Source organism: Corynebacterium sp. MSK122 (assembly GCF_030229435.2).
Taxonomy (GTDB): domain Bacteria; phylum Actinomycetota; class Actinomycetes; order Mycobacteriales; family Mycobacteriaceae; genus Corynebacterium; species Corynebacterium marquesiae.
In genome coordinates, this window is sequence record NZ_JASPHV020000012.1 from 1 (window position 1) to 57671 (window position 57671).

Sequence of the window (57671 nt, forward strand, 5' to 3'; positions counted from 1 at the left end):
CCCGAACATGTCGCGTGGGTGCAAAATGAGCTCAACGAAACACCCCGACAAATCCTCGGCGGCGCAACCCCACGTGAAATACTTAACGAACTATTCAAGCGTGGCGCATCCACCGCTTGATTCCGCCGGGCGCCCCTAAAGGGGCGCCTTTTTGATTGCTGCATCAGTGGGCTTGTTAATCCATTTCACTTTCTTGTCTAAATGAGCACTATTTAACTCCGCCGCTCGGTAGGCTTAGGTCATGACTACTCAGCCATCCGATGTTGAAATTGCCCAAGCCCACCAATTGCAGCCGATTGCAGAGGTCGCAGCCAAGGCGGGCATTCCTGCCGACGCCGTAATTCCTTTTGGCAATACCAAAGCCAAAGTCGATTTCACCAAGGTGGACTATTCCAAGGAAAACCAGGGCAAGCTGGTGCTTGTCACCGGTGTATCGCCCACACCTGCCGGCGAGGGAAAATCCACCGTGCTCATCGGCCTTACCGACGCCCTTGATCAGTTGGGCAAGAAGGCCATCGTTGCCCTGCGGGAGCCCTCCCAGGGACCAGTGATGGGTATTAAGGGCGGCGCGGCTGGCGGCGGCTATGCACAGATTGTCCCCATGGAAGACATCAATCTTCACTTCACCGGCGATTTTCATGCCATTACCTCTGCAACCAACACCCTGGCCGCCATCATTGATAACCACATCCATCAAGGCAACGCCTTGGGCATCGACCCGCGGCGCGTGACATGGCAGCGGTGCATGGACGTCAATGACCGTGCCCTGCGAAACGTGGTGACCGGTCTAGGCGGGCCAGCTCATGGTGTGCCTGCAGAAACCGGCTTCACCATTACCGCGGCCTCCGAAATCATGGCTATCTTGTGCTTGGCCACGAACCTCGAGGACCTAAAGAAGCGCCTCGGCGATATCACCATCGGCTTCACCTATGATCAGCGCCCTGTTACTGCGCGTGATTTGAATGCGGAAGGTGCGCTCGCGGCGCTCATGCGTGATGCCCTCAACCCCAACCTTGTACAGACCCTTGGCGGCGTGCCGGCCTTGGTGCACGGTGGTCCTTTCGCCAATATCGCGCACGGCTGCAACTCCCTACTGGCAACCCACACCGCACTGCAATTCGGCGATATCGTCTTAAGCGAGGCTGGGTTCGGTTCCGACCTAGGCGGAGAAAAGTTCGTAGACATCAAGGCGCGCTTTGGCGACCTAGATGTTGCTGGCGCCGTGGTCGTTGCCACCATCCGCTCGCAGAAATACAACGGCGGTGTGGCGAAGGATAAACTCACCGAGGAAAACCTGGATGCCCTCAAGGCGGGCATAGTCAACCTAGAGCGACACGTAGAAAACCTGCGCAAGTTCGGGATCAAGCCGGTAGTAGCGCTCAACCTCTTTTGGTCCGATACCGAAGCAGAACGCGAGTTCATGCGGCAGTGGGCCGAAGGCTTCGGAGTGGCCTTGGAGGAAGCCAATGTGTGGTCCGAGGGCGGCGAGGGCGCTACCAAGCTGGCAGAGACCTTGCTGGAGAACCTGCAGGGCGGAGCCAAGCAGCTCTACGATCCGCAGGAGGGAATCGAGGCCTCTATCGAAACCATCGCGCGCGAGATCTATCGCGCAGACCGTGTGGAATACGGGGCAAAGGCGCTCAAGGATCTGAAGTATATACAGGACAATGGCTGGGACAAGCTGCCGGTGGTCATCTCTAAGACGCAGTATTCCTTCAGCGATGATGCCTCTGCTCTGGGGGCGCCGGAAGGCCATACGCTGCATGTGCGCGAATTGCTGCCGCGCACCGGTTCGGGGTTTGTCGTCGTGCTCACGGGCAACGTCATGACGATGCCGGGGCTGCCGAAGAAGCCTGCGGCCAATAATATCGATGTCGATAAGCAGGGCACCATTTCGGGCCTTTTCTAGGCAGGTGGGGCGCTAGTCCTTTGTATCTGCCGCGGAACCCGGCCAGCCCGGGTACTGCGGCGGAGTGCCGCCAAACTCCGGGCAGAGATCCTGGTGGGCGCACCAGCCGCAGAGCTTGGATGGCTTCGGACGGAAGTTCCCGGCGCGCCCGTCGGCCTCAATCTTTGCCCACAGCTCGCCGAGATCGCGCTCGAAGTATTCGAGCTCCTCACGGTTTGGGCTAAGAAACATCGAGTCCAAGACCTTGAGGTACATTAGGCGCAACTGGTGGGGAATGGTGCCTAGAATGCGCCAGTAGACTAGCGCATAAAAGCGCATCTGGAACTGTGCATCGTGGGAATAGCGGGGAAGTGGCTTCTTGCCGGTTTTATAATCCACGACTCGGATCTCGCCGGTTGGGGCGCGGTCCACGCGGTCGATGAAGCCACGGACGGGGACGCCATTGGGAAGGACCGTATTGACGTACATCTCTGTTTCTTGGCAATCAAAACCTTGTGGATTTTCCATCTGGAAATAGCCTTTGAGCAGTTCCCTGGCAGCGACGAAGAAGTCGTAGGTGTCTGCTTCTGGCACGAGCTCTAAAAGTTCCTCGTCTTTGGCGGTCATCTCTGCCCAGGAAGGTTTAATCATCTTTACCGCGGCAGGATAGGTCCGCTCGTCGCGCGGTAGCTTGTGCATCTCTTCCAGCACGGCGTGCACGAGGGTTCCTTTGACCTGCGCGATGGTCTTGGGCTCGGGCAACTTGTCAATGGCGCGGAAGCGATAGAGCAGCGGGCACTGCTTATAGTCGGAGGCGCGCGAGGGCGACAGGGCGAGTGGGCGGGGTGTAGATGAAGTAGCCATGGTGTATCTAGCCTATCGCCGCGCGATTCGTGGCAAGCTAGGAGGTATGAGTTATACCGCAGATTTCCTAGATTTCATTGCTGCTTCTCCTTCTTCGTACCACGCTGCCGATGAGGTATCCCGCCAGTTGTGCGAGGCGGGATTTGAGGTACAGGATGAGGGAACGCAGTGGTCCGCTGCACCTGGCGGCCACGTTATGGTGCGCGGCGGCGCGGTAGCGGCGTGGTACGTGCCAGAGGGCGCGGATAAGAATTCTGCTTTCCGCATCGTGGGGTCGCATACGGACTCGCCAGGCTTGGTTCTTAAACCCACGCCGGACTTTTCCGCGGCCGGCTGGCAACAGGTGGCAGTAGAGATCTATGGCGGGGCGCTACTGCATACCTGGTTTGACCGAGAGCTGACCGTAGCCGGGCAGATCATTAGCAAGGATGGCACGCGGCACCTAGTCAATACTGGCCCAGTGCTGCGCCTGCCGTCGCTTGCCATTCACCTCTACCGCAAGGATGAGTTTAAGCCGGACCGCCAGCACAACATGCAGCCAATTTTGAGCGTCGGTGACCCAGAGGCGTCCATCGTGCAGGTAGTGGGGGAGAAGGTGGGCGTCGCCAAGCAGGATATTGCTTCCTTTAACCTGATTACGGCCGATGCCGCTCGCGGCGAAGTCTTTGGCGCCGGCAAGCAGTTCATTGCGGCTGGCCGCATGGATAACCTGTCGTCTGTATACGCCTCGCTAGCGGCGATGAAGAAGGCCGCCCAAGGCTATCAGGGCAAGGATGTCTTGGTCATGATGGCCTTTGACCACGAGGAAGTGGGCTCCAGCTCGCGCTACGGTGCGGGCGGTCCCATCCTAGCGGATGTACTCACCCGCACAGCGCGGGCGCTGGGTGCCAACGAGGAGGAACGCTTCCAGATGTTTTCCCGCTCGAGCTGTGTCTCGGCCGATGCCGCGCATTCGGTGCACCCGAACTACGTGGGCAAGCACGATCCCACGCACCATCCGATCATCGGCAAGGGTCCAGTGACCAAGATCAATGGCAATCAGCGCTATGCCTCCGATGCCACCACGGTGGCGTTATGGGAAGCAGCATGCGAGAAGGCAGGTGTGCCGGTGCAGCGGTTTGTGGGCAATAATGATGTGCCCTGTGGCTCGACCATTGGTCCCATTACAGCGACGCGTTTGGGCATCGATACCGTCGATGTGGGCGTGCCCATGCTGTCTATGCACTCGGCGCGTGAAATGGTAGGCGAGCGGGACCAAGTATGGCTCGCGCAGGCACTTGAGGCATACTTGGTGGGATAGTAACCGCAACCTCGAGGAGTCTTGAGACATGGCTTATTCCGGCCCCTTTGCCTACGGCGACCGCGTGCAGCTTACCGACGCCAAGCGGCGCCATTACACGGTCATTCTGGAAGAAAGAGGCCAGTTCCACTCCCACAAGGGCATCATTAACCATGATGACATCGTGGGCATGGACGAAGGCTCAGTTATCGAGTCCACCCTTGGCTCCTCCTTCCTCCTTTTCCGCCACCTGATGGTGGACCACGTGCTGTCGATGCCGCGTGGTGCTGCGGTGATCTATCCCAAGGATGCGGCGCAGATTTTGGTAGAGGGCGATATCTTCATGGGCGCGCGCGTGCTCGAGGCCGGCGCCGGTTCGGGTGCATTGTCTATGTCCCTGCTGCGCGCCGTGGGTCCAGAAGGTCATGTGTATTCCTATGAGGTGCGCGATGACCACCTTGAGTATGCGGTCGATAACGTCAAGGAATATTTTGGTGAGCAGCCCGAGTGGTGGTCGCCGCGACTCGGCGATTTAGGAGACGTCACCGCCGAGGACTTGGGTGGGCCGGTAGACCGCGTAATCCTCGATATGCTCGAGCCCTGGGAGCACCTGGAGACCGTGCGCGATCTCCTCATCCCCGGTGGTGTGTTCATGACCTACGTAGCAACGGTGCCGCAGTTGATGAAGGTCATGGAAGGAATCCGCGAGCTCAAGTGCTTTACCGAGCCTAAGGCGTGGGAATCGCTGGTGCGCGAATGGAAGGTCGAAGGCCTGGCTACGCGCCCGGAGCACCGTATGAATGCGCATACCGCCTTCCTTATCTGGACCCGGCGCTTGGCCGATGGCGTCACTCCGCCCCGCCCGCAACGCCGTGCCCGCAAGTAAAGCTGGAAATCGGCTCACCTCAGCACCTAGAATTTAAAGCGCAAGTCCCCTCTTTCGCCGACTGGGTCGCGTTAGAGTAGTGGGCATGGATGAAGCCACGGACTATAAGCGGCAGATCAGCCAGCTTGCTGCCCGCAATCAGAAGTTGGCGGGCTTATTAAAAGAATCGCGTGGGAAGCTGGAACAGCTTTTTGCGGAGCTTAACGCGCTGGCTGAGCCGGCATCGACCTACGGCGTTTTCTTAGGCTATTCGCCTACCCACAGCGAGGTGGGAACCACCGCGGAGGTCTACACCAACGGCCGCGTGATGCAGCTTAAAGTCTCGCCCAATGTGGAACCAGGCAGCCTAGTGGCCGGCCAGCAGGTTCGCTTGGGCGATGGCTTCGTGGTGGTGGAAGGGTGCCCACCCGAGCGCACCGGCGAGCTCGCCACCGTGGTCGAGCGCCTAGGAGATAGACGCCTCATCGTGGCAAATTCCTCTGGCGAGGAAAAAGTAGTGCTGCTATCGCAGACACTGCGCGAGGAAACCCGCGTGGCAGCAGGAGAAATCGTGCTGGTTGATCCCAAAGCTGCCGTCGCGCTGGAAAAGGTGGCAAAGACGGAAGTCTCCCAGCTCTCCCTTGAGGAGGTCCCTGATGTGCGCTACGAGGACATCGGGGGGCTCGATGAGCAGATTTCCCAGATCCGCGATTCCGTAGAACTGCCGTTTATCCATCCGGACCTCTACCACCAATACGAGCTACAGCCGCCTAAGGGTGTCCTCCTCTATGGCCCTCCGGGGTGCGGTAAGACGCTCATTGCCAAGGCCGTGGCCCATTCTTTAGCGCAGCAGTTGGGCAGTGATGGGTCGAGCTACTTCCTCAATATCAAGGGCCCAGAGTTACTCAATAAGTATGTAGGAGAGACGGAACGCCGCATTCGCCTCATCTTCGAGCGCGCTCGTGAATTAGCCCAGCTGAGCTCTGATAAGCCGGTGGTCATCTTTTTTGATGAGATGGAATCAATCTTCCGCACCCGTGGCTCAGGCGTATCTTCGGATATGGAAACCACGGTGGTGCCGCAGCTACTCACAGAACTCGACGGAGTAGAAAGCCTATCCAATGTGATAGTCATCGGCGCGACCAACCGTGAGGAGCTCATCGATCCCGCCATCATGCGTCCCGGCCGGCTGGATATCAAGATCCGGGTCAACCGGCCGAATAAAGAGGGCGCCCGCGAGATATTTGCCCGCCACTTTGCACAATCCGTGCCACACCAGGGCACGCTAGAGGAACTCATCGGCGCCGCGGTGGATGAGCTCTATGCCGATCGCCCCTTTGTGCAGCTGCACTTTTCCAGCGGCGAGCGCGAAATTTTGCACTACCGGGACTTTGTCTCCGGCGCGATGATTGCCAATATCCTCTCCCGCGCCAAAAAGCTGGCTATTAAGGACGAACTGGAACAGCGTGCGGGCAGTGAGAAGGGGATAGGCGGGCGCCGTGGGGGCATCGCCAAGCAGCATCTGCTCCAGGCCATCGCGGCCGAGCGGGCCGAATCCGAGTACGTGCCCACCTCTACCAACCCGGAGGAGTGGACCAAGATCATCTCCCAAGACCATGCTGGAGCCCGCGTAGAACGGGTGGAGCTACTGACTGCAAGGAGGAGCGCATGAGTCGCGTAGTAGGCACCGAGACCGAGTACGGCATTGCCACCCCGGAGCTGCCGGAATATTCGCCCATCATTTCGTCCACGCACGCGGTGGTAGCGTATGCCGCGCTGCACACTGGGGCGCGCTCGCGGTGGGACTTTGCAGAGGAGCACCCGCTGCGCGATTCTCGCGGATTCGATCTCAAGCGCTACCACACCGTGCCCGTGGTGGATCCCAACGCCATCGGTGTGGCCAATGTGGTCACGGCCAATGGCGCGCGCTTCTATGTGGACCACGCCCACCCAGAATATTCCGCGCCGGAATGCACTAATGCTTGGGACGCCACGCTTTACGACGCCGCAGGTGACGCCACGCTCCTGCAAGCCGCCGCGTCCGTAGCGGGGCTGAGCGCGCAAGGAAAGTCCGTCCTTGCTAACCATGACCCGTGCCCTGCCTTGCGCTTCTACAAAAACAACGTGGACGGCAAGGGCGCGTCTTATGGCTCGCACGAGAACTATCAGTACTCCCGTGCCACGGACTTTGACACTATGGCGCAGGCCCTTATCCCGTTTTTCGTGGCCCGCCAGGTAGTCATCGGCGCCGGGCGCATGGGGATCGGCGAGTTTGGCGAGGAGCCGGGATTCCAGATCTCCCAGCGTGCTGACTATATTGAGCAGGAAATTTCGCTGGAGACCACCCTCAATCGCGGTATCATCAATACCCGCGACGAGCCGCATGCGGTGCACGCGGACTATGGGCGCCTCCACGTCATCATCGGAGACGCGAATATGTCGCAGACCTCCACGCTACTCAAACTGGGCATGACCTCGCTGGTGCTCGATGCGATTGAGCACGGTGTGGACTTTAGCGATCTCCGCTTGCAGGATGCCGTGGCGGAGGTCCCCCGCGTCAGCCGCGATCTCTCCCTTCAACATCGCCTCGAGCTTGCCGACGCCCGCCAGCTCACCGCCCTAGAAATCCTCGCCGAATACCGCGCTCGCGTCACCCCACGCACCGACGCAGACCACAAGGTGCTCGCGGTCTGGGACGAGGCAGTCGCGCTTCTTGCGGAAGATCCGATGCAGGCCGCACACCTTTTGGATTGGGTGGCGAAATATCGCTTGATCAAGGGCTACCTCGACCGTGGTATCGATCCGGCAGACCCGAAGCTGCGCCTGATTGACCTGCAATACGCGGAGATTGATCCTGCCAAATCGCTACACCACGCGCTGGTGCGTAAAGGCCAGATGCGGCAGCTCTTTAGCGCTGCAGAAGTTGAAAACGCCGCTACCATTCCGCCAGAGGACACCCGCGCGTATTTCCGCGGCCGAGTGACGCAGAAATTCGGCGAGGACATCATTGCTGCGAGCTGGCAAAGCCTTACGGTGCGGGTTGGCGAGGCAACCGCGGCACCTTGGGCCACGGTTCCGATGGATGAGACCACCGGTCTGACCCGCGCCCAGTGCGAGGAGATCATCGACACCGCACGTACGGTGGAGGATCTCCTCCAGGGACTCACTGACAGCGGGATTCAGCCCGAGTACCGTAACTAATAGTCAGACATCGAGGCAGAAGCGAAGGAAAGGACGTTCATATCATGTCAACCCACCAGTCGCAGGTCACCGGCGGTAACGACGGCGATGACTCCACCGGCGATGAGGAATTTACCTCCACGCAGCTAAGCATTAATACCACCGGTACCGATGAATTGCTCGATGAGATCGATGGCCTGCTAGAAAACAACGCCGAGGAATTCGTGCGATCTTATGTCCAAAAGGGCGGGCAGTAAGGGTGAGTGACCAGCGCCCCGTCTTTGCCCGTCGCATCATGGGCATCGAGACGGAATATGGCTTAACCACCAGCGCGGGCCCAGGAGAACGCGCCTTGAGCCCCGATGAAGTGGCGCGCGTGCTTTTCCGGCCCATCGTCAAGGAGCATTCCTCGTCCAATATCTTTTCTACCAATGCCAGCCGCCTGTACCTCGATGTCGGCTCTCACCCCGAGGTAGCCACCGCCGAGTGTGATAGCTTAAGCCAGCTTCTGGCCTATGAATGCGCCGGCGATGCGATAGTCAACCGGCTGGGCGAAAGAGCGGAGCAAACCTTTGCTGCCGAGGGACACCCGCGCGCGGTGTACCTGTTTAAAAACAATGTGGATTCAGCCGGCAATTCTTTTGGCTGCCACGAAAACTACCTCATCAGCCGCCACATGGTGCTCAAGGATTTGGGGCTGGCGCTCCTTCCGTTCCTTATTACCCGCCAGCTCATCTGCGGTGCCGGCATGATCCAGCCCGCTAAGGGCGATAAGCCTGCCCAATTCCTGCTCTCACAACGCGCAGACCAGGTCTGGGAAGGCGTGTCTTCTGCCACCACCCGCTCGCGTCCCATCATCAATACCCGGGATGAACCGCACGGCGATTCCAAGCGTTTCCGCCGCATGCACGTCATCGTGGGGGACTCCTCCATGGCCGAGCCCACTATGGCGCTAAAAGTTGGCTCCACGCTGCTCATGTTGGAGATGCTGGAGGCTGGATTTGAGTTGCCGGAGTTCGACATCGACAAGCCAATTCACCATATCCGCGCCATCGCACGTGATATGACGGGCTCGACCGAACTGCCGCTCACAGGAGGGGGATCCGTCACCGCACTCGAGGTCCAGCAGCAACTATGCCAGCGCGCGAGCCAGTGGTTGGACAAGCGGGAAGACGCCGGCACTCCCACGGCAGAAATGCGGCGCGTGGTGGATCTTTGGCAGCGCATGCTGCACGCCATTGAGACTCAAGACTTCTCCGGCGTGGATCGAGAAATCGACTGGGTCATTAAATTGGGACTGCTCGAGCGCTACCGCGCACGGCTGGGCGGTCACTGGGGCCACCCCAAGCTCGCCCAGATTGATATGACCTATCACGATATCCGTCCGAGCCGCGGGCTCTACCATGTCTTGCTGCGCAAGGGACTTATTGACCGGTGGATTTCGGACGCCGACATCGAACTTGCCATCGACACAGCACCACCGACCACCCGCGCCGCGCTGCGTGGGCAGTTCCTTGCCGCTGCCCGTAGCCTTGGGGCCAACGTCACCGTTGACTGGACGCGCCTTAAGGTCAACCGCCCAGAGCCGCGCACCGAGGAGCTACTTAACCCCTTCGTGGCCGACGATGATCGGGTCGAGGCGTTGCTAGACTATATGCGTCTACACCACAGCTAGAAGCACACGAGCCGCACCAGGGAGACAACACACCACGTGGCAGCACACAACCCCGCGCCGAAACGGCATGATGAAGCGGTAGAAAGACTCACCAACCTCTCTTTCGCGCTACAGGGCGCCGCCAATTCCGGCGGCAGCCCGGATCGCACCGCCGCCTGGATTCGCAGTCATGTGGCAGGATACGGCGATAAGTCAGACGAAGCCTTCGCCAAATCGCTGGCACGAGATATCGCAACCCTCCAGCGCGCCGGGGTGCCCATTGTTCATTCCGGTAGCGAAGACGGGGCGCGCTATCGCCTCGACGCGAGTAGCTACCAGCTGCCGCCGGTAGAATTTTCCCCTGAGGAGGCCATGGTTTTAGGCATTGCAGGGGGAGTGGGTACCACCGGAGGCCTGAGCGATTTCTCCTTGTCCGGTTGGACCAAAATTGCCGCCAGCGGCGCATCGCGCAACCTCGCAGGCGCACCGGTATATACGGCGGTCAATGACATCACGCGACTTGCCCCGGAAATCATTACCTCGGTTCTCGCTGCGGTGCGCAATCAGGTACGCATCACGTTTTCCTACCGTGCCAATCCTGCTACTGAGCCGGTACGCCGTGTAATGGACCCTTGGGGAGTGGTCAACCGGGACAGCCGCATCTACCTCGTAGGATTCGATGTGGACCGCAACGAACCGCGCGTCTTTCGCGGCCTCCGCGTCTCTGACATCAAACGCTCGCACGATCCCGCGGAGCACCCCAATCCAACTGAAGACCTGCAGGTGTTGGTAGAGCGTGCATTGCAACGAGGGGAAAAAGTCGATGCGCGCCTCGTTATCCCTGACGGGCAGGCGCGCGAGCTTTTAGATTCCGGCGAGCAACAAACCGATGGCACGGTGTTGTTGCACAAGGTGGATAAGGATTGGCTCGTGCGGACTGCGGCCGGCTATGCCCCAGAGGTACAGGTGCTCGAACCAGCCGGGATCCGCCAAGAAGTCATCTCCCTTTTGCATAAAGCGTCACAATCGCAGGAGGAAGGCTAGTCATGGCTGACGGATCACTAAAGCTTCAGGCGCTCGTGCGCTCTTTAAACCTGATTCCATACTTCAAAAATCACCCCGACAAGACGCCTATGGAAGCGGCCAAAGACTTAGGCATGGATCCCGGCGAGCTGAAGGAAGCTCTCGATCGCCTCTTTTGCTCCGGCACGGGGCGCAATACCGAAGATCTCATTGATCTCACCTTCAGTTATCGCGATGGGGTAACCATTCACAACGATCAGGGCTTGAGCCAGGCGCTGCGCCTTACCCCGACGGAGGCCGGTGCTTTGCTCCTTACCCTGGAATCTTTGCAGGCGATGCCAGGGCTAATCGACGCCCATGCCGTCGAATCCGCCGCAGCTAAGCTGCGCGGCATCATGGATGAAAAGACAGTCGCCATCTATGAGTCGCTGTCTACTCCAGCCCCTGAAGAGACTGATATCCAGGCGCTTTTGACCCAAGCAATCAATGAGAGAAAGCGGGTACGCCTGCGTTACTGGAGCGCTTCCTCAAATGCTGAATCCGAGAGGGTGGTGGATCCAGCCCGCATCTTCATCGTTGATTCCGAGCCCTACTTGGCCGCTTGGGAGGAAGCAAAGCAAGCGCATCGCACCTTCCGCATCGACCGCATTAGAAACGCTCGCCTCACGGAGGAGAAGGCTCAGCCACACCTGAAGGAACTCGACTTTGATGCCTCTTCACCCTTTAATTTGGGAGATGGGGACACCGTGCAACTAGCAATTAACCAAGAATTCACGTGGCTGGCTGAGTATTACGATATGCGCTTGGGTGAAGACTTAGGAAATGGGGAAGTAGCTGCGACGATGCCAATGGGATCAGTGGATTGGCTTATTCGCTTTGCTTTGGGTCAAGCTGATAGGTTGCGGGTAGTGGCTCCTCAATCCGTGGTAAACCTCATTGCGGAGCGAGGAAACACCGCATTGAGCGGCTATACTCTGTAGCCAGTTACTTGCCCGTTTACTGCGCCTGCTCGCTGGCAAATAAGCCGGCGGTGATGCTTCCCGGCATGCTGGTGCACTAGTTGAAAGAGGTTTCTCCATGAGCCTAGGACCTATGGAAATTGGCCTAATCGTTCTTGCCATCGTCTTGCTATTCGGTGCAAAGAAGTTGCCGGAATTGGCACGCTCTATTGGCCGTTCCGCGCGCATCTTCAAGTCTGAGGTCAATGAGATGCATTCCGAGGATGCCCAGCGTTCTCAGTCTCAAGCGCAGCTGAACCAGAAGCAGCAGTCCGATGAGGAATTCTGGAACCGACCAGACATGCAGCCGGGCCAGCAGAACAACACCAATACTCAGCAGTAAACGCCCCTAACCTGTCGTCGCGCGAACACCCCTGCAGCGCGCGGATATGCACCCGCAATCTGTGCAGTAGGGAAGTGTTCGCTTCTTTGCGTTGAAAGAGCCACACTGATGTCGTCACAGTCACAGCCTCTATCTCCCCAGAAGGCAAGCAAGAGCGTGAAGGGTAAGCTGCGTTTTTCGCGCAAGCAGAAGAACCCTACCGGGGAGATGACCTTGGTGGAGCACCTGCAGGAGCTGCGCCGCCGCATCATTATTTCCGTGTTGGCGGTTGTCGTCGGGGCCATCATTGGGTTCATTTGGTACCAACGAGCGCCATTCGGGCTGTCTCCGTTGGGCGAAATTCTACGAGAGCCGTATTGTGCGTTGCCCCCAGATAAGCGCGCCTCCTTCAGTGCGGACGGCGAGTGCCGACTATTGGCCACCAGCCCGTTTGAAATGCTCCTGTTGCGCCTAAAAGTAGGTGCCTTGGCTGGCACTGTATTGTCCTCTCCGGTGTGGCTGTATCAGGTCTGGGCCTTCGTTGTGCCTGGTCTCCATAAGAATGAGCGCCGCTACACGTTGAGTTTTGTCAGCGCCGCAGTCGGCCTATTCGTTGCCGGTGCCGTGCTGGCCTATTTCATCTTGTCCGTGGGCTTGGAATTCCTCATGGGTATCGGCGCCGAGTATCAAACAGCGGCCCTGACCGGTGAGCGCTATTTCTACTTTCTCTTGGCCCTGCTGCTTATCTTTGGCATCAGCTTTGAGATCCCACTGCTTATCGTGTCACTCAATCTCATCGGCGTGCTCGAATATGAGCATGTCAAGGATAAGCGGCGTATCGTCATCGTCATCGTGATGATCTTCGCCGCCTTCGTCACCCCAGGCCAGGATCCTTTCTCGATGGTGGTACTGGCTGGTTCACTGGTCTTGCTCATCGAGATCGCATTCCAGTTCTGCCGCCTCCACGATAAGCGCATGCAGCGTGAACGCCCCGAGTGGATGGATCTCGATGATGAGACTGCTTCGCCGCTTGGCGCTGGACCAGGAGCCATTGGCGGGCCAACCCCTGTCGAGGCGCCGAGCAGAGTCAACCCTTCACCAGGCCCTTCTCAGCCCGTTTCACAGCCAGTACAACAGGCACAGCAGCAGCCGCAGCAGACATGGCGCACCGGTGCCAGTGGGACTTCGTCGACCAGCGGCGGCTTTTTCGACGATGTCCTCTAGGCACGGGTAGCCTGGGGAGTCATGACTGAAACTCATCTGGATTCTTTTACCGCAGCCCTGCCATACCCGTTGGATGAGTTCCAGGTAAAGGGCTGCCAGGCCGTGGAGGACGGTCATGGCGTACTGGTTTGCGCGCCGACCGGCGCCGGCAAAACCATCGTGGGCGAATTTGCTGTCTCTTTGGCGCTGAGCCGGGGAACCAAGTGCTTTTATACGACGCCAATTAAAGCCTTGAGCAACCAGAAGTACCACGACTTGGTGGAAGAGCATGGTGAAGAGGTCGTAGGCCTGCTCACCGGTGACGTATCGATCAACTCTGATGCAGAGATCGTCGTCATGACCACCGAGGTGCTGCGCAATATGATTTACGCAGAATCCGCGGCCCTCGATCGCTTGACCCACGTGGTCATGGATGAGATCCACTTTTTGGCCGATGCTTCCCGCGGTGCTGTGTGGGAAGAGGTCATTCTCAACCTCGCGGATCATGTCTCCATCATTGGCCTATCTGCCACCGTGTCCAATTCGGAAGAATTCGGCGACTGGCTGTCTACCGTGCGCGGCGATACCACCGTCATCGTTTCCGAGCACCGCCCAGTTGCTCTCGACCAGTGGATGATGCTGGGGCGCAAGATTTATCCGCTCTTCGAGCCAGAATCCGGCGGACAGGTCAACGCCGAGCTCGAGCGTAGGATCCAGCGCCTCGAGGCCGGTGATACCGACGATGGTCGCGCGGACTATAAGTCCGGCAAGGGCTTTCGCGCGCGTGCCCGTCACAAGGGTGGCGGACGCAGCGAATTCCACGGTAAGGGAAGGGGGCGCTCCGGCGCCGCTCGGAAGCAGGATCGCTATCGCCCCTTGGGCCGCCCAGAGGTATTGAAGGTATTGCAATCGCAGGACATGCTTCCGGCGATCACCTTCATTTTCTCGCGCGCCGGCTGCGACGGCGCTCTTTATCAGTGCCTGCGCAGCCGCATGGTGCTTACCTCCCAGGAGGAAGCACAGGAAATTAAGGACATCATCGATGCGGGTGTAGAAGGTATCCCTGAAGAAGATCTGCAGGTCCTAGACTTTAAGCGCTGGCGCGAAGCCCTGTCCCGCGGCTTTGCCGCACACCATGCAGGTATGCTGCCCGCCTTCCGGCACATCGTGGAAGACCTATTCGTACGCGGGCTCGTCCGCGCCGTGTTTGCTACTGAAACGCTCGCACTCGGCATCAACATGCCGGCGCGCACCGTGGTGCTGGAAAAGCTCATCAAGTTCAACGGTGAGGCGCACGTCGATCTCACCGCAGGCCAGTACACGCAGCTGACGGGCCGCGCAGGACGCCGTGGCATCGATACGTTGGGCAATGCAGTCGTGCAGTGGGCCCCCGCCATGGATCCGGGTCAAGTAGCTGGCCTTGCTTCTACCCGTACGTATCCACTCATTTCCACTTTTGCACCGGGCTACAATATGGCGATCAATTTGCTAGGAATGCTTGGTTTCGAGGAATCTCTCCGCCTTTTGGAAAAGTCCTTCGCACAGTTCCAAGCTGATGGCTCCGTCGTGGAGGAAACTCGCGAGATTGAGCGCGCCGAGCATCGCGTGCGAGAACTGCGCAACCAGCTCGATGATGCCGTAGCGTCGCTTGCACCACCTGCTAAAGACGGGGAAGATCCCGCCGAGGTTCTCATGGACTATGTCCGCCTGCGCCGCGAGCTCACGGTTGAAGAAAAGCAATCAAAAATCGATAGTGCCAATCAACGAAACCAAGAGGTTATCGCGGTACTGGGGCGTCTGCAGCTGGGCGATGTTATTGCCATGCCCGGCAAGAAGCGTCCTATTCTCGCCGCGGTTGTTACTCCCGCTAACCAAACTGCGGATCCCCGCCCGTGGATTACCACTGAGTCCGGGTGGTCTGGACGTATCGATGCAGCCGGAATCAATAATCCACCGATCCAAGTCGGTAGCATCAAGATCCCCAAGCCGGTGCGCAAGAACCCGCGCCGCAATACCCGATATGTGCAGGATGTCTTGCACCGTGAACACTTCGACCGGCCCAAGCGCATGAAGTCCCAAACCCGCGCCCGGCCAAATAAGCGGGTAGGTCAGTTGCGCGACGCACTGCGTGCTCATCCAGCTCACGATTGGCCGGCTACTGACCGCGAACAGCTGGCGGGCCTGGCACAAAAGCTTGCACGGCGCGAGCGTGATCGGGACAAGCTGCAATCCAAGGTCAATAAAGCAACGGATACATTGGGCCGCACCTTCGAGCGCATTGTGGACCTCCTGGCAGAGATGAATTACGTAGAGTTCACCGGCGTGGGTGCCGCTCGCACACCGGTGATCACGGAGGAAGGTGAACGTCTTGCCAAAATTCACAGCGAATCCGATCTGCTCGTGGCCCAATGCCTCAAGCGCGGAATTTGGGATGAACTCGATCCTGCAGAACTTGCCGGCGTTGCCTCCCTGTGCTGTTTCGAAAACCGCAAGGCCACCAGTGGGCAACCGGAAGCAGCCACCGAGCGCATGGCTGACGCTATGAATGCCACGTGGCGCGTGTACACCGAACTTACCGCTGATGAGCAGCGCCACCGGCTGCCGCCCACACGTGAACCAGAGGCCGGATTCGCATTGGCGGTACACCAATGGGCGGCCGGGGCGCCGTTGGGCTACTGCATGGCCGCGGCAAATGAAGCCGGGGCCGAGCTCACCCCCGGTGATTTTGTCCGTTGGTGCCGGCAAGTTATCGACTTGCTCCAACAAGTGGCTAAGACTGGATATGACGGCGAAATTCAACGCAACGCTCGCCGGGCTATCGACGCAATTCAGCGCGGTGTCGTAGCCATTGGCGCCTAAAATCCGCGGCGCGGACGAGTAGACTCTGGGGCATGACTGATACTCAGACTTTTTCCGCTGATGTCTACGCCCAGCGTCTGCACGCCGCCCAAAAGGCAGCTGCAGACAAGGGCATCGATCTGCTCCTCATTGGCACGGGACCAGACTTTGCCTACCTCACCGGCTCCTGGGTTTCTTCCCACGAACGCTTGACGGTCTTGGTCGTGCCGCAGCGGGGCACTGCATGGATCGCCGCGCCTAATACCGATATCACCGATATCAAGGCTGCTCCAGTAGGTGAGCTGGATGTAGAGTTGCGTGGCTGGAATGACGGCGAGGACCCATACAAGTTGGCTCTGCATGGTGCAGGCGACGGACTAGGCAAGGTAGCGCTGGGCCAGTCGCTGACTGCAGACCACGTGCTGCGTTTCCAAGATCTGCTTCCACGCGCCGGCTATGAACTGGCCACTTATGCATTGGCCGAGCTCTTTACCCGCAAAGACGAGGCTGAGATTGCTGAGCTGCGCAAGGCTGGCCGTGCCATCGACGCAGTCCACGCGCAGGTACCGCAGCTTTTGCAGGCCGGTCGTACTGAGACCGAGGTAGCCCATGAACTCGAAAAGCTCATCTTGCGGGAGCACTCCGTTATCGATTTCGTCATTGTCGGATCGGGCCCGAATGGCGCCAACCCGCACCATAGCTTTTCGGATCGCGTGTTGGCTGAGGGTGAGCCAGTCGTCGTCGATATCGGCGGCACTATGCCTTCCGGCTACCACTCCGATTGCACCCGCACCTACGTAGTGGGCGGGGATATTTCCAAGGCTCCGCAGGATTTTCAGGATGCCTATGCCGTGCTTGCCGACGCCCAAGCCGCCGGCCGAGCTGCAGCCCACCCCGGCAGCACCGCCGCAGACATCGATGCCATCGTCCGCCAGGCGATCTCGGCAGCCGGCTGGGGCGACTACTTTGTCCACCGCACCGGCCATGGCATCGGCCTGTCCACGCACGAGGAGCCCTTCATTATGGAATGCAACGATCTCGCCTTGGAGGAAGGCATGGCATTTTCCATTGAGCCGGGCATCTACTTGGAAGGCAAGTGGGGCATGCGTTTGGAAGACATCGTGGTGCTAACCAACGATGGCTACGAGTCCCTGAACCTAGCTCCGCGTGACGTCCGTTAATGGCTGGCCTACTGATTCTAGGCGGCCGTAGCGATATTGGCGGAGAAATCGCTAGGAGAGTAGCCCCTGGCCAAGATATTGTGCTCGCCGCTCGTGGCACCCACGGTATGGAAGGCGTAGTAGGTCGGCTCCGGGCGGCGGGTGCGCACAGCGTGCATCTGCTTGATTTTGACGCCGCGGATTTTCCGTCCCATGCCGGTGTGGTTGAGCGCGCCATAGAGCTGGCAGGCCCCCTTGAGCTTGCTGTCGTAGCCTTTGGCATCTTGGGCGATCAGCAGCGGGCAGAACGCGATGCTTCCCACGTGGTCGACATCGCCACAATCGATTATGCCGCGCAGATTTCACTGCTTACGCTCGTTTCCCAGCGTATGCACCGCGGCCATATCGTCGCCTTTTCCTCGATAGCAGGCTGGAGGGCCCGCCGGGCAAACTACGTGTACGGATCTTCCAAGGCCGGTCTTGATGCCTTTTGTCAGGGACTGGCGGACAAGCTGCACGGCAGCCAGGTAGGCCTTATCACCGCGCGCCCTGGCTTTGTCATCGGCAGCATGACCGAAGGAATGAAGCCGGCACCACTGTCCGTGCGTCCGGCAGATGTGGCTGAGGCAGTTGTCGGCTGCATTGCCCGAGATGCACGGCGGGGTAAACCGCGTTCGCGCACCATATGGATTCCTCGGGCTCTGCAGGGCCTAGCGTGGGTCATGCGGCTTGTACCGCGCCCACTCTGGCGGCACATGCCGCGCTAAACTCTGCGTTCTTTTACTCTGCGCGTAGTAGGGGAGAGTTGATGTCGAAGATAAAACCGCGTGGGGCGAGTACGCGCAGTACCACTTCGGCGTCACCCTCGGCAATATTGTGAAAGACTAATCCGCCCCACGGGGTGACGGTTATGTCTACCTCTAACTGGCCGATAAGTTGCGCAAACTCGGCAGGGATGGCGCCGCGGTGAACGCCCGCGCCAAGGTCAACTACGCCCGCAGGCAAATGATCATCCAGCCAGCCAATAGGGCCTGGTTCAACCAGGACGGAGGCAGTATGCTCTAGGGATTCGGTGCCTTGGAGCGCCTCCTCATAGTGATGGGCGGCAGCGCGTGGAGTCAGTGGGGCCGAGGGGGCGTCGCCAAGCGGGGAACGCTCAAGGCGCAGGGCACCGTCCCCGTCGATGCTAAAGCTGACTGCAGCCGCGCCGGTCGGTACGTCGTCGTGGGCGATAACGGCCAGTCCGGGACCGCCTTCCGCCGCTCCCAGCTCAGCCGCGATATCCTGGGCCGTTTGCTTGGCCTCCGCCGACAAAGGCGAAGCCAGCACCGGCATCGCCGTGGCGCGCAATCGCAACTCCTGGAGCTGCTGATTGAGTGCCTCCGCATCCTTAATACCGCGCAGCTCGATTGCGGAGAACCGGTCGATGTAGACATACCCATCCGCAACAGCACTGGCGCACTGCGCCAAAGTGACCCAATCCTGGGCGTGGGTGCTGCCGCCGGCGACGTGGATGCGGATGCACGTGCCGTACTGGGGGTCGTCAAAAAGCGCAGGAATAAACATGCGCACTAGTCTAACCTGCCGCGGTTGCACCTTCGCGCATGAGTGTTGCCAGCACTTTATCAGTCTGCCTCGTTAGACTGAGGCCATGCCGTTTATGTATTTTGCTCTCTACATGGTCGCAGAGACCCTGACCTTCTGGGCCGTTTCTAAGTGGATCGGTGTTGGTTGGGCGCTTATCGCCCTCTTTGTCACCATGTTCTTCGGAATGTCCATCGCTGGCATTGAAGTGCGCCGCTTGATGGGAAAGCAGGTCGAACGCACAGGGGACGGTACATACGTCGTTCGCGGCGGCAATGTGGGCAAGACCGCCAGCAATGTGGGCCTTACCTTGGTAGGCGGCATGTTGCTTTCTATGCCGGGCTTCTTGACGACGATCCTCGGAGCCCTCTTTATCTTCTCGCCGACCCGCGCCGTCTTCCGCACGGTGATGGCGGCCTCCTTGTACCGCAAGATCGAAAACATGGGCGTTAAGATCTACGAGGCCACCCCAATGGCGCAGCAGCACGACTCTTATGGCGACTTTGGCTCCTTTGGTCGTGGCCAAGCAACACAAAGTGGGCACCCCAGCACGCAGGATGCTGGCCTGCATGAGGTGTTGGATGAGGAAGAGATCCGCCGCTGGAGCGAGAACCTGGATCCAGATGACTTCGGACCCTCCGGTGGCGAGTCCAAGGGCGGAAAGAGCTAGTGATGCTAACTCTTGCCCGCCTCGTTGTGGCGGGCCTTTCTGGTCTGCTCACGTATGCCGCCATAGAGCCCCGTGGTTGGTGGTGGGCTGCAGTTGTGGGCGTGGGCTTGCTGTACGCGAGCTTGCTGCCGTGGGGAACTAGGCACGTTTCCGCTCGTGTGGGCGCGCTCCTTGCAGTAACACATTCGCTCGTGCTGTATCTGCTGACGCTGCCATGGATCGGCGAATTGGTGGGCAGCGGGCCATACATCGCTTTGGCCGTATGGCTTTCGGTATACGCCATTGTGTTGGGCCTTGGCGGCGCAGCAGTAGCGCGGTGGAAATACGGTTTTATTGCCTTCCCGTTCTTCTACCTCGCGGTGGAGGTGCTGCGTTCTTCGGTACCATTCGGCGGTTTCTCTTGGGTGAAATTGGCTTGGGGTCAAATCGACGGACCGCTAGCCAACCTGGCGCCGTGGGGTGGAACCTCGCTCATTACCGCAGCCACTGTTCTGTGCGGCTGCGGTCTCGCTGCGCTGCTGATTCAACGCGGATGGAAGGCAAAGAGCACCGCACTCCTAGCAGCGATTCTTCCCCTCGCAAGCGCGACGGTGGCAGGCTTTGAAATCAACCGAGACGATTCCACTGTCGGGGAAGCAAAGGTTGCCGCAATCCAAGGAAACGTACCTCGCATGGGCCTAGACTTCGCCGGGCAACGCCAAGCGGTCCTCAACAACCACGTGGCCGAAACAAAGAAGCTGGCCGCCCGCGAAAAAGACATTGACCTAGTCATCTGGCCCGAAAACTCCTCTGATATCAACCCATTCCGTGACGGCAAGGCAGCCTCGGCGATCAGCGGCGCCGTCGATGCGGTAGACGCACCTGTTTTGGTTGGCACCGCTACGCGGGATGAGGTGGGAGCCCGCAACACAATGCAGGTCTTCGCTCCTGGTCATGCGGTGGGAGACCATCACTATAAGAAGTACCTACAACCTTTCGGCGAAACTATGCCCATGCGGGATTTCTTTGCCAAGTTTTCTGACTATGTGGACCTCGCCGGCGATTTTCAGCCCGGCGACGGCCCAGGTGTGGTCTCCATGGCGGGCGTGCCGGTTGGCGTGGCAACGTGCTACGAGGTCTCCTTCGATAGCGCCTTTAGGGAGTCGGTGAAAAATGGCGCAAAACTGCTAACTACTCCCACAAATAACGCCACCTTTGGCTATTCCGATATGACCTACCAGCAATTGGCCATGAGCCGATTGCGTGCCATGGAGACGGATCGAGCCGTGGTGGTGGCGGCGACCTCTGGAGTATCCGCCATTGTTCACCCAGATGGACACGTTAGCCAGTCCACGGAGATTTTCACGCCGGACGCATTGGTAGAGCAGTTGCCCTTGCGTAGCGGAGAGACCTTTTCCGTGAGGTTTGGTTCGCCCCTGCAATGGCTCATGGTTATTATTGGAACAGTCTGCGCACTGGTAGCTTTGCGCACAAACCGCCTGCGACGCACCCCGCGCCGCCCCGGCACAGATACATACGTAGGAGCATAAACACTGTGAGCACGCTTGAATCCTCGACCTTGGTTATCATCCCGACCTATAACGAGATCGAAAATCTGCCTCTTATCACCGGACGCGTCCGCGCGGCAATCCCGGAGGTACATATCCTTATCGTGGACGACAACTCTCCCGATGGAACTGGTGACAAGGCCGATGAGTTCGCAGCGCAAGATGACCACATCCACGTTCTTCACCGCGAGGGCAAAGGCGGCCTACTAGGCGCTTATATCGCCGGCTTTGAATGGGGATTGGAGCGCGACTACCAAGTGCTGTGCGAGATGGATGCAGACGGCTCCCACGCCCCGGAGCAGCTTCACCTGCTGTTAGAAGAGGTGGACAAGGGCGCGGACCTAGTTATCGGCTCCCGCTATATTCCGGGTGGCGAGACCGTCAACTGGCCAGCATCCCGCGAGTACCTGTCCCGCTTGGGCAATATCTACATTTCCGTCGCGCTGGGCGCTGGGCTGTCCGATATGACCGCTGGTTACCGTGCGTTCCGCCGCGAACTTCTCGAGTCTATAGATTTTGATGAACTGTCCAAGGCAGGCTACATCTTCCAGGTTGATCTGGCCTTCCGTGCTGTCAAGGCCGGCTTTGACGTCCGCGAGGTTCCCATTACCTTTACCGAGCGCGAATATGGCGAATCCAAGCTTGATGGTTCCTTCGTGAAGGATTCCTTGCTCGAGGTCACCAAGTGGGGCGTTGCTCATCGCGCTGAGCAGCTGCAGGACTTCAGTGACGCCGTGTCCAAGTTGGTCAGCCGAGAAGTCAAGGACGGTTCCATTCATGACCTAGGCGTTCAAGCTCGTAAGGGCGCCGGCTGGGTGTCTGACTTCGCCAGCGAGATCGGCCATCTGGCAAAGCACCAGATTACGCAACTGAAGAAGTAAGCGCCACCGCAACGCATAAGGCCCGTACCGTCCCTTAGCCAGACTAGGGGGGTACGGGCCTTTTGCTACCGTAGGACTTTAAGAGTTCTTTTGCTGCTGCTCCTGCTGTTCCTTCAGGAGGCGGGCTGCGGAACGGCGGCGGGAGCGCAGGTGGTTAATGCGCTCTTCAAGCAGCTCATCGAGCTCCTCGATGGAGCGGCGCTCACGCAGCATATCCCAGTGGGTGCGTGGCGGCTTAGCGGGCTTAGACTCAACGCCTTCACCTTCTACCAGGTGGCCCAGCTTGCCGTTCTTGCACATCCATTCTTCAGGGATTTCAGCATCATCCGCGAAAGGTACCTCATAAATCTCGCCGTCTTCGGTGCGGTACTTCACCATCTGGCGCGGTGCGAGGTCGTGGTCGCGGTCGGTTTCGTAGCTGACTGCGCCCATACGGCTGCCACGGAGTACGCGATCTGCCATGCAACATCATCCTTTTCAAAGAGATCCCTGATTGAGTGCGAAGCAAGACTTCGCCTAAGAGCTACTAATTATAACGAACACCCACGCGTCTTTGTTCCCAGCCCGCCCAAAATGGACTAAAGTGTATCGGGTGATCCGTACAGCTAGTCGTGAACGCAACGTCGGTTCCTGCCAATGGTGTGGGAAGGACATTGACCAAGGCGGTAGGGGACGGCCACGGAAGTTTTGCAGCGCCTCCTGTAAGCAGCGTGCTTATGAGCAAAGAAATAGCGTCAGTGGCACGGGGATTCCCGCCAATGCCGTTATCCTTACTCCAGAAAAGGCAGAGAGTTTGCGCGACGGACTTTTTGAACTACGTTGTTCCGCAGAAGATATCAATACCGCCGCGGAGGAAGGCGCTAGTGCGCAGGAGCTTGCCGGTTTGTGCGAAGAGCTTATTGCCCTGGCGCGACGCCTAGAAGGACTTCGATAGAAGATGAAAAAGCTTTTTTATAACCGCAAGCTCGTCATCACCATCTTTGTGGTGCTGATTGTGCTGCTCACCGCCGTGGCCATTGGCCCGATGGTATATTCGCTCCTCAAGGGCGCCGGAGTAAAGACCGAACCAGTTTCCGCCGACGGCGCAAAGGCCGCATCAACGGAGCTCGATGGCACCTGGGAGGTAGCCAAGGGCCGCGCTAATAACCATACCTCGGTTGGTTTTACCTTTAATGAGGTTCTACCTGCAGAAAAGACCACCACTTCGGGTTCGACCACGGAGGTAACCGGCCAGGCGGATATTTCTAATTCCACCTTGAAAACCGCCACGGTCACCGTTGATATGGATGAACTGACCACGGATAAGAAGGTCCGCGATCAGAACATGAAGTCCAAGCTCTTTGAGACCCAGATTTTCCCTGAGGCATCCTTTGAGCTGACTAAGCCGGCCTCGCTTGCCGACGTCCCGGATGACGGCTCCATTGGCACAGTCAAGCTCACCGGAGATCTGACTATCAAGGATGAAACGCACGAGATTTCCCAAGACTTCGAGGTTCTGCGCGATCGCGATCAGATCGTCATCGGCGGCACCGTGCCAGTTAATCGCCTTGATTATGGCGTGGAGACCCCGGAGATGCTCGCCGCGAAGGTCGAGGAAAACGGCGAGGTAAATCTCCGCATTTCCTTCGAGAAGAACTAACGAGGGCTTAAGCCTGTGAATTCCCGTCAGATTATTCCGTTTATGTGGCTGCGCCTCATCGTCGTCATCGGCTTTACCATTTTCGTAGCCGTTCAACAGATGTGGGTCATTGTGGCCATCTCGGTCCTTTTAGCGCTGTTGACTATCTGGCAGCTGTGGAGCGCCTACCGGAATCGCTAATTAGACGTTCACGGCGTTGGGGTGCACTTCCTCGATTAACGTCAGTGTGACTTTATGTAGTGGTGCAGTTAGTCCCGCCAGTAGGGCCTATTTTCGCCCGATACCAGGTTTTTCGATCGTTAAGCGAAACACCGCCGCCAACGGACGACCCCGGAATGAAGAAGTCCCCAAAGGCAGATGGGGTTGGCAGCCGCAAATCCGAACTCCAATCAGCTACAGCCGGAATCGATACCTGTGCCTGAGGCTGGCGGCCGGCGGCCGACGGGTGGCGCGGCAGAGACCGCGGGACGTCGCCAAGCAAAGCGCTGTAATATCGCGCGGAGGTTTAACGAAGCTGAATCGGGGCCCAATAGATGGGCCGGGAAGATGTGTTAGCGTCCGGGCGCAATTGAGGATTGAGGGCGACACATGAAGGTGCTCTAGATATCAGCAGTTGTCCGATAATGTACATTATGTCATTTTAAAGATGGGTGCGGCTCCCTCCCGGTGGTCTATCCCGTACACCGCTTACCGTAGCGTTGCAGCGACGACCTCCAACAAGGGGCATTTCCACCCCACTAACCTTCTGTGAATCGACCGGGTGCGTAAAATCGGCACCATGACGATTCAGCACGTAGTAGATAAGCCTTCCCGCGCAGCTCTCTTTCTTGTCCTTGAAATCAAGGACGGCGGCGAGCAAGCCACCCGCGATATGCTCACGGGGTTCGCCGGGCTTTTCAAGTCCGTGAACTTCCGCTATAACGAAGGTGAGCTTTATACCGTAGTTGGCATCGGAGCTCCCATGTGGCCGCGTTTGACCAGCGCACCTATGCCTGAACGCCTGAAGAAATTTGAGGCAATCGATGCCGCACATAAGGCCCCAGCCACGCCAGGTGATATTCTTCTCCACTTCCGTGCAAATAACTATGACCTGTGCCACGAGATGGCCCGCCAGGTTCTTGATCAGCTCGGTGAAGCCGCAACGGTTATCGATGAGACCCAAGGTTTCAAGTACCTGGATCAGCGCGACTTGCTGGGCTTTGTGGATGGCACCGCCAATCCCCTTGCCGAAGAGGCATTAGATACTGTGCTGCTTGGCGATGACGCTGACTACCCCCGCGGCTCCTATGTCACCGTTCAAAAATATATCCATGACCTTGCCAAGTGGAATGAGCTGAGCACTGAAGAACAAGAGAAGGTCATCGGGCGCACCAAGGCCGACGATATCGAATTGGACGATGACACTAAGCCATCAAATTCCCACGTCGCACTCAACGACTTAGAGGAAGATATTTACCGCGAGAACATGGTCTTCGGCTCTTTCGCCGCAGGTGAGATGGGCACCTACTTCATTGGCTATGCCAAGGATCCAGAAAACGTAATGGAGCGCCTGCGCAATATGTTCATTGGCAAGCCGGAGGGAAACTACGACCGCATCTTGGACTTCTCCACCGCGGTTACAGGCACCAATTTCTTTGTGCCCAGCGCGGATCTGATGAAGAACTTCGACGAGCTGCCGTCGGCCTAAAGGCCACCTGCTTAACGGCCGGCCGCCTAACGCCGTCCCCCGCGGTTGCGGTGGGCCAACCCAAATTGCACCGAGTCAATCATCCCGAGCGTCATAAGGGCCTCGCGGAGGGCAAATTGGAAAGTCCACAAGCGGCGGAAGACTGGGTCGAACCCGGCGGCCGCTGCCTCTCGCAGGTGCCCGTCGAAAAAGGATCGCTGCTGACGCAGGGACTCCAAATAATGAGTGCCCACGTGAGTTTCGGACACGATGCGCAAATTGGAGTTCTTATCTACTAGCTGGTGCATCTCCGTGGTGCGTGGATAGTCCAACCCCGGCCACACATAGGCTCGCAAGGCCTGAAGCGAGGCCTTACCGGCCTCCGTCATCGACTCGGTCGCCACGATGGATTGGATTCCTGCCCGCCCATTAGGCGTCAAGAACCGGTCGACTGCGCGAATGTACTCTTTGCGCTCACTAGCGCTGAGTTGTTCTACCTTTTCTACGGTGACGATGGCGTCATAGTGACCGTGCCACTGCTTGGGGTTCGGGACGACGCCGGGAATGCGCTCGATATGGATGGAATCGTCCGCCCCCTCTAGTACGAGGGCCTCGCGCATATGGCTCATTTGGTCCACATCACTGGTCAAAACGTCTACCGTAGCGCGCCGCTTAGTCGCCCGCATCGCCGGCTGCATTCCGGCAGCCGGGTATACCAACAGGTGGGTTCCGGCGCCGGTACGGGTGACGTCAAGCAGCCAATCCGCTGCGCGGCGCTGCGCATCTCCAAGGTCATCCCTGTCCACACTTGTGGGCTCACTCAGCGTCGTGACATCGACGAAGTGGCTCTTCGGCTCCTTGCGGCCTGCCTTGGGGCTATAGCTTTCCACCGTTTCCCTAATGGTGGTCGGTACGCCACTGGAAAAAATCCCACCTACATGACTTATTCCATCGCCAGCATAGAGCCGAACCAAATCCAGCGGCAGCTCCCCTGGCTCCGACTTACCAGGACCAAGCATTTTGGACTTGGGGAGGTAGCCTGCTCCCAATAGGCGGCCGAGCACCTTTACCAGCTGCGAGGAAGAGGTGACGGTCCACTCTCCTGCCATATAACTTTCCGCAAATCCCAGCCAACCGCTAGCGGCAATGCGCTCAAACAAGGCATCATGCCCCACCTTCAGATCTGGTCCACCTTCGGCTTCGAGGTCAAGTTCTAGACCGGCATCATCGCAAGCCTTGGCAAATTCAGCCTCTGCCCGGCGGGCTTTCATTCCAGGCCAACGAGGTGCGGGAACCGTAGCCACATTGGGCCAGGATTCTGCATCGATAGAGCTCAAATGCTCAGGGCGGGTAAAAGACATAATGCCAGGTGCGCTCCTTGGTGGGTGGAGGAAGTCACTATCCGGAACAACCTTAGTCAGCTTTGTGCGCACCCCGGTTTAGGCGCTCCGCACAGCCGCGCCGGTTCTTCCCACGGAGTCTGCAACGCAGCGGCGGAAGTTTATTAGTCATTAAGTATGCGCGTTCTGTTTGAAGTGTTTAGACTGTATGGGTACTAAACATTAGCTTTCTTAAGGAAGGTAGCATTAAATCCATGACTGATACCCCTTATCGCCCCAACGGTGGCCGCCACCACGTCGTCGTGGTTGGCGCCGGCTTCGGTGGTCTCAACACCGTTCAGAAGCTGAAGAACGCCGATGTGGAAATCACCCTCATCGATAAGAAGAACCACCACCTGTTCCAGCCGATGCTGTACCAGGTAGCAACCGGCATGATTTCCGCCGGTGAGGTTGCCCCTTCCACCCGCCAGCTGCTGCGCGATCAGGACAACGTCCACTTCGTCAACGCTGAGGTAACTGATATCAATCTGGCGGATCAGACGGTGACCGCCGAGCAGGACGAGTTCTCCCGCACCTATGCTTATGACTCCCTGGTGGTCGCCGCAGGTTCCGGTCAGTCCTACTTTGGCAACGACCACTTCGCTGAATTCGCGCCAGGCATGAAGACCTTGGACGATGCCTTGGAGCTGCGTTCTCGCATCATCTCGGCGTTTGAAAAGGCTGAGCTTACTGACGACCCCGCAGAGCGCGAGCGCCTGCTCACCTTCATCATCGTTGGTGCTGGCCCAACCGGCGTTGAGCTCACCGGCCAGATTGCCGAACTGGCAAACCGCACCCTCAACGATGTCTACTCCAACTACGGCACCACCTCCGCCAAGATCTACCTGCTCGATGGCGCCCCACAGGTACTGCCGCCATTCGGCAAGCGTCTGGGCCGCAAGGCGCAGCGCACCTTGGAAAAGGAAGGCGTACAGGTTCACCTCAACGCCATGGTGACCGACGTAACCGCGGATACTGTCACCTACAAGGATATGAAGACCGAGGAAGAGACCACCCTGACGGGTGCTACCAAGATCTGGTCCGCAGGTGTGGCCGCTTCCCCACTGGGCAAGATGGTTGCAGAGCAGGCTAGTGTCGAGGCAGACCGCGCAGGTCGCGTTTCCGTCAACGAGGACCTGACCGTAGGCGAGCACAATAACGTCTACATGGTCGGTGACATGATCTCCCTCAACCGCCTGCCGGGTCTGGCACAGGTTGCAATCCAGGGTGGCGCGCACGTCGCTAAGCTCATTCAGGCCAAGGTGGACGAGGAATCTACCGCTAATGAGAAGGAAGCCTTCGACTACTTCGACAAGGGCTCCATGGCCATCGTCAAGCGCTTCAACGCCGTCGTTAAGCTGGGCAAGACCGAGTTCGGTGGCTTTGCTGGTTGGGTAGCATGGCTCGGCCTGCACCTGACCTACGTCATTGGTCTGCGCAGCCGCTTGGCCGTGCTGGTTAACTGGGCAACCAATATCCTCTCCCGCGACCGCGGCAATCTGGAAATCACCACCCAGCAGCGCATCGCACGCAATATCATTAACAAGAACGAGAAGTAATATCTCCTCGCTCGCATCGCCGCCCCACCTGCTGCACGCAGGCTGCGGGCGGCGATTTTTATTTTCCCGGACTACCCGTTATTAGCGCCGGCGATTCCACAACTGGATACCGGACGCTGGTTTTCGCACATAGTTTCCGTGACCTTTGTTAGGCTGAGACACGCAACATGGGGTGCCACACACGGTGCGGCTGAGAAATACCCATCGAACCTGCACTCAGTTAGAACTAGCGAAGGGATAGTTGTGGATTATGCTTTTCTGCGCGCACACGACGCTGTGCGCGAGTCCACGCCGCTTATTCAATGTTTGACCAATAAGGTCGTCAGCAACGTCACCGCCAATGCCCTGCTGGCCATCGGGGCTAGCCCGGCAATGGTCGATACGCCAGAGGAATCGCGCGAATTTGCGCGGGTAGCCAGCGGCGTACTCATCAATTGCGGTACGCCCAGCTCAGAGCAATACGGCGGCATGCGCGAGGCCATCGCTGGGGCGAACTCCGCGCACACCCCCTGGGTACTTGATCCGGTAGGCGCCGGCGGCCTGAGTAACCGCACCGACTTCATGCGCGAGGTGCTGCCACTTGGCCCGGGCGCGATCCGTGGCAATGCCTCAGAAATCATTGCCCTCGCAGGAACCGGACGGGGCGGCCGAGGCGTCGAATCTACCGATGGCGTGGAAGCCGCCCTGGATTCGGCAGTAGCGCTTTCCAGGGATACCGGCGCCGTCGTGGCCATTTCCGGGCCGCGAGACCTTATCGTCCACGTCGGCGCTACAACGCGTGCCGTCTACCTCGAATCAGGGCACCCGATGCTCCAAAACGTCATCGGTACTGGCTGTTCCCTCGGTGCTATCTGCGCCGCATATCTGGCCGCGTGGGAGGATCCTTTCGAAGCGATCATCGCCGCCCACGCGCACGTTGGTGCGGCGGGAAGCGTGGCCGCCGAGAAGCACCACGCCCCCGGCTCCTTTGCCGTTGCTTGGCTGGATGCGCTCTATGATGTTCCGACCGCGGATATCGAGGGCCTAGTCAGGCTCATTGATGTGGAGGAGGTTTAAGTGGCTATTGACTGGACGCTCTACCTGGTCACCGATCCAGATCTGGCTGGCGGGCGAGACAACGTGGTCCCCATCGTGCAGGAGGCTGTACGCGGCGGTGTTACCGTTGTCCAGCTCCGGGACAAGGAAGCTAGCGACGAACAGATCGAGCGCATCGCACGCGAATTGCTTGACGTACTGGGCGATGTCCCACTATTTATCAATGACCGCGTAGAGGTGGCAGCAAAGCTCGGCTGCCACCTGCACATTGGGCAGGACGATATGGCTTTTCGCGAAGCCCGAGAGAAGCTGGGTGAGGGACAGCTTATTGGCTTATCCATCGGCAGTAACGAGGAGCTTGCTGCTATTGCGGACGATGCGCGCCCAGACGTCGTCGGCATCGGGCCCGTGCATTCGACGGCAACGAAGAAAAACGCCCCAGCCGGCATGGGTACGGCTGCGGCAACAGCACTCGCTCACACCGCACATGCGCGTGGCATCGAGTCCGTCGCCATCGGCGGAATCAAGACCCATAATGCGCACGAGCTGGCGGGCAGCGAGTTTGCCGGAATCTGCGTAGTCAGCGACATCATGGCGGCCGAGGACCCCGCAGCAGTCGCCGCCCACCTTAAGGAGGCTTTCCATGGCTAAAGGCATCTATCCCCGAGTACTATCCATTGCCGGTACTGATCCCACCGGCGGAGCAGGAATTCAAGCCGATCTGAAATCCATCTCTGCCGCAGGCGGCTACGGTATGAGCGTCGTGACGGCGTTGGTGGCTCAAAACACCCAGGGTGTCCGCAGCGTCCACGTACCACCGGTGGACTTTCTGCAGGAGCAGCTAGACTCCGTCATCGACGATGTGGAGATTGATGCGGTAAAGATTGGCATGCTTGCCGACGCCGCCATTACCGCCAAGGTCGCAGCCTTCCTGCGCCGCCTGCCGGCCGATGTTCCCGTGGTACTTGATCCGGTCATGGTAGCTACCAGCGGAGATCGCCTGCTGGAAGAGGAAGCAGAACAGGCCGTGCGCGATCTCTGCTCCCAGGTGGATCTCATCACCCCGAACTTAAAAGAATTGGCAGTCCTTACTCATACGAACGAGGCGAGCGACCTAGAAGAGGCCATTGCCACGGCGAAGGAGTGGGTAAAGGCTGCTAATACCGCGGTCGTCGTCAAGGGTGGGCACCTCGATGGTGACATCGCCGACAATGCGGTGGTCAATGCGGATGGGTCCGTGCACCGCGTTGCTGCAAGCCGAGTGGACACGAAGAATACGCATGGTACTGGCTGTTCCCTTTCCTCTGCCCTAGCCACCCGCCTGGGAGCCGGTGATAGCCCCGCGGCAGCTCTAACGTGGTCCACCCAGTGGCTGCACGAGGCCATTGCCCATGCGGATGCGCTTCACGTGGGCAAGGGACACGGGCCCGTGGACCACCTGCACCGCTCGCAGCGTCTCATGCAGGCGGCGTCTACCCTTCCCCAGCCGTACTTATCCGGCAACCTGGTAGAACCGGCAAACGTCGACCAGCCCCGCGTTCCCGCGGCCGGCCCGCATACGCAACGCCTGTGGAACCTAGCCGGGGATCACTGGGAGGCGATTAAGGCGCTGCCCTTTATTCGGGCCTTGGGCACGGGAGCGTTGGAGAAGGATGCCTTTGGTTTCTACCTCGACCAAGATGCCCAGTACCTGAATGCTTACTCCAAGGCGTTGGCTCGCCTCGCCAGCCAAGCCCCAGAAGCGGCACAGCAACTGCACTGGGCCGAGGGAGCGCATGATTGCTTGGCGGTGGAGGCGGAGCTGCACCGCGGCTGGCTCGAGAGCGATATCACGACCGCAGCCTCCCGGGTAACTAGCGCCTATACGGATTTCCTGATCCGTTCCACGCACACGGATGACTACGTGGTGGGCGCTGCGGCGGTACTGTCCTGCTACTGGCTATATGCAGAAGTAGGCCTCCACCTCGCAGAATTTGATTCCCCCGAACACCCCTATCACTCATGGCTGTCCATGTACGGCGGCGAGAACTTCCTCAACGGGGTTCGCGCTAGCCTCGACATCGTCGAAGAAGCTCTCTCCGAGGCGGATGAGCGCACCCGCCTGCGGGCCGAGCGCGCCTATATCACCGCCAGCCACCATGAGGTCGACTTCTTCGACCAAGCCGATAGGCGCTTTTAGGCCAGCAAGTCCGACCCAGGGCGCGACAGAACGGCGACGAGGAAGGTGGAATGCTCCGAGAAGAGCTTCATGTCCCACGAGGAGAAAGTGAAGTCGACTCGGTAGCCCACCTTCTGCGCCATGTCGAGGAAATCAGCAAATTCCCACCCACGGCCCTCGCCAAAGCCGCTGACGAGGCGACCGCCTGGTTTTAGGGAATTATAGATATTGCGCAGCGCGGGTTCGCGGCCGTCCTTTGCTAGAAAGCCCATGACATTGCCCGCGGACACGGCGATATCAAAGGGGCCTTCTGGCACCTCTTCCTCGCACAGATCTCCCACGAACCATTGCCCCTCTGGGAAATCGTGCTCAGCGTGCTCGATGAGAATGGGGTCTACATCGACGCCCACAACGCTGTGGCCACGGCGAAGCAGCTCGCCGCCGACGCGGCCGGTGCCACAGCCGGCATCGAGGATGGTGGAGTTGCGCTCCACCATGGCGTCGATAAGCCGGGCCTCGCCATTGATGTCTTTGCCCTGTGCGGCAAGCACCTTCCACTTGCGGGCAAAGTTATGGGAGTGCTCGGGATTAGCTTCGGTTACTTCTTTCCACGTAGGCATAGATTCGATTATATTACCCAGCTTCGGTGTAAGATTTACCCGCTGCGTAAAATCGCCGCCTGCCCATTGGGAAAATACCCGCACTACCGCGCAAAGGAGGCTGAAAAGATGCCATCCGTACCTTCACCCTTTAGGGGCCGCAAGAAATCCGAGCCTCCTAGTAAGCCCACTACCCTGCCGGTACCACCGGAGCGCGCCATCGAACATTGCCGCGTCTTTGTGGATGGCGAGGCGCTTCCCGGGGAGTATTCCACCAGCTCCGCGCTGGAAGCCATAGAGGAATACGGCCGCGGATTTATTTGGGTGGGCCTCCATGAGCCCTACGAGTCCCAAATGACCAAAGTGGCCTCCCAGTTTGGCATCCATGAACTTATCGTGGAAGACGCCGTTATGGCCCACCAGCGCCCCAAGCTCGAGCGTTACGATGATCAGCTCTTCGTGGTCGCACGTTCCGTGAACTACCGCGATCACGATGAGGTCACGGATAAGCGCCAGATCATTTCCACCGGTGAGATCCAGATGATCATGGGGTCCAACTTCATCATCACCGTCCGTCACGGTGCGAAACTGCCCAACCTGGCTTATACCGTGGAAGATGAACAGGACTTGGTGGAGCTTGGCCCGGTGGCCATGGCCTGGAAGATCCTGGATATGATGGTGGACCGCTACTCGGAGATTTCCCGCCTTATCAGCATCGAAGTCGATGAGCTGGAAGAAGAAATCTTCACCCCGAACCTCAAGTTTGATGTGGACCGCATCTACATGTTTAAGCGTGAGGTGCTAGAGATGAAGCATGCCATTGACCCGCTCTCAGTGGCGCTGAAGTCCATGGTTTCTGACCACAAGGATTTAATTTCCAAACAATTGCGCTCCTACCTGCGCGACGTCAACGACCATGAGCTTGTGGTCAAGGACCAGGTCTCCAGCTTCGATGAGCGCCTTACCTCGCTTATCGACGCCTCGGTAGCCAAGGTAACCATGCAGCAGAACTCCGACATGCGCACGATTTCCGCAGTCGTTGGTATGTGGGCCGCGCCTACCCTGGTGGCGGGTATCTACGGGATGAACTTCGACATCATGCCGGAGCTGCACTGGGCGCTGGGCTACCCCATGGCGATTATCATTATGATCTTGGTAGTGGTAGGCCTGTGGGCTTGGTTCCGAAAGAACCACTGGCTCTAATCCATCCGGTACGCTCGTGCACTATGAGCGATATCACTGTTTACGGCGCTACCGGGCTGGTCGGCCAATTGGTGGCGCGCTACCTTGCCTCGATTAACGCGCCCTCTGTGACTCTGGCCGGCCGGAACCGACCGGTGCTAGCCGCACTGCGCGATGAACTCAATCAGCACTGGGACATCGCCATCGCCGCCGCCGATGATGCCGACGCTGTGGAGCACATGGTGGAAAATACCAAGGTACTAATCACCGTGGTCGGACCCTACAGCCTGTATGGCGGCCACGTCGTTGCCGCCTGCGCGCGCCTAGGCGTAGATTATGTTGACCTCTGCGGTGAGGTTCCCTTTATTCGCCGAAGCATCGATTCCCACCACGCCACCGCCCAATCCACGGGTGCGCGCATCGTTCACTCCTGCGGCTTTGATTCCGTCCCCTCGGATATTGGCATGCTCAATCTCTACCAGGCGGCAGGAAAGCCGTTTGCACGGGTGCAGATGGTCGTCGACAAGCTCAAAGGCGGAATCTCACCGGGCACCATCGAGTCTTCCCTGCAGGTCTCGCATGCCGCGCACGCGGATAAAGATGTAGCCCGCAACCTGCACAATCCTTACTCACTGGACCCGGATCCCAAGGCCGGGCCACGCTTAGACGGTCTCCAGAATGACTTCGAAATCAAAGAAGTCGACGGCGTGGGCTGGGTAGGACCATTTTTCATGTCCATGTTCAATACCCGCGTGGTGCGCCGCTCTAACGCTCTGCTAGGGCGCGCGTGGGGCACACGCCTGTTTTACAAGGAAGCATGGTGGGCTGGCACCGGTCTTTCCGGTCGCGCCCGCGCCTATGGGCTGGCGCTCGCCACCAAGCTACTTTTTGATGGCACTCAGTCGCGCCTGCGCCCACTGGTGGAAAAGGTCCTGCCCGCCCCTGGACCTAGCGGTGCACATTTCCAGGTCAGCCACCACGGCATTACCGAAGATGGCCAACGCTGGCGAGCAACTGTGTCGGCACAAGGCGACCCGGGCTATGAAGTCACCGCAATGATGCTGAGCCAGGCTGCGCTCTGCTTGCTCGATTCGCGCTCCGGTACTAGCCGCGCAGGTGGCGTACTCACCCCTGCCACCGGACTTGGAAAATCCTATCTGCAGCGGCTTTCCGCCCACGGCATGTCTTTTACCGCCGCTCGGATGAACTAGCGCAGAATCATAGTGCGCAAGGTGGTGCGGGCGATAAGCTTGCGGCCTTGCCGCATCTCGACGCTCCACACGTGGGTGCGGCCGCCTAGCTGCACCGGCGTGGCCACGGCTTCCAGCTCGCCCTCGCCTGTGGAGCAAATGAAGTCGCTGGAGTTATTGACGCCGACTGCGGGGGCGTCGGCAGCCGCCACGCTGGCAATGGAGGCCACGGTTTCTGCGATGGAGCAATACAACCCGCCGTTGGCTACTCCCCAAGGTTGGTGATGCTCCGGCAGCACCTGCAGTTTCGCACGGGCCTCGCGCGGGCCCACGTGGGTGAACTGCAATCCTAGCAATTCCGCAAGGCCACCGTTTAAGGCATTGAGAGACTCCAGTTCTTCTGCGTTGAGCACTCGCGTGTGCGCGAGGTGGAGCAAGTCATTGAGTTTCTGCGTATCCGACATAGTCCACCAGCCTAGCCATTGATGCCAGTCTCGCAGCCTAGTGACGTAGGATAGGCAGCATGACTGATAAGAATGAACTTGCTCAGATTGGCGTCGTGGGATTGGCGGTCATGGGCTCTAATTTGGCCCGTAACTTTGCCCGCAACGGCAATACCGTAGCGGTGTATAACCGCAGCCCTGAAAAGACTCATGCACTCATTGAGGCCCACGGTGAGGAAGGCAATTTCGTGCCCTCGGAAACCATCGAAGACTTTGTGGCTTCCTTGGAGCGCCCGCGCAAGGCAATCATTATGGTCAAGGCTGGCAAGGCCACCGATGCCGTCATCGATCAGCTGGCCGAAGCCATGGATGATGGCGATATCATCATCGACGGCGGCAATGCCTTGTTCACTGACACCATTCGCCGCGAGAAGGACGTAGCCGCCCACGGCAAGCACTTCGTCGGTGCCGGAATCTCCGGTGGCGAGGAAGGCGCGCTCAACGGTCCGGCCATCATGCCCGGCGGCCCCAAGGAGTCGTGGGAGACCCTCGGCCCGATTCTTGAGTCCATCGCTGCCAACGTGGACGGCACTCCGTGCGTAACCCACATTGGTCCGGATGGCGCCGGCCACTTTGTCAAGATGGTCCACAATGGTATCGAGTATGCCGATATGCAGGTCATCGGCGAGGCTTATCAGCTGCTGCGCTATGGCGCAGGCATGGAGCCGGCCGAGATCGCAGAGGTATTCCGTGAATGGAACTCCGGCGACCTTGATTCCTACCTCATTGAAATCACCGCCGAGGTTCTGGCCCAAAAGGATCCGGAGACTGGCGCCCCGCTGGTCGACATCATCGTGGACGCCGCCGGCCAGAAGGGCACCGGCCGCTGGACTGCCATCAATGGATTGGAACTCGGCGTTCCGATTACCGGTATTGCCGAATCCGTCTTCGCCCGCGCGCTGTCCTCCTCCACCGCGCAGCGCAGTGCCGCCCAAGAAGGTCAGCTTCCCGCCGGCACCATCAAAGCGCTCGACGTGGACAAGGCCGAGTTCATCGAGGATGTTCGCCGCGCGCTCTATGCCGCCAAGCTCATTGCCTACTCCCAGGGCTTTGACGAGATTAAGGCTGGGTCCGAAGAATTCGGTTGGGACGTTGACCCGCGCGATCTCGCAACCATCTGGCGCGGCGGCTGCATCATCCGCGCCAAGTTCTTGGATCGCATCCGCGCAGCCTATGACAATAATGCGGACTTGCCCGCCCTCATCCTCGATCCTTACTTCAAGGGCGAGCTGGAAGACCTCATCGACCCTTGGCGCCGCGTGGTCGTCGCCGCTACCCAGCTGGGACTGCCGGCACCGGTCTTTGCATCATCCCTCTCCTACTACGACAGCCTGCGTGCTGAGCGCCTGCCGGCCGCTCTCATTCAGGGCCAGCGCGATTTCTTCGGCGCCCACACCTTCAAGCGCACCGACAAGCCAGGCACCTTCCACATTGAGTGGTCCGGTGACCGCAGCCTGATCCAAACCGACTAGATTCGCAGTGACGCGATTAGGGGCCCTTCGGGGCCCTTTCGCCTTTTCCAAGCAGGTCTTTCTCGTGGAATGCGGCGATCCGCCACGCTGCCGATAGGATGGGAAAGCGATGACTACCTTTGCCGATCTCGGCCTTCCCCAGCGCCTGGTACACGTTCTGCACAACGAAGGCATTACCGAACCGTTTCCTATTCAAAAAGCCGCGATTCCCGACGCCCTTGCAGGCAAAGACGTACTCGGCCGCGGTCCTACCGGGTCGGGCAAGACCTATACCTTTGGCTTGCCCCTGCTCGCCCGCCTTGCCGGAACCGGTGCTTCCAAGCCTGCTCATCCCCGTGCGTTTATCCTCGCCCCAACCCGCGAGTTGGCTACTCAGATTCACCAGCGCCTTGATGAACCTGCGGCAACGCTGGGCTTAAGAGTGCTTGCTGTCGTGGGTGGGGTAAATATTAATCACCATATCCGCTCCCTCGCCCGCCCCGTTGATGTTCTTGTCGCTACCCCTGGCCGTGCCCAGGATCTAATTGACCAGGGCAAGCTGCATCTGGATGCGGTCCAGATCACTGCGCTGGACGAAGCCGACCAGATGGCCGATATGGGCTTTTTGCCCCAGGTACGCAAGCTTCTGCGCCTAACTCCGGCTCAAGGCCAGCGCTTGCTGTTTTCGGCGACGCTTGACGGCGACGTCAACAAACTGGTGGAGCAATTCCTCCATGACCCAGTGGTTCACTCCACTGCCCCGGTGCAAGCTGCAGTGGATTCCATGTCCCATCACCTCTTTTTCGTCGGCGAGCGGCCCGCCCGCAACGAGGTGGTGCTGCGCATTGCTGCCCGCCAAGGCAAAACCATCATGTTCATGCGCACCAAGCACGGCGTGGACAGGCAGGTCAAGAAATTGCGTCGCTCCGGCATCAACGCTTATCCATTGCATGGCGATAAAGGCCAAGGCGCGCGTACCCGCGCGATCGAAGGCTTCGCCGATGGCAGCATTCCAGTTGTGGTCGCCACCGATATTGCCGCCCGCGGTATCGATATTGCAGACGTTTCACTCGTCGTTCACGTCGATCCACCCGCAGAGCACAAAGCCTATCTCCATCGCGCCGGCCGCACGGCACGCGGCGGCGCTGCGGGTACCGTAGTCACTTTGGTCATGGATGAACAACGCAAGGAAGTAGCCGCGCTCATAAAGAAAGCCGGAGTCACAGCTACGGAGCACGATATTTCTCACCGTGACAATCCTGCAGGCTCTCCAATACTCAAGGAAGTTACGGGCGCTCGCAAACCCAATGGCCCCGTCCTTCCCCCACCAGGGCATGCCGCATCCCAGAAGCCGGCACAGCCCGTCAAGAAGTCCAATTCTCAACGCCGCCGCTCGGGCGGCAAAGTCGCCCGCCGCCGTCGCCGCTAAGACAAGGAGGTAAACGCCCATGCGCATCTTGGGCCCTGAGGACTGGAGTGCTCAACAGCATGAACATGAAAAGCAAGCCACCGACCGCTTGGAGCGCTTCCGGCATCCTGGCAGCTACCACCCTGTTTTCGACTTTCTCTTTGAGTACTACCCCGTGCGACCTGCTCACCTAAAGCGTTGGCACCCAGGTGTTGGAACTGCGCTTAAAGGCGCTCCTCCACACGCCGAATGGCGGAATTACCACGCCACCCCAGAAGGCATCACCGTTGACCTCGCCAGCTTTCTAGAGCGTCGTGGTGACACGGTTCGCTATATATCCAATCTGCTCCGGCGCTCTGCCACCAATCCGGCCCACTTTGACTGCTTCGGTCTGCATGAATGGGCAATGGTTTACCACACGGATTCCCCGCGTCATTCGCTGCCCTTGCGGCTCGGTGCGGACGGCACCAACCGGGTTGTCGATGAGCACTCAATTAAGTGTTCTCACTACGATGCCTTCCGGTTCTTTACTCCTCCCGCTCGGCCTCTTAACCTCACTGTCCTGCACCGTGAAGATCAGCCCGACAATGACCAAGCAGGCTGCGTACACGTCACAATGGATTTATATAAGTGGGCCTGGAAGCTGGGACCACTAGTTCCAGGCAAACTTTTCCTTGAGTGCCTGGATCTGGCGATTGAAGCACGCATCCTTGACATGGAGGCATCTCCTTATGACTGCCGTGATTGGGGACTTGGCGTCGTGCCCATCGAAACCCCTGAGGGCAAGGCCGAGTACGTCTCTCGCCAGAGAACCTTGGCACAGAAAGCCAAGCCGCTGCGAGACCGGCTTGTCGCTGTGATAGATCAGGCACTTGCCCCGCTAGAATGAGCCACTAACAACGGCAGTTTGCTTGGGAGGAAAATACCACATGGCACGGCATTCAAACGGGAAAAATAGCTTCGCAGTAGCGGGATGGGTTATCGCGGTGGCTATTGTCGCGCTGCTGGCCATAGTCGCCTTGGTGGCCTTCCTATTGCGCGGCGCGGGCAACGACGACGGCGAAGACTCAGCCGCATCCGCCGCAGTGGAAAGCAGCACCGAATCTGCACCGGAGACCAGCACGACAGCTACCTCCAGTGTTTCCACGTCCGCCGCGCCCACGAGCTCTTCTTCCCCGAAGAGCTCCGCTCCAGCGACGAATTCCGCAGCAGCTCCCAAGCCCGATGTGACGATGGCGGCAAATACGCTCCTACTCTTGGATACCTCTTCGGCCATGGCGCCGATGTACGGCCCTGTGTCCGAAGCCTTGAGCACCACTGCTTCTGACCTAGCCGCGGAAGGCGGGGCAGTCTCGTTGTGGAACTACTCCTCTCCTATCTCTGAGACCGCGACGGTTGGCTTCCGCCAAAACCTAGGCTTTGGCGATGGCAACGCTGTATCCGGCACGCTTGGTGGCTTTGGAACCGGCGGTGTTCCGCAAACGCGCAGCGCCGTTGTAGCAGCTGTCGCGAATGCCGCCGATCAAGCCGCAGGAACTGGCGACAAAGCACGGGTAGTCGTAGTAACTACTGGCACTGAGCAAGACATGGATGACGCGCAATTCACGTCCGCTCTTGAAGACGCCGCCTCCAAGGACGTTTCCCTCAGCGTCATCCATGTCGGTGAAGGTAATGTCGATGCCGCACTGAAGTCCGCAGCTGATAGCTTCACCTCCGTTGACTCAGCCGATAAGGCCACGGTCTCTGAAGCAATTACTAAGGCCGCAGGAGTCTAATACGCGCCTCTTTCTTTTCCACGGCACCGAACGACGACTCGTTCGGTGCCTTTATTGTCGGCCCATAGTAACTAGTGCTCTCCTACACTGCGAACCTACGGGTACTTCACCAGTTATTAGCTCAGAGGCGGCCCGGGCTCTAAGCCAGAGCTCGACCACGATCCTGCGAGCCACACAGCGCGGAAAAGTACTATTTTGCATTGTGCTCTTATGGCGATAGAGATCAAAAATCCACCCTGCTTCCCCGTGAGCTGGGAAGCAGGGTGGGTTCTGTGTGGACGAGCTTAGGAGCTCTTGCGCTTGCGACGAGCAGCCAACTCGTCGAGGCCGACTACATTGTCTTCGGCGAAGTCTTCGATGCGCTCCGAAGGGAAGGAAGAAATGGTGCCGGATAGTTCCTTCAAGATGCCCGGAACCGCAATGCCGAAGACACCTTGACCGCCAGCGAGCAAGTCAATCACCTCGTCGTTGGAACGGCATTCATAAACGGTAGTGCCATCGGATACGAGGGTGAGTTTTGCCAAGTCATTGACACCACGATCCCGAAGGGACTCAACTGCCAAACGGATATTCTGCAGGGAGATGCCTGTGTCCAGCAGGCGCTTAACGATCTTGAGTACCAGTACATCCTTGAAGGAGTACAGGCGCTGGGAACCCGAGCCGCGCGCTGTACGGATCGAAGGGTTGACCAGGTTGGTGCGAGCCCAATAGTCCAGCTGGCGGTAGGTGATGCCCGCTACCTGGCAAGCGATGGGAACGCGGTAGCCCACTTCTTCGTCGGGTCCGACGTCAAATAGCGACTCCTGCACGTAGGTGGATCCGGACTGGGAGTCCTCGTTAATGCTCACGTAATTACTCCAATGGGGTTTGTTGGAAGTTCTAAAGATCAATTAAAAGCCAAGCGCATACGCCCGTCAAGCGCTGATCGCTTAACTGTCAAGTACAACTTTAGACTTCTCAAACCCCATTGTCACCATTAGTCACACGCGTGTCATTAACTTTTTTCGTCATCATCCCCTGAAAGGAAATCTTTTTCCTCCATGCCCAAAGACCTCATCATGGCTTCAAAATCGGCATCTGCCTGCGCATTTCCCGATGCGGAGGTCGAGGATTTACTGTTTTCGCTGGTCGGTAGATTAATGCCTGCGCCGGGGGTGGAAATTTCCAGGTCGAAGTACTCTTTCACATCCGCATCGCTGGCATAAACAGATACCTGGGCAAGGAGATCTGCTTCGGCTGAAATAGGGACGTTGAAATATTCGGATACCGCGAGTGCATCGATTAACCGAGAGTCATAAACTTCCCCGTTCGGAGCCTTAATATCTACCATGAAGGTTCCCTGGTGGTAGTTGGCAATTTCAATGGCCTCTACCCCGCCAGTGCCCTCTAGCACCTCGCAGATAAGATCGTGCGAGGTGGGACGGTTTGGCTGGTGGCCGTCTAAGACTGCAGCCAGTTGCATGCCCTCGATGGGAGAAATCCACACGGGAATCAAACGCTCTTCTTCGGGCCAGCGCAGCAAAGCGCACACATCGTCTTCGGGGCCGACTTGGTGGATACCGTGAAACTCTAGGGATACATCGCTCATAAATACCACTCTCCCACAAAGACGGGAGCACGTGTGTATTAGGAGTGGTATTCCTCGCGCAGATCCGACTTCACCAGCGTCGCATGCAAGGAGACCACGAGGGCGGTCATTTGCTGAGAGATTTCCTCCGCCTTCTGATGCGCGGTATCAGAGTTTGAGTGCGCCACGGGAGCCGCCGCCTGGGAGATCAAATCCGCCTGACGGCGGGCGTTATTGCGCAGGGACTTAAGTTCACGGGCGCCAAAACCAAAGGCCTTAAGCGCCACGGCGGCAGAGACGATGGCTACGTCGTCGGTATTGAAAAATCCGGCGGCATCCGGGCGGATGAGGCCATATTTAACCAAGGAGGCTACATCATCTTCGCTGGCACTAGCCTGGGTAGCTACCTCTACATCTGTCAGGCGGGTGACCACAGGGGCCTTAAACTGCTGCGGCGAGAGCAGAGTGTCCGCATTTCCTGCGGAAACGATCGCGGTAACTTGGCCGGAATCCATGGCTTCTAGCTGCTCACGAATAACCTTCAGCGGCGTATAGTTATCGCGCTGAGTGGTGAGAATATACCGCAGCCGGTCCACGTCTTCTTGGGTGAAGCGGCGGTAGCCCGAGGCCGTGCGCTGTGGACTGATGAGCCCCTCAGATTCAAGGAAGCGAATCTTAGACACCGTGACATCTGGGAATTGCTGATTCAACGTCTCCAAAACCACGCCAATGGACATGGTCTTTGGCTTCTTAGCTTTAGGGCTGGTGCGGCGTACTGCTGCTGCCGAAGAATCTGCTGCGCTCACTGTGTCTATCTCTTAGGGGTACTGAAAGTTCTTATCGTGCCATAAGCAGACTACACCGCCCCTCCTAATAAGGAAGCGCGGCTAGTCTACGTGAAAAAATTAGCTCTGGTTAGCGATGAAAACCAAGCGGAACTTGCCAATCTGGATTTCGTCTCCCACCTCGAGCACCTGAGAGTTGCGGGGCTCGCGGTTAACGTAGGTTCCGTTCAGAGATCCCACATCAACTACCTCAAACTTGCCGTCATCATTCTTGCGAAACTCCGCGTGGCGGCGGGACACCGTAACGTCATCGAGGAAGATGTCTGCCTCAGGGTGGCGGCCGGCGGTAGTAGTCGCCTGATCCAGTAAGAAGCGGGCACCCGCGTTCGGGCCACGCTTTACCACGAGGAGGGCCTGACCTTCCGCCAGGTTGTCGGTGCCGGCAGTGGGAGTATCTTTGCCATTCGCGCCGTTTTCCATCTCCTTGAGCAGGTCTGCGCGGAATACAGATGTGGTCTCTACCTGTGGTTCCGGGGTTCCGGTGTTCTCGCTCATTGTTACCTCCGGGGATTAGTTACGAGTTACTTATAACAATACTAGCGACTCATGTGAGTCCGTGGCCCCTTCGCGGGGAATTATTTCACCGGAAAATGTTTCCGATGCCGCTCAGCACGGAATTTCCCTTGCCCGCAAGGGGGTTATCGGACACCATGTAGGTCCATGTAGCACTCGGACGAGCGAAGCCGGCGTCATCGAGGTGCGCCCCAGCGGCGTCGATAAGCACGGTGCGGAAAGTCTCCACAGACTTGTCGACGGCCCGCTGGGCCAAGTCCTTAAACTCCCTCACCGCAATGCGGTGGTACTCATCGATCGGCGTCTCTCGTGCGATGGCGCGCAGGTGGATCGACTCGCGCACATCGTCCATAAGCTCCAAGTGGTCGGCCCAGGCCAAGTCCAGGTGATAGAGCATGATTTCGCGCGCGGCCTTAATGAGTGCTTCCTCAGGGACCTCCCCTAGCTCTGCTGTGCGCTCCGGAGCGCGTTGGGATAGTTCCTGCCAGGCTTGATCAGTATCCAATAGTTTGGCTCGGCGCTCATCAATAATGATGCGCTGATCGGCTAGGAGCTGATTATACTTCCAGGTCTGGGCATGAATTTCGAGTAGTTGGCCCTCGGTCACTCGCTGGCAGTGTGCCACAAAATCGCTAACTCGCTTGGATTCAATGCGTCCGTCTTCTGCTGGTTGGGCACGCACAGTCTCGCCGTCGCCGCCCTGCTGGACCACATCGTCTTCGAGGGAGACGAAGAATAGGGACAGGCCCGGATCACCTTGCCGGCCTGCACGGCCGCGCAACTGGTTATCCAAGCGGGCGGTGCGGTGGCGGGAGGTACCGATAACCGCCAAGCCACCCATTTCCGCTACTGCATCGTGGTCAGCTTCGTGAGCACCGCCCAGCTTAATATCGGTGCCGCGTCCGGCCATCTGTGTAGAGACGGTGACGCGTCCAATATCGCCGGCCTCGGCGACGATCTGTGCCTCCTGCTCATCATTTTTGGCGTTGAGCACATTGACCTCAATTCCCCGATCACGGAGAGCATCCGCCAGATCTTCCGACTCGGCGACATCCTGCGTGCCCACGAGGATGGGCTGCCCCGTGGCATGAATGGTGGCAATTTCCTCCACGATGGCGGCGGATTTATCGTCTACTGTCGCGAAAATGCGGTCTTGCTCATCAAAGCGTTGCAGCGGCTTGTTGCGGTCGATCACGGATACATGAAGACCATAGAACTGCCGCAGCTGATCGGTCGCTTCCACCGCGGTACCAGTCATGCCGCACACAAGTGGATAACGCCGCATAAGTTCTTGCAGCGTGATGGTGTCGAGGATGCGCCCGCCTTCAGAAACCTCTAGGCCTTCCTTGGCTTCTACTGCCGCTTGGAGCCCGTCGGGCCAGCGTTGTAGATCGGCAACGCGGCCCCGGGAGGCGTCGATAAGCTGTAGCTTGCCATCCACCACGATGTAGTGGATGTCCCGGATAAGCAGGGCTTTGGCATGCAGGGCGAGGTTGACCTTCACCAAGATGGTGCCGATATTCTCCTCCGAATAAAGCGAATCAATGCCCAATTCCTGCTCCACGCGGCGGGCACCAGTCTCGGTCAGTTGAACGGTGCGGCCGTCCTCAGAGATGGAGTAGTCCAGCTTTTCGCGCAGCCGAGAAACCACATTGGTGATGTGCCCAGTGGGGGCCTCACCTGGCCGATTACCGGCCAGCACTAGGGGCACAAGGGCCTCATCCACTAGGACGGAATCGGCTTCGTCCACGAGGGCAACGTCGCCGGCTGCCTGCACCGTGTGGGAGCGGTCGGTAATTTGGTTATCGCGCAACAAGTCAAAGCCCAGCTCGTTGACCGGTGCGTAGATAATATCCTGCGCGTATGCAGCGCGGCGCTCATCCGGTGACATGTTCTCAGTTACCGAAGCAACGCTTAAGCCAAAGAACTCCACGACAGGGCGCATCCATTCGGCGTCGCGGGCGGCGAGATAGTTATTGACAGTGACAACGTGGACGCGTTTGCCAGTCAACGCGAAACCTGTAGCCGCCATGGCGCCTACCAAAGTCTTGCCTTCACCGGTTGCCATCTGGATAACGTCTCCGGTAAGTAGGCGCAGGACGGCCTGGGACTGGACATTAAAGGGATGCATCCCCAGGGTACGCTCGCACGCTACTGCTAAGGCCGCGAGGAACTGTGCCTTATCTGCAATTTCGCCGCCTGCAACGGCATCGCGTGCGGCTTGGGCTACAGCTGCGTCGTCCTGCTGGCCCAATGCCCGGGCCGCTTCATCGGCTGAACCCACGATGGCCTTGGATTTCTTATCGTTACGCTCGCTTTGCGAGCCCATTGCCTTCCAGAACCAATCGAACGCGCCCATACCTCATCCTCCTTATTTGGATTGCTCTTATCGACTGTAGTCAACCTGGTATGGCTTGCGGGTAAGAGGCCCGTTATTGTAGTTCTCATGCAATCCGTCAACGTTAAGCTGCCTTCGAGCCGGGGTACCGAGATGGCCGGAACCATCGACTTCCCGGATTCTCCCCCGATCGCCTATGCCATTTTTGCCCATTGCTTCGCTGGCTCCCGCCACACTCCCGGCGCCGCCCGCACTGCGAAACAGCTCACTGAGTTCGGCATCGCCACTTTGCGTTTCGATTTTCCCGGCCTTGGCCAGTCCGCCGGTGAATTTGGCGATACTACCTTCAGCCAAAACGTTGATGATATCCATGCCGCTGCCGCCTGGCTGACGGAGAACTACTCTGCCCCACAATTACTCATGGGCCACTCCCTAGGTGGCGCCGCCGCGTTGAAGGCGGCCACCACCATGAAATCACTCAAGGCGGTAGCCACCATTGGCGCACCCTTTGATCCTGCCCACTCCGTGCTGCACTATGCGGACAAAATCGGCGAGGTCGATGCCAACGGCGAGGTGGAAGTCATCCTCGGCGGCCGCGGCCTTATCATTTCCCGCAAGTTCCTCGAGGACTTGGCGGATACTAACCCCGAGGAATACCTGCCCAAGCTCCGCAAGCCACTGATGGTATTGCACTCGCCCATTGATCAAACGGTGGGCATAGACAATGCGCAGAATATCTTTCTGCTCACGCGCTACCCCAAATCCTTGGTTTCCTTGGACAAGACCGATCATCTGCTCACCAAGCAGGGCACGGCAGCCCGCGCTGCGGATCTCATCGGTGCGTGGGCCGAGCAGTTTATCGTTCCTGACTACCGGCCAGAAGAAGTAGGAACCGACGCCGCAGTTGCGCAGCCAGCCACCGGCACCAAATTCGGCGTGGTCGTCCGCCACAATGACCACAGCCTCAGTGCCGACCGCACGAAGAAGAATGGCGGCAAGGGTAAGGGCTTTACCGCCGAGGGCCTTATTATGTCCGCGCTGGCCACGGCCGCTACCCAAGCAGTCAAGGATGCCGGCAAGAGGCTTGCGCTTGACGACGTCCACGTGAGCATCACCCAAACCGGCCCCGCCAGCTTTGAGCGCCGCATCGAGCTTGCCGGAAAACTGTCAGCGGAAGAAGAGTCCGCCCTGCGCTCTGCCGCGAAGGACACCGATGTGGAGCGCATGCTCGGCAACGTCACCATCGTGGACGTGGACGCGCTCTAATGGCGGCTTATGATTCCTCGCGCCGCTGCCCGTGCGGCACCGGCCTGACCTACGGCGAGTGCTGCGGCAAGTACCATGCCGGCACCAATGCTCCTACCGCGGAGGCGCTCATGCGCTCGCGCTTTAGCGCCTTTGTTACTGGCGACGAAGCCTATCTCCTCCGTACGTGGGATCCCGATACTCGCCCTGCAACACTCGATTTGGCTGATTCTCCCGTCCGGTTTTATCGCCTCGATATCCTGGACACCCAAGCAGGCGGATTGCTCGATAATTCCGGTGTAGTGGAGTTTGAGGCCTTTTATAAAGGCGCGGCCGTTGGCTCACAACGCGAGCGTTCTTCGTTTCGCCGTGTCGGCGGCGCGTGGGTCTACTCCAGCGGCGAGTTTTAGCGCAGGTTACACCCCAGATTTCACAGTAGAATCCTACTGATGTAATCTAGACGAGTCGCACAGTTCGACGACGGGCTATGGCGCAGTTTGGTAGCGCACTACACTGGGGGTGTAGGGGTCGCAGGTTCAAATCCTGTTAGCCCGACAAAAAGTTCAGCCGGCACCTTCACGGTGCCGGCTTTTTCTATTCTGCGTTTACACCGCAAGCAAGATCGCAATTCCTAAGAGAATTAAGACCACTGGAAACAGTACGCTTTCCCACTTTTCCAGTGCTTCTGCAATGCCCGGCCGCGTGGCCACAAACCGCGCTGCCCACACTAGGGGCTCCACGAGGATTAAGAAGACCACGCAATAGATCGTTACCTCAGCTGGCGTAGAGGTGGTGAACACCGGCAGGTATACACCAATATTGCCCCCTCCGTTGACAAAGGTCACTCCGGCTACCGCACGTGTGCTCAGCTTTTTGCTGGAAACGTCTTCATCGTCTTCCTCACCGCGGAATGCCTGCCACGCTGCCCATAGGCCCAAAACAATGGAATGAGACCAAAGTAGCGAATCAATCCCTCAGGTAAAACAGCATTGAAGCCCAGTCCGACAGCGGCAGAGGCCGCTAGTATCCCAAGGAAGCCTAAATACTGTCCCACCAGAATTGCGGCCGTTGTGCCCTTATGCCCTGCACCACGAGCAAAGAAGAGGGACAACACCACGATGTCATCGATATTGGTGGCCACGAATAGTCCAGCAGCGGCTGCGAGAGTAGTAAGCACTCTCCTACCTTATCGCGTCATGACACTTGTCATGAAAATGTGATGACAGGGCCTATACATTATTTTTGCTGGCTACGGATACTTTCCAGGTATGAGAACTACAGATCCTTCTACTGCACAACCGCTGGCTATAGACGTATCCGGAGTCAGTAAAGCCTTTGCCACGAGATCCTCCCACCCCGTCCATGCGCTCAGCGATATTTCCTTCAGCATCGCCCAAGGCGAGATCGTAGGCCTATTAGGCACCAATGGAGCAGGCAAAACCACCCTATTCGATCTCATCCTCGGGCTCACCACACCCACCTCCGGCAACATTTCCGTGCTCGGACACCCACCGCACGCTGCGATCCGCGCGGCACAGATTGGCGCCGTGCTGCAATCCGGTGGCCTGTTACCTGAGCTCACAGTCTTGGACACCCTCAAGATGATTTCCTCTACCTTTCCCCATCCCCTTCCCATCGAAGAAGTGGCCAAACAAGCAGGCCTAGACCGGATCCTGCACCGCCCCGTAGGAAAATGCTCTGGTGGCGAGCAACAACGCGTGCGATTCGCCCTGGCTCTTGTGGGCAATCCCCAAATCTTATTGCTCGATGAGCCGACTGTTGGAATGGATGCTCATGCACGCCGTGAATTCTGGTCCACCATGCACAGACAAGCAGACCAGGGACGCACCATTGTCTTCGCTACGCATTTCCTCGAAGAGGCAGATAATTTTGCAGAAAGAATAATTCTCCTACATGAAGGAAAGCTGCGCGCAGATGCTAAGGCCACAGAACTGCGCGAACAGTCGGGCAAGCGCATAGTCGAGGCGAAATTCGACGGCGCACCTCTAAATGCGAAAGAGCTACCCACCGTCACCAAGTTTTCCTTGTCTGACGGCTACGCCCGGATGACCACCCGTGACTCCGATGTACTTGCGAATTATCTTCTCAATCACACCTCGGCCCATGACTTGACTATTGGCACACACTCCTTAGAGGACGCATTTCTTGCTTTGACATCATCCCAGTCCTAACCCGTCTCTCCGTTGGCTACTTCGTGAAAGGAACATGCAATGACTGCACAGTCAGTAACAACCAGTGCGCGCACTTTCGGGTTTGCCATCCATAACTTGTTGCGCCTTCGCCGAAACCTTACTCCGCTGTTTTTCAGCACGTTCTTACCGGTATTTTTCTACCTGCTCTTTGGCACCATGATGGATTTTGGCGATGCCCCCTTTAAAGGAGGAAACTTCGCCGCCTTAGAGATGATCAGCATGGCCCTCTACGGCGGCGTGGCAGGATCCGTATCTGCCGCTGGCTCCGCCGTGACAGATACCAAGACTGGGTGGGCGCGCCAATTAACACTTACTCCCCTACACCCACGGCAGATTCTGTGGGCAAACCTCATATCAATCGGCTTTCAGGCACTGCTCCCCATCATAGCAGTGTTTATCACCGGTGCCATGACACAAGCTGCAATGCAACCACATCAATGGATTATAGCCATTATCGCCTGCGTCCTAGTTTCCATTCCCTTTGGCTTTTATGGCTTGGTGTGGGCCATGGCTTTGCCCACCGACAATTCTGTCGCAATCGCCTCGACCTCCGTTGTCCTCTTCCTCTTTGCCGCCAATGTATTCACTCCACTTACCGAGCCGCTAATGGAATTGGGCCGCTTCACTCCCCTCTTTGGCCCGGTTGTGCTCGCCCAGTGGCCCCTTGCAGAAGGCATGCAGTTTCTCAACGGGGAGGAAGGCACCGTGTCGCACCCCATGTGGGCCGCATGGTTAAACTTCGCGGTATGGACGACCATCTTTCTCACCGCTTGCCTGGTGCTGCGCTCCCGCGACAAGGCGCGCCGTTAATGGGCCCCTTTCGCGAGCCGTGGCGCGGTTTTAGCCTCAATAGCGCTCTTTTCGCCAGCGTATGGTTGGTCTTCCTCATTCCCGGGTTGGTGATGACCTTTGCCGCGCCGGGCACGACGCTCACTGGACGAATTGGGGCTTCTGCGTGCGTTCTAGCGTTTAGTGCTGTCTACTTCCTTTCTTTTGGCGCCGTGGGCTACTACCCACGCGCATGGCGGTTAGGACAGCGGGTCGGGCTTTACTGGGTGTTACTCGCGGCCATCGCAGCGATATCAATTGGTTTCTTCGGGATAGTAGCCGTCACGTTTGTGCCTTACCTTGCGGCGCTGCTCGGCTTCAACCTTCCGCTACGCCGAGCATTAGCGCTTACCCTGCTAACGGGGACCGCGCTCGCCACCACCACGTGGTTCTTCGCTCCTGAAAGCACCGGCTGGGCCCTAATAGTCCTCTTCGCCTGGCCGATACTACTAGTGCTGTTAGGTACATTTTCCCAGCGTGAAGATAGCCGCTCTGAATTGAAACATGAATTGGACTTGGCACGCCAACGCGAGGATATCGCTACCGATGTTCACGATCTCTTGGGCCACTCTTTAACCGTTATCAACCTCAAGACAGAGCTTGCCCGCCGTCTAATAGATTCGGATCCGCAACGAGCGCAGCAGGAGCTCCAGGAGGTGAGCACGCTTTCTCGGAGAGGCCTGGCGGAGGTCCGCTCCACAGTAACCCGGATGCGCATGCCCACTTTTGAAGGGGAAATCCACGCGGCTCAAAGGGCTCTCGACACTGCCGGCATTGTGTCGTACTTGCCCTCTGCAGCCAAAACCGCTGGGCTTTACGACGCCGAATTTTCCTGGACCCTGCGCGAGCTAACCACAAACGTGGTCCGCCACTCAGGCGCAGCGCACTGTTGGGTCCAGGTGACAGACCACCAACTCCAAGTGGTGGACGATGGCTGCGGGTTTGACGCTGACGAAAGCCTTTCTCGTGCCCACGGTGGGATTTACGGTTTGCGCAAACGCATAACAGATGCTGGCGGACAGCTGCTCTTTGCACGCCGCGATGGCTGCACTCTGGCCTTGGTTACTATGAATGGCGACACGGACTTTCTCCCTTTTACTACCGCCGGAGGCTCAGGCAATGACTTATCCCATCCGAGTTCTCATTGCTGAGGACCAATCATTGGTGCGTGGGGCGCTAGTTGCCCTCTTGGAGACAGAGCCAGATATCAGCGTTGTGGCTGAGTGCGCAACGGGCGCGGAGGTGGCGGGGCTTGTCGCCAAGCATGGCGTCGACGTTGCGCTACTTGATATTGAAATGCCCGGTAAGAACGGTCTTGATGCAGCCGCTGAACTAGAGGGCATTGGTTGCCGCAGCCTGGTTGTCACGACTTTTGGGCGCAGTGGCTACGTCAAACGTGCTTTGGAAACGTGCGTAGCTGGCTTTGTAGTCAAGGACACCCCACCCGAACAACCTGCCGAAGCCATTAGGCGAGTGCACGCCGGTCTAAAGGTCATCGACCCTGCACTGGCCCAAGAGACTATTTTCACGCCCGACAATCCACTAACCGCACGCGAAAGGGAGGTCACACGTCATGTCTTGGAGGGTAGCGACACCCACCAGATTGCCGGGCACCTTCATCTGAGCACTGGCACAGTGCGCAATATTGTCTCTTCGCTCATCGCCAAGACAGGAACTGGGAACCGCTTTGAGGCAGCAACTATGGCACGTGCCCCGGGGATGGATATAGAAAAGGGGGGCCCGCTGCGGATCCCCTTTATTGTCTGGATACCTATTCTGGCTTCTTTAGCTCGAGGACATTGACCATGCCCTGAATGACTATGTCCATCACCTTGGAAGCTAGGTTGAAGTAGAAATCAGCCGAGTGATAGCGCAAGGCTCCTACGGTACTCAACTGCGAGAGGCCGTGGATGGAGGCCCACAGCGCCGCAATCTGGGTGAAGAGAATCCATGGCGATCGTGGCCCATTCGACTCAGAAATGGCATCGCGCACCAGATTCATGATGAAGGTGAAGGCCTTACCCATATCGAATGGTTGCTCAGTATCGCCGGACTCTTCGAAAGAGACGGGGACAATCGAGCGGCTTGATACCTCAATGAGGGCGACAAAGCCGACGGGGTCTTCCAGCGCATACTCCAAATATCCGAAGCCGGTTGCCTTAATATAATCCAGCCCGTGGGATCCTTCTGGCACGGCCTGGTTCTGGCGCATGATCGCTAGCGTATTGGCTTCATCCAAAGACTCTTCCAAAGAGCGCAGCAGGTGAGAATTACCATCGAAAAGATGCTCCGCGTCTGCCAAATCTACGCCTGCTCGCGCAGCAGCAGAGCCGAGATGCAAGCTAGGAAGACCGTTATAGGCAATCTCTTCCGCCGCACCACGGAAGATGGCTGCACGCTTTTCCTCAGCCGTAGACTTTGGCATGTCCTTTGCTGCTGTAGTAAACGGTTCCGCTGGTTCGCCAACGAGTGCTAGCGGTTCAAAGGGCGCAATCCCCCCGTCACGCAAGCTAAGTTCCAGCCCAGAGAATAAAGTCTCAATGCAAGCATTGAAGGTCTGCTTCTTCGCAGTGGGCGAGAGGTGACGCATAATGCCGAACGTGGCCAAGTGAGTAATGCCTTGCAACTCAGATAAGAAAGTAAGTGCTTGGATCACTACCAAGCGGTGATCAAAATCGCCGCGTGCTGCAATGGCGGCTTCCCGCATGTGAACAAGCATCCAGCGGAAAGTGGGCGGGAAGGCATCAAAGCTTTTCGACTCTTCAATGCCGTCCTCAAAGTTGGGAAAGCTCGTTGCCGTCTCGCAGTTGTTATAGGCGGCGAAGTAGGTGGGGTTATCAAGAGCCAAGTTGAAGTAGACCTTGGCAGACTCACGAAGTTTCTGAATTGCGGTCGCGTCATCCGGCAGTTTATCGAGTGCCTCGTAGGAGGCTACTCGGAGACGCTCATCTAAGAACCGGCTGGTCTGAATGTAAAGGTCATGGTCATCTTCAAAGAAAGACTTAGCTTCATCGACGGGAACAGCAATCTGCTCCGCCACAGCACAAACCTTTAAAGCGTCGCGCCCACCCTTAGCCAGGATACGGGCACTCTGATCCAGCAAGCGCTGCCTAGTCGAGCCCGCATGGGAAACGGTGCCTTCAAGATTGTTCACAAATACAATCCTAGCGATTTCAGGCAAATTTGCTTGGGATACTTTCACTTTATAAGTTGAGTCACCCACAAAAAGGTGGGAGCACCTATATAGACCTTTGCCAGCTTTATGCTGCTGGTCTTTATATAGCTTTTGTCCCCCAACCCTTGCGGGCTGGGGGACAAAAGAGAAAGTAGCCATTCGCCCTTTAAACGGGCGAAGCTATTTACTCGTTACCGAGCTTGCCGTCAGCTGCGTCACGAGCCTTGTCGATCTGGTCGGCCTTGTCCTCGCCGAGCTTGTCCTTAGCCGCGTCAGCTGCCTTGTCCAAGCCCTTGTCGCTGATCTCTTCGCCCTTGTCGGAGTTCAGTGCGTCCTTTGCCTTATCGAAGATACCCATGTGGTTATCCTTTCTTCTAGTTCTAGCTTTATCTAAAAGCTGCCGTGTCGGGCAACAGACCCCAACGTACCGACACCTGAGCCAACATGCCACCGAAAAGTCTCTTCGGTCACTAGACCAAATAAATTTTTCCGCCCCGCAGCGCGATTGTTCTCAGGGGCATCCAGACACCCCCGCAGCCTATCGAGTACCTAATAAGGCCTGCTGCTTTAGCCCTACCCTAGCGAAGTTTAAGCAAAATCAGGGTGCACAATTTAGCTCCAGGTCAAATTTCCTCAGCCTTGCAAATGATAGCGTAAGACGGTATCGACGATTTACCAACGAAGGCTTCGCACCATGGCTTCAACTACCCCAGCGCCCCCGTCCACTTCGGAAACGGCCAGGGAATTCTTTGGCTTAGTATGGCCGGGCAAAGAGGCTGCCCGAGCAGCCGCTAGCGCGCCGCTGACACAGCGTTTCACGCGTGATACTGCGCTCAGCACAGCCTGTGACACGGACAACGCGATTATTGCGGCAGATAATCTTCCGGTTCTGCAAGGGCTTGCCAACCGCGGCGAACTCTTTGACGTCATCTATATCGACCCGCCTTATAATACCGGCAAAGACTTTGTCTACCGCGATAACTATCGTTTACGCCGCCAGATGCGTTCCGGAAGCTATGCAGAATGGCACTCGCAGTGGCTGTCGATGATGCTTCCCCGACTCATCTTGGCCCGAGATGTACTTTCCGCACAAGGTTTTATTTTTGTCTCCATTGGAGAAGACGAAGTGGCCAATACGCGCAAGGTGCTCGATGAAGTTTTTGGGGAGGAGTGCTTTGCCGGCCAGTTGATCTGGAAAAAGGCCGGCACCGGCAAAAACGATTCTAAGTACGCGGTGGTAGAGCATGAATATATTCTGTGCTACTCCCGAACTCCTAACAATCCCGGTTTCAATGTCGATCTCCAAGGCCATACTTCCACCAAATACAACCATGAGGACGACAAAGGGAAGTATTCCTTGGTGCGTTTGGACTCTAAGACCCTTGGGTATCTTGCCTCCCTCGACTTCCCTATCTCCGGTCCCGATGGCAAGGAGTATTGGCCGCACCAGCCGGCGGGAAAAGAAAAAGTCGCCCGTTGGCGCTGGGGCCGAGATAAGGTTGAGCAGCGCTTCGATGAGCTCGTCTTCCGGCGAGGTTTTGTCTATACCAAGAACTATCAGAAGGTGGGAGCGCGCCCACGCTCTATCCTTGACGGGGAGCGCTTTGGAGTGACCCGTACCGGCCGCCGCGATGCTGAGGACATCATGGGGCTAGAGGGCGTTTTTGAGTTTCCCAAGCCGGTGCGCTTGATTAAGCACCTCATTTCCATTGCGGGTGGAAAGGATGCGCGCGTCCTAGACTTTTTTGCGGGCTCCGGCACCACTGCGCAGGCAGTAGTAGAACTCAATAACGACGATGGGGGCACTCGGTCTTTTCACCTTGTGCAAATTCCCGAGCCTACCTCGCCGCGTAGCGCTGCGCATCGCGCGGGCTTTTCTACCGTGGCAGACATTTGCATTGAAAGGGTACGCAAGGTTCCAGGCGCTAGCTTTCATGTCTATAGACCGGACTAAGTCTGTGCGGTACCGGACGGGCGACCGGGAATACCGAAGAAGTCTAGGACGCGGTCGGTAGCAAAGAATTTGCCTACCTCATTGTGCGCGTCTGCTGTACCACCGGGCCATACGTGTGAGCCTCCGGCGATACGGATGTGTTCAAGCGGCGCGGTACAGCCGCTCCACTTCATATCGAGTGCATTGTTGACCAGGCGGGTCGTATCGACCTTGGTAGAGCAACCATTGCGTTTACGGTCTTGTTCCAGCACGGATTCCACGGAATAGTACTTGGTCTTATGGCGCGTTCCACCGTAGTAACCCACCACGGGGTCCACGGTGCCGTGAATATCCAATCGTCCCACGGGGGAATGGGCACAGTCTTTAAGAATATCTTTGTAGTAGGCAGCGGAAACGGTAGCCACGGACTTAAAAACCTCGGGCATCTGGCAGGCCAGGTAGGCGGCAAACCCGCCGCCGTTCGACATTCCGGTGGCAAAAATCCGGGAGTCATCTACCCGATACGTTGCTCGCACGGCATCAATGATGTCGCGAACAAATTTTTTGTCTTCTGCTGTTGACGTCTTGGCATAAGGAGCAGGGCTCCAAGCCTTCTTTTTACCTTCTGCGAAAACGGTGATGGCATCAGCGGCATCGAGGCGGGAATAGCCGCGGAGATTTTCGGCAGATTGTCCCCAGCCTGGAAAGGCCAGGACGATGGGCCACTTTTTATCCCCCGTGTAGTCCTTGGGCACGCTGAGGATGAAGGAACGGCCCGATGGAAGATTAACGGTGGTATAGCTGCCTGGCTCGGGTCCGCTTAGCGGTGCGGAGGTTGGAATCCCTAGGTTTTTCGTCTCAGTTGGGACTGCTTGGGGCGCGGAGTCGGGCGAGTTGGCCGAACATGATGCGCCGGCAACCGCAAGGAAACTCACTGCTACCGCACCAACTAGGGCCCGTAGCGACCTCGCGTTCATCTCTGTCGTCCCTTCTGCCATGCGGTCCATAGTTGCTTATAACGGCCACCATAATCTAACAGTTCGTGGTGACTGCCTTGCTCCACCACCCGCCCGTTAGCCATCACGGCGATGCTATCGGCTCGTGCGGCTTGGTCTAATCGGTGCGCCACTATCAGTGCGGTTCGCCTACGGGTGACCTCTGTCGCGGCTTCTTCCAGAGCTTCCGCCCCCACCGAACCGGCCTCTGCGGTGGCCTCATCCATGATGACGATCTTGGGATCTAAAAGCAATATTCGCGCCAGCGCAAGCTGCTGTGCTGCTACTGGGTCAAGGTGGATTCCCCGAGCTCCAATGACCGTATCTAGGCCCTCCTCTAACCGCGCATACCACTGTGCGCCGACGCGCTGTAGTGCATCTTCCATTTGTGCGTCTGAGGCTTGCGGGGCGGCCAAGGACAAATCTTCGCGCAGGGTTCCTGAGAATACGTGAACCTCTTGGGAAATCATCGCTAAACGCGCCACCCTTTCGGAATCAGAAAGGGCCGATACCTCTACTCCATCCACCAAGACTGTTCCGGCAGCCGGGACTCGCAGTCCGGCCAGAAGAGCAGCGACCGTGGTCTTTCCCGCACCAGAGGCTCCCACTAAAGCTACGGTGTGTCCAGCGGGAAGCTTAAGGTTCACGTCTTGCACAGCCCAGCCGCCGTTATCGTAGCTGAAGCTCACTTCTTTTAATTCGGCAACCCCACCTGGGGCCGGCGCGCCGAAGTCTGGCACCGCCCGTGGCGGATCCATGACCACCCCAACTATTCGAGACAGAGAGGCATAGCCGGATTGAACGGTATCGATTACTCGCATCAATCCCATGAGCGGGCCCCGTAAGCGAATAAGAAGGAGCATGGCAGCGGTGACTGAGCCAACGGTGAGCGCCCCAGCCTGCACCACCCAAAAGCTGATGAGCAAACCGCAGACCAGCATAACTAACTCGATGACCGTCATCCATAGCTGCAAGACCATCATTGTCCTTCGCGCGGCATACCCCTTGTCCACCACCTGTGCGGAGGCACGTTCAATCCCAACGTGCATCTGATCTTCCATGCCAAAGGCGCGCACAGTCTTTCGCCCGCGAATTGCCTCCAGGAGTCTGCGCGCCCGTTCCGCCATGGCAGCGCGTTCGTCGGTATAGCGCTGCGGAGCGCGCTGCAGGTACTGGCGCGCGGCAAATACATAAAGCGGCGCAACTGCACCTACGACCAGTAGGTATTGCCAATTGAGGCTGACTAGTGCCACCCCCGTAGTTGCGATGGCGAAAGCAGATTTGGCCAGCACGGGGACGGTCTCGGTGACGGCAGCAGAGAGTTCTGCTACATCATCGGTAGAGCGAGAGACCAAATCCCCAGTGCCGGCTTCCTCCACACGGTGGGTAGGCAGGCGGAGAGCGGTAGAAACCATATCTTCGCGCAAAGCGGAGATCACGCGTTCGCTCAGGCGCGAAAGGACATAGAACCCTGCCGCGGAAAACAATGCCGAGACCGCGGCCACCAGAACTAAGGAAATACCAATGGGCACAATGGTGCCCTGAGTAATGACTGCGTCGACGATCTTTCCCAACAGGATGGGAATCGCTACATTGCTGCCGGCCCCTGCGGTAAGCAAGGCTAAGGCCGCTGCGGCTTGGCAGCGGGCGGCGGGGACGTCGGAAAGCTGGCGACCCACTTCCTTACGCACTTGAGGCCAGGAGGCCGTAGAAAACCGCATCATAGCTCTGCCCCCACTGCTGCCCACGCCGGCGAGGTGGTGAAGACAAGCGTGGGCTTAGGCCCGCGGTGATGCGCCACCCGCTGGGCAATTTCCTGCTCGGTCACCGAGTCCACGGCGGTTGTTGGATCAGCTAAAACTAAGATCTCCGCGTCCGCAGCAATGGCTCGTGCCAGCGCTACGCGCTGTTGTTGTCCGCCGGAGAGGTTTCGGCCGCCTTCTCCCACCTCGCGGTCCAACCCGCCCGGTATATCTTCCCCTGCAGCTACGAAGAGGGCCCGTTGTGCCCTTGCGCTATCCGGATGAATATTGTCCCGCACGGTCCCCTCAAAAAGCACAGTTTCGTGTGGAACAACCAGGAACCGCTCGCGCGGCAAGAAGACGAGATCCTCTGGAATAGGCTCGGGCACCACGTTGACCCCAGGAGCGAGGGCCGGAACCTGCGGTTCACTTTTCTCTACCCCGGGTGCGGCGAGTACGGCAATAATACGCTCTGCGCTTGCCTGTGCGGCCGCCCACCGCGAGGCGATATTTCGGCCCAGCATCGTCATCGGGGTGATAATGAATTGCGTGAGGCCGATAACCGTAATGAGTTCACCTACGCTCATCATGGAGTGCATGGCCATCACGCCTGCACCAATGCCCACCGCAATGACATACACCGAGCCCAAAATCTCCGTAGTCGCATTAAGTCGCGCTTGGGCAGCATTGGCCTCTACTGTTCGTTCGAAGGCAGCTCCAGACACTGCGGAATATCGGTTACTGACAGTGGCTACTGCACCCAGGCCCTTAAGGATC

General features: G+C 58.2%; 54 protein-coding genes, 1 tRNA gene, 2 pseudogenes and 1 riboswitch (1 of these 58 running past the window's edge). Of the genes and pseudogenes, 40 read left to right on the forward strand and 17 right to left on the reverse strand.

Translation table 11 applies throughout. From position 1 onward, the window contains the following. Both QP934_RS06500 and QP934_RS06505 read left to right on the forward strand, forming a co-directional pair. A pseudogene (locus QP934_RS06500) lies at nt 1–120 on the forward strand (IS30 family transposase); the annotation flags it as partial. A 121-nt stretch (nt 121–241) separates the two neighbouring features. Continuing rightward, on the forward strand, nt 242–1909 hold the full coding sequence (locus tag QP934_RS06505; protein ID WP_419127116.1) for a formate--tetrahydrofolate ligase: 1668 nt from the start codon (nt 242–244) through the stop codon (nt 1907–1909). A 12-nt stretch (nt 1910–1921) separates the two neighbouring features. Here the strand turns inward: QP934_RS06505 and QP934_RS06510 are convergent, their stop codons facing one another. Beyond that, on the reverse strand, nt 1922–2752 hold the full coding sequence (locus QP934_RS06510; protein WP_419127117.1) for a RecB family exonuclease: 831 nt from the start codon (nt 2750–2752) through the stop codon (nt 1922–1924). Nucleotides 2753–2798: 46 nt separating this feature from the next. On the opposite strand from QP934_RS06510, the gene QP934_RS06515 reads away from it, so the two are divergent. The 13 genes from QP934_RS06515 to QP934_RS06575 all read left to right on the forward strand — a co-directional run bounded on the left by QP934_RS06515 (nt 2799) and on the right by QP934_RS06575 (nt 18041). Then, nucleotides 2799–4052 (forward strand): M18 family aminopeptidase, encoded by a 1254-nt coding sequence (locus QP934_RS06515; protein WP_419127118.1) that lies wholly within the window; start codon nt 2799–2801, stop codon nt 4050–4052. A gap of 28 nt (nt 4053–4080) precedes the next feature. Beyond that, a complete protein-coding gene (locus tag QP934_RS06520) occupies nt 4081–4917 on the forward strand; it encodes a tRNA (adenine-N1)-methyltransferase (RefSeq protein ID WP_419127119.1) in 837 nt (278 codons plus the stop codon). Between the two features lie 85 nt (nt 4918–5002). Continuing rightward, nucleotides 5003–6568 carry a proteasome ATPase gene (gene arc / locus QP934_RS06525; RefSeq protein ID WP_419127120.1) on the forward strand — a complete coding sequence of 522 codons (1566 nt, stop codon included), beginning with the start codon at nt 5003–5005 and terminating at the stop codon, nt 6566–6568. Beyond that, nucleotides 6565–8097: a depupylase/deamidase Dop gene (dop, locus tag QP934_RS06530; protein WP_419127121.1), complete on the forward strand. Its 1533-nt coding sequence runs from the start codon at nt 6565–6567 to the stop codon at nt 8095–8097. Before arc ends, dop begins: the two co-directional genes overlap by 4 nt. A gap of 44 nt (nt 8098–8141) precedes the next feature. Then, nucleotides 8142–8333, forward strand: coding sequence for a ubiquitin-like protein Pup (locus QP934_RS06535; RefSeq protein ID WP_419127122.1), 192 nt, complete (start codon nt 8142–8144; stop codon nt 8331–8333). A 38-nt stretch (nt 8334–8371) separates the two neighbouring features. Then, on the forward strand, nt 8372–9751 hold the full coding sequence (pafA, locus tag QP934_RS06540) for a Pup--protein ligase (RefSeq protein ID WP_419127153.1): 1380 nt from the start codon (nt 8372–8374) through the stop codon (nt 9749–9751). A gap of 36 nt (nt 9752–9787) precedes the next feature. Then, nucleotides 9788–10774, forward strand: coding sequence for a helix-turn-helix transcriptional regulator (locus tag QP934_RS06545; RefSeq protein ID WP_419127123.1), 987 nt, complete (start codon nt 9788–9790; stop codon nt 10772–10774). A 2-nt stretch (nt 10775–10776) separates the two neighbouring features. Next, nucleotides 10777–11733, forward strand: coding sequence for a helix-turn-helix transcriptional regulator (locus QP934_RS06550; RefSeq protein ID WP_419127124.1), 957 nt, complete (start codon nt 10777–10779; stop codon nt 11731–11733). Nucleotides 11734–11830: 97 nt separating this feature from the next. Next, nucleotides 11831–12094 (forward strand): Sec-independent protein translocase subunit TatA, encoded by a 264-nt coding sequence (gene tatA, locus QP934_RS06555; protein WP_005324774.1) that lies wholly within the window; start codon nt 11831–11833, stop codon nt 12092–12094. A 108-nt stretch (nt 12095–12202) separates the two neighbouring features. Then, nucleotides 12203–13297, forward strand: a complete 1095-nt coding sequence (tatC, locus tag QP934_RS06560) for a twin-arginine translocase subunit TatC (protein ID WP_419127125.1) — start codon at nt 12203–12205, stop codon at nt 13295–13297. A 21-nt stretch (nt 13298–13318) separates the two neighbouring features. Then, nucleotides 13319–16135 carry a DEAD/DEAH box helicase gene (locus tag QP934_RS06565; protein ID WP_419127126.1) on the forward strand — a complete coding sequence of 939 codons (2817 nt, stop codon included), beginning with the start codon at nt 13319–13321 and terminating at the stop codon, nt 16133–16135. 32 nt (nt 16136–16167) lie between these two features. Next, entirely contained in the window at nt 16168–17295 is a 1128-nt protein-coding gene (locus QP934_RS06570; protein WP_419127127.1) for a M24 family metallopeptidase, read from the forward strand. After that, entirely contained in the window at nt 17295–18041 is a 747-nt protein-coding gene (locus QP934_RS06575; RefSeq protein WP_419127128.1) for an SDR family oxidoreductase, read from the forward strand. Before QP934_RS06570 ends, QP934_RS06575 begins: the two co-directional genes overlap by 1 nt. A gap of 13 nt (nt 18042–18054) precedes the next feature. On the opposite strand, the gene QP934_RS06580 is transcribed toward QP934_RS06575, so the two are convergent. Next, a complete protein-coding gene (locus tag QP934_RS06580; RefSeq protein WP_419127129.1) occupies nt 18055–18840 on the reverse strand; it encodes a precorrin-3B synthase in 786 nt (261 codons plus the stop codon). An 85-nt stretch (nt 18841–18925) separates the two neighbouring features. Here QP934_RS06580 and QP934_RS06585 point away from each other — a divergent pair, with 85 nt between their 5' ends. The 3 genes from QP934_RS06585 to QP934_RS06595 are packed head-to-tail and all read left to right on the forward strand — an operon-like array spanning nt 18926 to nt 21956. Further along, entirely contained in the window at nt 18926–19528 is a 603-nt protein-coding gene (locus QP934_RS06585; protein WP_419127130.1) for an FxsA family protein, read from the forward strand. Between the two features lie 2 nt (nt 19529–19530). Next, on the forward strand, nt 19531–21057 hold the full coding sequence (gene lnt, locus QP934_RS06590; protein ID WP_419127154.1) for an apolipoprotein N-acyltransferase: 1527 nt from the start codon (nt 19531–19533) through the stop codon (nt 21055–21057). 5 nt (nt 21058–21062) lie between these two features. Next, nucleotides 21063–21956 (forward strand): polyprenol monophosphomannose synthase, encoded by an 894-nt coding sequence (locus tag QP934_RS06595; RefSeq protein WP_337888607.1) that lies wholly within the window; start codon nt 21063–21065, stop codon nt 21954–21956. 78 nt (nt 21957–22034) lie between these two features. Here QP934_RS06595 and QP934_RS06600 read toward each other — a convergent pair whose 3' ends face one another. Further along, entirely contained in the window at nt 22035–22418 is a 384-nt protein-coding gene (locus tag QP934_RS06600) for an RNA polymerase-binding protein RbpA (protein ID WP_023021567.1), read from the reverse strand. Nucleotides 22419–22749: 331 nt separating this feature from the next. On the opposite strand from QP934_RS06600, the gene QP934_RS06605 reads away from it, so the two are divergent. From QP934_RS06605 to QP934_RS06620, 4 genes are all read left to right on the forward strand, one after another. Continuing rightward, complete coding sequence (locus QP934_RS06605) at nt 22750–22890, forward strand: hypothetical protein (RefSeq protein ID WP_337888606.1); 141 nt, start codon at nt 22750–22752, stop codon at nt 22888–22890. A 3-nt stretch (nt 22891–22893) separates the two neighbouring features. After that, a complete protein-coding gene (locus QP934_RS06610) occupies nt 22894–23595 on the forward strand; it encodes a YceI family protein (protein ID WP_337888605.1) in 702 nt (233 codons plus the stop codon). 15 nt (nt 23596–23610) lie between these two features. Further along, entirely contained in the window at nt 23611–23775 is a 165-nt protein-coding gene (locus QP934_RS06615) for a hypothetical protein (RefSeq protein ID WP_204611469.1), read from the forward strand. A gap of 598 nt (nt 23776–24373) precedes the next feature. After that, a complete protein-coding gene (locus QP934_RS06620) occupies nt 24374–25282 on the forward strand; it encodes a Dyp-type peroxidase (RefSeq protein ID WP_419127131.1) in 909 nt (302 codons plus the stop codon). A gap of 26 nt (nt 25283–25308) precedes the next feature. On the opposite strand, the gene QP934_RS06625 is transcribed toward QP934_RS06620, so the two are convergent. Continuing rightward, nucleotides 25309–26622, reverse strand: a complete 1314-nt coding sequence (locus QP934_RS06625) for a class I SAM-dependent methyltransferase (protein ID WP_337887536.1) — start codon at nt 26620–26622, stop codon at nt 25309–25311. A gap of 233 nt (nt 26623–26855) precedes the next feature. On the opposite strand from QP934_RS06625, the gene QP934_RS06630 reads away from it, so the two are divergent. The 4 genes from QP934_RS06630 (at nt 26856) to QP934_RS06645 (ending at nt 31413) form a co-directional block, all read left to right on the forward strand. Next, nucleotides 26856–28199 carry an NAD(P)/FAD-dependent oxidoreductase gene (locus QP934_RS06630; RefSeq protein WP_337887537.1) on the forward strand — a complete coding sequence of 448 codons (1344 nt, stop codon included), beginning with the start codon at nt 26856–26858 and terminating at the stop codon, nt 28197–28199. Nucleotides 28200–28357: 158 nt separating this feature from the next. Beyond that, a riboswitch (TPP riboswitch) is annotated at nt 28358–28455 on the forward strand. Continuing rightward, nucleotides 28443–29255: a hydroxyethylthiazole kinase gene (gene thiM / locus QP934_RS06635; protein WP_419127132.1), complete on the forward strand. Its 813-nt coding sequence runs from the start codon at nt 28443–28445 to the stop codon at nt 29253–29255. Its footprint overlaps the riboswitch before it by 13 nt. Then, a complete protein-coding gene (gene thiE / locus QP934_RS06640) occupies nt 29256–29885 on the forward strand; it encodes a thiamine phosphate synthase (protein WP_337888601.1) in 630 nt (209 codons plus the stop codon). Beyond that, complete coding sequence (locus QP934_RS06645; protein WP_419127133.1) at nt 29878–31413, forward strand: bifunctional hydroxymethylpyrimidine kinase/phosphomethylpyrimidine kinase; 1536 nt, start codon at nt 29878–29880, stop codon at nt 31411–31413. Before thiE ends, QP934_RS06645 begins: the two co-directional genes overlap by 8 nt. Here QP934_RS06645 and QP934_RS06650 read toward each other — a convergent pair. Further along, nucleotides 31410–32012, reverse strand: a complete 603-nt coding sequence (locus QP934_RS06650; protein WP_198493029.1) for a class I SAM-dependent methyltransferase — start codon at nt 32010–32012, stop codon at nt 31410–31412. The genes QP934_RS06645 and QP934_RS06650 overlap by 4 nt on opposite strands. A 108-nt stretch (nt 32013–32120) precedes the next feature. On the opposite strand from QP934_RS06650, the gene QP934_RS06655 reads away from it, so the two are divergent. Further along, entirely contained in the window at nt 32121–33194 is a 1074-nt protein-coding gene (locus QP934_RS06655; protein ID WP_337888598.1) for a magnesium and cobalt transport protein CorA, read from the forward strand. 23 nt (nt 33195–33217) lie between these two features. Beyond that, complete coding sequence (locus QP934_RS06660; RefSeq protein ID WP_337888597.1) at nt 33218–34384, forward strand: saccharopine dehydrogenase family protein; 1167 nt, start codon at nt 33218–33220, stop codon at nt 34382–34384. On the opposite strand, the gene QP934_RS06665 is transcribed toward QP934_RS06660, so the two are convergent. Next, a complete protein-coding gene (locus QP934_RS06665; RefSeq protein ID WP_284836149.1) occupies nt 34381–34827 on the reverse strand; it encodes a PaaI family thioesterase in 447 nt (148 codons plus the stop codon). The genes QP934_RS06660 and QP934_RS06665 overlap by 4 nt on opposite strands. Before the next feature lie 59 nt (nt 34828–34886). Between QP934_RS06665 and gndA the strand changes: the two genes are divergently transcribed. From gndA to QP934_RS06685, 4 genes are all read left to right on the forward strand, one after another. Next, complete coding sequence (gndA, locus tag QP934_RS06670) at nt 34887–36338, forward strand: NADP-dependent phosphogluconate dehydrogenase (RefSeq protein ID WP_419127134.1); 1452 nt, start codon at nt 34887–34889, stop codon at nt 36336–36338. 109 nt (nt 36339–36447) lie between these two features. Next, complete coding sequence (locus QP934_RS06675; protein ID WP_284836147.1) at nt 36448–37746, forward strand: DEAD/DEAH box helicase; 1299 nt, start codon at nt 36448–36450, stop codon at nt 37744–37746. Nucleotides 37747–37765: 19 nt separating this feature from the next. Further along, the gene (locus QP934_RS06680) at nt 37766–38614 is read left to right on the forward strand and encodes a 3-methyladenine DNA glycosylase (RefSeq protein WP_284836146.1); all 849 of its coding nucleotides are present in this window, start codon (nt 37766–37768) and stop codon (nt 38612–38614) included. Nucleotides 38615–38654: 40 nt separating this feature from the next. Then, nucleotides 38655–39500: a hypothetical protein gene (locus tag QP934_RS06685; RefSeq protein ID WP_284836145.1), complete on the forward strand. Its 846-nt coding sequence runs from the start codon at nt 38655–38657 to the stop codon at nt 39498–39500. A 284-nt stretch (nt 39501–39784) separates the two neighbouring features. Here QP934_RS06685 and QP934_RS06690 read toward each other — a convergent pair whose 3' ends face one another. From QP934_RS06690 to secA2, 5 genes are all read right to left on the reverse strand, one after another. Next, nucleotides 39785–40348 carry a MerR family transcriptional regulator gene (locus QP934_RS06690; RefSeq protein ID WP_198493025.1) on the reverse strand — a complete coding sequence of 188 codons (564 nt, stop codon included), beginning with the start codon at nt 40346–40348 and terminating at the stop codon, nt 39785–39787. 146 nt (nt 40349–40494) lie between these two features. Beyond that, a complete protein-coding gene (locus QP934_RS06695; protein ID WP_198493024.1) occupies nt 40495–41088 on the reverse strand; it encodes a bifunctional nuclease family protein in 594 nt (197 codons plus the stop codon). Between the two features lie 38 nt (nt 41089–41126). Further along, on the reverse strand, nt 41127–41873 hold the full coding sequence (locus tag QP934_RS06700) for a MerR family transcriptional regulator (RefSeq protein WP_269954259.1): 747 nt from the start codon (nt 41871–41873) through the stop codon (nt 41127–41129). A 99-nt stretch (nt 41874–41972) separates the two neighbouring features. After that, a complete protein-coding gene (odhI, locus tag QP934_RS06705) occupies nt 41973–42407 on the reverse strand; it encodes an oxoglutarate dehydrogenase inhibitor Odhl (RefSeq protein WP_316127690.1) in 435 nt (144 codons plus the stop codon). An 85-nt stretch (nt 42408–42492) separates the two neighbouring features. Next, nucleotides 42493–44784: an accessory Sec system translocase SecA2 gene (gene secA2, locus QP934_RS06710; RefSeq protein WP_419127135.1), complete on the reverse strand. Its 2292-nt coding sequence runs from the start codon at nt 44782–44784 to the stop codon at nt 42493–42495. An 87-nt stretch (nt 44785–44871) separates the two neighbouring features. Between secA2 and QP934_RS06715 the strand changes: the two genes are divergently transcribed. The 3 genes from QP934_RS06715 to QP934_RS06725 all read left to right on the forward strand — a co-directional run bounded on the left by QP934_RS06715 (nt 44872) and on the right by QP934_RS06725 (nt 46563). After that, entirely contained in the window at nt 44872–46029 is a 1158-nt protein-coding gene (locus QP934_RS06715) for an alpha/beta hydrolase family protein (protein WP_340419659.1), read from the forward strand. Further along, nucleotides 46029–46418: a YchJ family protein gene (locus QP934_RS06720; RefSeq protein ID WP_337888594.1), complete on the forward strand. Its 390-nt coding sequence runs from the start codon at nt 46029–46031 to the stop codon at nt 46416–46418. The genes QP934_RS06715 and QP934_RS06720 overlap by 1 nt, the downstream gene beginning before the upstream one ends. A 71-nt stretch (nt 46419–46489) precedes the next feature. Next, a tRNA-Pro gene (locus QP934_RS06725) sits at nt 46490–46563 on the forward strand. A gap of 50 nt (nt 46564–46613) precedes the next feature. On the opposite strand, the pseudogene QP934_RS06730 reads toward QP934_RS06725, so the two are convergent. Further along, nucleotides 46614–47185: pseudogene (locus QP934_RS06730) on the reverse strand (cadmium resistance transporter). Between the two features lie 91 nt (nt 47186–47276). Here QP934_RS06730 and QP934_RS06735 point away from each other — a divergent pair. The 4 genes from QP934_RS06735 to QP934_RS06750 are packed head-to-tail and all read left to right on the forward strand — an operon-like array spanning nt 47277 to nt 50852. Then, nucleotides 47277–48200 carry an ABC transporter ATP-binding protein gene (locus QP934_RS06735; protein ID WP_419127136.1) on the forward strand — a complete coding sequence of 308 codons (924 nt, stop codon included), beginning with the start codon at nt 47277–47279 and terminating at the stop codon, nt 48198–48200. Between the two features lie 39 nt (nt 48201–48239). After that, a complete protein-coding gene (locus QP934_RS06740) occupies nt 48240–49031 on the forward strand; it encodes an ABC transporter permease (protein ID WP_419127137.1) in 792 nt (263 codons plus the stop codon). Beyond that, nucleotides 48968–50200: a sensor histidine kinase gene (locus tag QP934_RS06745; RefSeq protein ID WP_419127138.1), complete on the forward strand. Its 1233-nt coding sequence runs from the start codon at nt 48968–48970 to the stop codon at nt 50198–50200. The genes QP934_RS06740 and QP934_RS06745 overlap by 64 nt, the downstream gene beginning before the upstream one ends. Next, nucleotides 50169–50852 (forward strand): response regulator transcription factor, encoded by a 684-nt coding sequence (locus QP934_RS06750; RefSeq protein ID WP_419127139.1) that lies wholly within the window; start codon nt 50169–50171, stop codon nt 50850–50852. Before QP934_RS06745 ends, QP934_RS06750 begins: the two co-directional genes overlap by 32 nt. Here QP934_RS06750 and QP934_RS06755 read toward each other — a convergent pair. Together QP934_RS06755 and QP934_RS06760 are read right to left on the reverse strand one after the other, a co-directional pair. Continuing rightward, the gene (locus QP934_RS06755) at nt 50821–52203 is read right to left on the reverse strand and encodes a hypothetical protein (RefSeq protein ID WP_337888593.1); all 1383 of its coding nucleotides are present in this window, start codon (nt 52201–52203) and stop codon (nt 50821–50823) included. The genes QP934_RS06750 and QP934_RS06755 overlap by 32 nt on opposite strands. A gap of 205 nt (nt 52204–52408) precedes the next feature. Then, a complete protein-coding gene (locus QP934_RS06760) occupies nt 52409–52582 on the reverse strand; it encodes an Rv0909 family putative TA system antitoxin (RefSeq protein ID WP_337888997.1) in 174 nt (57 codons plus the stop codon). Between the two features lie 336 nt (nt 52583–52918). Here QP934_RS06760 and QP934_RS06765 point away from each other — a divergent pair, with 336 nt between their 5' ends. Continuing rightward, nucleotides 52919–54178: a site-specific DNA-methyltransferase gene (locus QP934_RS06765; protein ID WP_419127140.1), complete on the forward strand. Its 1260-nt coding sequence runs from the start codon at nt 52919–52921 to the stop codon at nt 54176–54178. Here QP934_RS06765 and QP934_RS06770 read toward each other — a convergent pair. The 3 genes in view from QP934_RS06770 to QP934_RS06780 are tightly spaced (each overlapping or abutting the next) and all read right to left on the reverse strand, a layout consistent with a single transcriptional unit that may run on beyond the window. Beyond that, nucleotides 54175–55155: an alpha/beta hydrolase family esterase gene (locus tag QP934_RS06770; RefSeq protein ID WP_419127141.1), complete on the reverse strand. Its 981-nt coding sequence runs from the start codon at nt 55153–55155 to the stop codon at nt 54175–54177. The genes QP934_RS06765 and QP934_RS06770 overlap by 4 nt on opposite strands. Further along, complete coding sequence (locus QP934_RS06775) at nt 55131–56873, reverse strand: ABC transporter ATP-binding protein (protein ID WP_419127155.1); 1743 nt, start codon at nt 56871–56873, stop codon at nt 55131–55133. The genes QP934_RS06770 and QP934_RS06775 overlap by 25 nt, the downstream gene beginning before the upstream one ends. After that, on the reverse strand, nt 56873–57671 hold the 3' portion of the coding sequence (locus tag QP934_RS06780) for an ABC transporter transmembrane domain-containing protein (protein WP_419127142.1). The gene runs 542 nt beyond the window's last position; only the last 799 of its 1341 coding nucleotides appear in the window; its start codon lies off the right edge, out of view — the gene reads right to left on this strand; the stop codon is at nt 56873–56875. Before QP934_RS06780 ends, QP934_RS06775 begins: the two co-directional genes overlap by 1 nt.

Coding starts and splice junctions, on each gene's coding strand:
- QP934_RS06505 (WP_419127116.1), top strand. CDS start 242: ATGACTACTCAGCCATCCGATGTTGAAATTGCCCAAGCCCACCAATTG.
- QP934_RS06510 (WP_419127117.1), bottom strand. CDS start 2,752: ATGGCTACTTCATCTACACCCCGCCCACTCGCCCTGTCGCCCTCGCGC.
- QP934_RS06515 (WP_419127118.1), top strand. CDS start 2,799: ATGAGTTATACCGCAGATTTCCTAGATTTCATTGCTGCTTCTCCTTCT.
- QP934_RS06520 (WP_419127119.1), top strand. CDS start 4,081: ATGGCTTATTCCGGCCCCTTTGCCTACGGCGACCGCGTGCAGCTTACC.
- arc (WP_419127120.1), top strand. CDS start 5,003: ATGGATGAAGCCACGGACTATAAGCGGCAGATCAGCCAGCTTGCTGCC.
- dop (WP_419127121.1), top strand. CDS start 6,565: ATGAGTCGCGTAGTAGGCACCGAGACCGAGTACGGCATTGCCACCCCG.
- QP934_RS06535 (WP_419127122.1), top strand. CDS start 8,142: ATGTCAACCCACCAGTCGCAGGTCACCGGCGGTAACGACGGCGATGAC.
- pafA (WP_419127153.1), top strand. CDS start 8,372: ATGGGCATCGAGACGGAATATGGCTTAACCACCAGCGCGGGCCCAGGA.
- QP934_RS06550 (WP_419127124.1), top strand. CDS start 10,777: ATGGCTGACGGATCACTAAAGCTTCAGGCGCTCGTGCGCTCTTTAAAC.
- tatA (WP_005324774.1), top strand. CDS start 11,831: ATGAGCCTAGGACCTATGGAAATTGGCCTAATCGTTCTTGCCATCGTC.
- tatC (WP_419127125.1), top strand. CDS start 12,203: ATGTCGTCACAGTCACAGCCTCTATCTCCCCAGAAGGCAAGCAAGAGC.
- QP934_RS06565 (WP_419127126.1), top strand. CDS start 13,319: ATGACTGAAACTCATCTGGATTCTTTTACCGCAGCCCTGCCATACCCG.
- QP934_RS06570 (WP_419127127.1), top strand. CDS start 16,168: ATGACTGATACTCAGACTTTTTCCGCTGATGTCTACGCCCAGCGTCTG.
- QP934_RS06575 (WP_419127128.1), top strand. CDS start 17,295: ATGGCTGGCCTACTGATTCTAGGCGGCCGTAGCGATATTGGCGGAGAA.
- QP934_RS06580 (WP_419127129.1), bottom strand. CDS start 18,840: ATGTTTATTCCTGCGCTTTTTGACGACCCCCAGTACGGCACGTGCATC.
- QP934_RS06585 (WP_419127130.1), top strand. CDS start 18,926: ATGCCGTTTATGTATTTTGCTCTCTACATGGTCGCAGAGACCCTGACC.
- lnt (WP_419127154.1), top strand. CDS start 19,531: ATGCTAACTCTTGCCCGCCTCGTTGTGGCGGGCCTTTCTGGTCTGCTC.
- QP934_RS06600 (WP_023021567.1), bottom strand. CDS start 22,418: ATGGCAGATCGCGTACTCCGTGGCAGCCGTATGGGCGCAGTCAGCTAC.
- QP934_RS06610 (WP_337888605.1), top strand. CDS start 22,894: ATGAAAAAGCTTTTTTATAACCGCAAGCTCGTCATCACCATCTTTGTG.
- QP934_RS06620 (WP_419127131.1), top strand. CDS start 24,374: ATGACGATTCAGCACGTAGTAGATAAGCCTTCCCGCGCAGCTCTCTTT.
- QP934_RS06625 (WP_337887536.1), bottom strand. CDS start 26,622: ATGTCTTTTACCCGCCCTGAGCATTTGAGCTCTATCGATGCAGAATCC.
- QP934_RS06630 (WP_337887537.1), top strand. CDS start 26,856: ATGACTGATACCCCTTATCGCCCCAACGGTGGCCGCCACCACGTCGTC.
- QP934_RS06645 (WP_419127133.1), top strand. CDS start 29,878: ATGGCTAAAGGCATCTATCCCCGAGTACTATCCATTGCCGGTACTGAT.
- QP934_RS06650 (WP_198493029.1), bottom strand. CDS start 32,012: ATGCCTACGTGGAAAGAAGTAACCGAAGCTAATCCCGAGCACTCCCAT.
- QP934_RS06655 (WP_337888598.1), top strand. CDS start 32,121: ATGCCATCCGTACCTTCACCCTTTAGGGGCCGCAAGAAATCCGAGCCT.
- QP934_RS06660 (WP_337888597.1), top strand. CDS start 33,218: ATGAGCGATATCACTGTTTACGGCGCTACCGGGCTGGTCGGCCAATTG.
- QP934_RS06665 (WP_284836149.1), bottom strand. CDS start 34,827: ATGTCGGATACGCAGAAACTCAATGACTTGCTCCACCTCGCGCACACG.
- gndA (WP_419127134.1), top strand. CDS start 34,887: ATGACTGATAAGAATGAACTTGCTCAGATTGGCGTCGTGGGATTGGCG.
- QP934_RS06675 (WP_284836147.1), top strand. CDS start 36,448: ATGACTACCTTTGCCGATCTCGGCCTTCCCCAGCGCCTGGTACACGTT.
- QP934_RS06680 (WP_284836146.1), top strand. CDS start 37,766: ATGCGCATCTTGGGCCCTGAGGACTGGAGTGCTCAACAGCATGAACAT.
- QP934_RS06685 (WP_284836145.1), top strand. CDS start 38,655: ATGGCACGGCATTCAAACGGGAAAAATAGCTTCGCAGTAGCGGGATGG.
- QP934_RS06695 (WP_198493024.1), bottom strand. CDS start 41,088: ATGAGCGATGTATCCCTAGAGTTTCACGGTATCCACCAAGTCGGCCCC.
- odhI (WP_316127690.1), bottom strand. CDS start 42,407: ATGAGCGAGAACACCGGAACCCCGGAACCACAGGTAGAGACCACATCT.
- secA2 (WP_419127135.1), bottom strand. CDS start 44,784: ATGGGCGCGTTCGATTGGTTCTGGAAGGCAATGGGCTCGCAAAGCGAG.
- QP934_RS06715 (WP_340419659.1), top strand. CDS start 44,872: ATGCAATCCGTCAACGTTAAGCTGCCTTCGAGCCGGGGTACCGAGATG.
- QP934_RS06720 (WP_337888594.1), top strand. CDS start 46,029: ATGGCGGCTTATGATTCCTCGCGCCGCTGCCCGTGCGGCACCGGCCTG.
- QP934_RS06735 (WP_419127136.1), top strand. CDS start 47,277: ATGAGAACTACAGATCCTTCTACTGCACAACCGCTGGCTATAGACGTA.
- QP934_RS06740 (WP_419127137.1), top strand. CDS start 48,240: ATGACTGCACAGTCAGTAACAACCAGTGCGCGCACTTTCGGGTTTGCC.
- QP934_RS06745 (WP_419127138.1), top strand. CDS start 48,968: ATGGACGACCATCTTTCTCACCGCTTGCCTGGTGCTGCGCTCCCGCGA.
- QP934_RS06750 (WP_419127139.1), top strand. CDS start 50,169: ATGACTTATCCCATCCGAGTTCTCATTGCTGAGGACCAATCATTGGTG.
- QP934_RS06760 (WP_337888997.1), bottom strand. CDS start 52,582: ATGGGTATCTTCGATAAGGCAAAGGACGCACTGAACTCCGACAAGGGC.
- QP934_RS06765 (WP_419127140.1), top strand. CDS start 52,919: ATGGCTTCAACTACCCCAGCGCCCCCGTCCACTTCGGAAACGGCCAGG.
- QP934_RS06770 (WP_419127141.1), bottom strand. CDS start 55,155: ATGGCAGAAGGGACGACAGAGATGAACGCGAGGTCGCTACGGGCCCTA.
- QP934_RS06775 (WP_419127155.1), bottom strand. CDS start 56,873: ATGCGGTTTTCTACGGCCTCCTGGCCTCAAGTGCGTAAGGAAGTGGGT.